Here is a 57,671-nt window from a genome sequence, read left to right as displayed (position 1 = left end):
GTCCGTCAGGAGCAGCTCTACCGCTACCTGCTGCCAGAGCAGCTGGATATCAAGGCCAACATGGAGGTCACCCCGCGCAAGCTGGGCATCTATCAGGCACAGGTCTACCAGACCCGGCTCACCCTCTCGGGCCGCCTGCCTACCCGACAGAGTCTGCTGGATAACGCGACCCTACCGCTTGATGAAGCGGCCGAGCTGGTGGCGGGCAAACCCTACCTGAGTCTGGTGCTCTCCGATGCCCGCGGCATCAACAGCGTCCCTGAACTGCAGCTCGGCACACAGCAGATCCCGTTTGCCCCCGGCGCCCGCCTCGGTGACGCGCTGGCGGGTATCCATGCCCCGCTCGACAGCCTGCCGCAACAGGATGGCACCTTTCATCTGGAGCTCAATCTGCAGGGGATGAACGCCCTCGACATAGTGCCGCTGGGCAAGGAGAGCACCCTGCTGCTGGCGGGCAACTGGCCCCATCCCAACTTTATCGGCGACTTTCTGCCGGGAAGTCGCACCCTGAACTCGCAAGGGTTTGAGGCCAACTGGCAAACCAGCTGGTTCGCCAGCGACATGGAGACCCGCTTCAACCGGATGATGAACGGGGGCGATAGCAATCTCTCCACCTTCAGCGTCAGTCTGGTGCAGCCGGTGGATCACTATCAGCTCAACGAGAGGGCGGCCAAATATGCCCTGCTGTTTATCGGCCTCACCTTTATCAGCTTCTTCATGTTCGAGCTGCTCAAGGGGCTGCGGGTCCACCCGATCCAGTACGCGCTGGTGGGCATGGGGCTGGCCATCTTCTATCTGGTGCTGCTGGCTCTGACCGAACACCTCGGCTTTGGCTGGGCCTATCTGGTGGCCGCACTGGCCAGCGTGCTGCTCAACGGCTTCTATCTCAGCCATGTGCTGGGCGGCCCGAAGCAGGGGATCGGTTTCGCGGCGCTGCTCGGGCTGGTCTATGCCATCCTCTACAGCCTGTTGCAGGCTGAAGAGATCGCCTTGCTACTCGGTGCCCTGCTGCTGTTCGCCACCCTGGCGCTAATCATGATGCTGACCCGCAAACTCGACTGGTATCAGGTGATGGACTACAGCGCTCCCACCACCACATGGGCGGCCCCCCAGTCATCGACCAGTGACACCAGCCATCAGTCATAAGCAAAAAAAACCGGCGCCATCAGGCGCCGGTTCTATTTTATTGATCGGGCATCACTTCTTCTTGACCGGGCGAGCCCAGTTTTTGATGTGACGCTGGGGCACCCGGGTGATCACCAGCTCATTCTCGGCCACATCCTTGGTGATGGTGGAACCCGCCCCCAGAGTCGCCCCCTTGCCGATACGCACCGGCGCCACCAGCTGGGTATCGGAACCGACGAATACATCATCTTCGATGATGGTCTGGAACTTGTTCACGCCATCGTAGTTGCAGGTGATGGTACCGGCACCGATATTCACCTTGGCACCCACCTCGGCATCACCCAGATAGGTGAGATGACCACACTTGGAGCCAACCCCCAGACGGGCCTTCTTCATCTCGACGAAGTTGCCGACATGGGCATCCTGCTCCAGCACAGCACCTGGGCGCAGACGGGCAAACGGGCCGACCGAGCACTGATCCGCCACCTGAGCACCTTCAACGATGGAGTAGGGCTTCACTTCGGTGTGATCGCCAATGACGCAATCCTTCAGCACGGCACCGGCACCGATGCGGACGTGGTTGCCGAGGGTTACCTTGCCTTCGATGATGACGTTGACGTCGATCACCACCTCTTCACCGATCTCAAGAGTACCGCGCAGATCGAAGCGAGCCGGATCGATCAGGGTGACACCGGCGATCATCAGCTTCTCGGCCTGCATCTGCTGGTAGCTGCGCTCAAGGGCAGCCAGTTGCACCCGGTTGTTGGCCCCTTCCACCTCGGCGGCGCGCTCCGGATGGACCGCAGCGATCGGGCAGCCATCGGCGTGCGCCATGGCGATCACGTCGGTCAGGTAGAACTCGCCCTGAGCATTCTTGTTGTCCAGACGAGAGAGCCAGCTGCGCAGCTGACCGCCGTTGGCCACCAGCACACCGGTGTTCACTTCGCGGATGGTCAGCTGCTCGGCGTTGGCATCTTTCTGCTCGACAATACCGACCACCTGACCGTTTTCACGGACGATGCGGCCATAGCCGGTGGGGTTGTCCAGCACCACGGTCAGCAGCGCCATGCCATCGCTTGCCTTGGCAGACAGTAGTCGTTGCAGGGTCTCTGGCTGGATCAGCGGGGTATCACCGTAGAGCACCAGAACGTCGTCTTCATCCTTCCAGAACGGGATGGCTTGGGCAACGGCGTGACCGGTCCCCAGCTGCTGCGCCTGCAGCACCCAGTTCACGTCGGCCGCCACGATCCGCTCTTGCAGCAGCTCGGCACCGTGGCCATAAACCAGATGCAGCTGCTCGGCACCGACCTGACGGGCGGTATCGATCACATGGGAAACCATGGGTTTGTTGGCTACCGGGTGCAGCACCTTGGGCAGAGCGGAACGCATACGGGTACCTTTACCCGCAGCCAGGATCACGACGTTGAGGGACATAAATTGGCCTTTGGAACATGAGAAATACTCGGCGGAGTCTATCGAACGGGTAAAAAAAAAGCGACCCGAAGGTCGCTTTTTACATCACCGTTATTAGCGGTAATTCTTTTTGACGATATCAATGACTCGCAGTTGAGCCATCGCCTTGGCCAGCTCGGTGGCGGCCTGGGCGTAGTCGATATCACCATGGGAGCTGTGGATCCGCTCTTCGGCTGCGCGCTTGGCTTCCTGGGCTTTCGCCTCATCCAAGTCATCAGCACGAATCGCAGTGTCCGCCAGCACGGTCACGGATTCAGGTTGTACTTCCAGCATACCGCCGGAGATGTACAGCACCTCTTCAGTTCCGTTCTGCTTCACCAAGCGGACCAGGCCCGGCTTGATGGCAGTCAGCAACGGAGCATGACCGTGGCGGAGACCCAACTCACCTTCGGAGCCTGATACCTGAGCAGTTTGCACGCGACCGGAAAACAGTTTTCCTTCGGCGCTCACCACATCCAGGTGAAAGGAGATCATCTCTGCCATGGGCCCTCCTGTCGAGGCTTACAGTTTCTTGGATTTCTCGACGACTTCGTCGATACCGCCAACCATGTAGAACGCCTGCTCGGGCAGATCGTCATACTCGCCTTTCAGGATGCCCTGGAAACCACGGATGGTCTCTTTCAGCGGCACGTATTTACCCGGAGAACCGGTAAACACTTCTGCTACGAAGAACGGCTGGGACAGGAAACGCTCGATCTTACGGGCACGGGCTACGGTCAGTTTGTCTTCTTCTGACAGTTCATCCATACCCAGGATGGCGATGATGTCCTTCAGCTCTTTGTAGCGCTGCAGTACGGTTTGAACGCCACGAGCGGTCTCGTAGTGCTCTTTGCCAACGACCAGCGGATCCAGCTGACGAGAGGTAGAGTCCAGCGGGTCAACGGCCGGGTAGATACCCAGTGCCGCGATCTGACGGGACAGTACAACGGTCGCATCCAGGTGGGCGAAGGTGGTCGCCGGAGACGGGTCAGTCAAGTCATCCGCAGGAACGTAAACGGCCTGTACGGAGGTGATGGAACCAGTCTTGGTGGAGGTGATACGTTCTTGCAGAACCCCCATCTCCTCGGCCAGGGTCGGCTGGTAACCTACTGCGGAAGGCATACGGCCCAGCAGTGCGGATACTTCAGTACCGGCCAGGGTGTAACGGTAGATGTTGTCCACGAAGAACAGCACGTCACGACCTTCGTCACGGAACTTCTCGGCCATGGTCAGGCCGGTCAGCGCAACGCGCAGACGGTTTCCGGGCGGCTCGTTCATCTGACCGTAAACCAGAGATACTTTGTCCAGTACGTTGGACTCCATCATCTCGTGGTAGAAGTCGTTACCCTCACGGGTACGCTCACCTACACCGGCGAATACAGAGTAACCACTGTGTTCGATCGCGATGTTACGGATCAGCTCCATCATGTTTACGGTTTTGCCTACACCGGCACCACCGAACAGACCAACTTTACCACCCTTGGCGAACGGGCATACCAGGTCGATAACCTTGATGCCGGTCTCCAGCAGATCGTTGCTGTTGGACTGATCTTCGTAGCTGGGGGCAGCGCGGTGGATAGACCAGCACTCTTCTTCACCGATCGGACCTTTTTCGTCGATTGGCTCGCCCAGTACGTTCATGATCCGACCCAGAGTCGCAGTACCGACCGGAACCTGGATGGATTTACCGCTATTCACTACTTCCAACCCACGACGCAGACCGTCGGAGGAGCCCATGGTGATGCAACGAACGACGCCGCCACCGATCTGTTGCTGAACTTCCAGCACCAGACCCTGGCCTTGACCTTCGCTAACGACCTTCAGTGCATCGTACACCTGGGGCACGGCATCCTGCGGGAACTCGATGTCCACCACAGCGCCGATGATTTGGACGATGAAACCGTTACTCATGTCAAATCCTCTAAACCTTTGATAACCCTTGCCTTACACCGCAGCAGCACCGGATACGATCTCTGTCAGCTCCTGGGTAATACTGGCCTGACGGGCCTTGTTGTATACCAGTTGCAGATCGTTAATCAGGTTACCGGCGTTGTCAGTCGCGGCTTGCATGGCAACCATTCGGGCTGCCTGTTCACTTGCCAAGTTTTCCACTACTCCCTGGTACACCTGAGATTCAACATAGCGAATCAACAGAGTATCCAGCAGCTTCTTGGGATCCGGCTCATAGAGGTAATCCCAGTGGTGTTTCTTGGCGAGCTTGCTGTCTTCAGTTACGGGCAAAGGCAGCAGTTGATCGACCCGTGGTTGCTGCACCATGGTGTTGACGAACTTGTTGTACACCAGATACAGCTTGTCAATCTCACCGTTGTCGTAAGCCTTCAGCATGACCTTGACTGAACCAATCAGGTCATTGACGCTCGGGTTATCGCCCAGTCCTGCGACATGAGCTTTCACCTTGGCGCCGTGCCGTTCAAAGAAGTTGGAGGCTTTGTTACCGATCAGTGCCAGGTCAACCTTGGCACCTTTCGCGCTCCATTGCTTCATATCATTGAGGGCAGCCTTGAACAGGTTGATGTTCAAACCGCCACACAGGCCACGGTCGGTGGAGACGACGATGTAACCCACTCGCTTGACCTCACGTTCGATGAGGTAGGGGTGCTTGTATTCCAAGTTCCCCTGAGCGATATGGCCGATCACCTTGCGCATGGTTTCAGCGTACGGACGGCTGGCAGACATGCGTTCCTGCGCACGGCGCATTTTGCTTGCTGCCACCATTTCCATAGCGCCGGTGATCTTCTGAGTGTTTTTCACACTCCCGATCTTGTTACGTATCTCTTTTGCGCCGGCCATCTCTTACTCTCCATCAGGTGGCAGCTCGCGCTGCCACACACGCTTACCAGGTCTGGGTTGCCTTGAAGTCATCCAGCAACGCAGTCAGCTTGCCAACGATCGCGTCGTTGTAATCGGCCTTGGCATTGATTTCAGCCATCAGCTCGGCATGCTGGGTATTGGCGTAAGAGAGCAGAGCGGCTTCGAAGTCGACGATCTTGTTCAGCTCGACATCGGAGAGATAGCCTTTCTCGGCGGCGAACAGCACCAGAGACTGGTGAGCCACGCTCAGCGGAGAGTACTGCTTCTGCTTCATCAGCTCGGTAACTTTCACACCGTGGTCCAGCTGCTTGCGAGTCGCATCGTCCAGATCGGAAGAGAACTGGGCGAATGCCGCCAGTTCGCGATACTGGGCCAGTGCGGTACGGATACCACCGGACAGCTTCTTGACGATCTTGGTCTGAGCAGCACCACCTACACGGGATACAGAGATACCCGGGTCAACCGCCGGACGAATACCGGAGTTGAACAGCTGTGAAGTCAGGAAGATCTGACCATCGGTGATGGAGATCACGTTGGTCGGAACGAACGCAGATACGTCACCCGCCTGGGTTTCGATGATCGGCAGCGCGGTCAGAGAACCGGTCTGGCCTTTCACGGCACCATTGGTGAACTTCTCTACGTACTCGGCGTTAACGCGAGCAGCACGCTCCAGCAGACGGGAGTGCAGATAGAAAACGTCACCCGGGTAAGCTTCACGTCCTGGCGGACGGCGCAGCAGCAGGGAGATCTGGCGATAAGCTACGGCCTGTTTGGACAGGTCATCATAGATGATCAGCGCGTCTTCACCGCGGTCACGGAAGTACTCACCCATGGAGCAACCGGCATACGGAGCCAGGTACTGCAGGGCAGCCGCTTCAGAGGCAGAGGCAACAACCACGATGGTGTTGGCCAGGGCGCCGTGCTCTTCCAGCTTGCGCACCACGTTGGCGATGGTAGAGGCCTTCTGGCCAATCGCAACGTAGACACACTTAATGCCGGAATCTTTCTGGTTGATGATGGTGTCGATCGCGATGGCGGTCTTACCAACCTGACGGTCACCGATGATCAGCTCACGCTGGCCACGACCGATAGGGATCATGGCATCGATGGCTTTCAGACCGGTCTGGACCGGCTGGTCAACAGACTTACGCTCGATAACGCCCGGTGCGATCACTTCGATCGGCGAGAAGCCGTCGTTGTCGATCGGACCTTTACCGTCGATCGGCTGACCCAGGGTGTTCAACACCCGGCCCAACAGACCACGACCTACCGGCACTTCCAGAATACGGCCAGTACCTTTTACTTTCATTCCTTCTGACAGACCGTCATAGGAACCCATAATCACCGCACCGACGGAGTCACGCTCCAGGTTCAATGCCAGAGCGTAGCGGTTGCCCGGCAGCTCGATCATCTCACCCTGCATGGCATCAGCCAGGCCGTGAATACGAATGATACCGTCGCTCACAGAGACGATAGTACCTTCGTTACGCGCTTCGCTCTTTACATCAAACTGCGCAATGCGCTGCTTGATCAGCTCGGCGATTTCAGTGGAATTCAGTTGCATGCTCTAATACCCCAATCAAGATTGCAGCGCGTCAGCCATGCGATCCAGCTTACCGCGGACTGTGCCGTCGATTACCAGATCACCGGCCTTGATGAGCACCCCGGCCATCAAGGACGCATCGATGCTGCAATTCAGCTTCACTTTGCGCGCGAGACGTTGTTCCAGAGAAGCCTGAATATTGGCTTTCTGCTGGTCGGTCAGTTCGATCGCCGAAATCACGTCAGCCTGAACCTCTTTATCCAGTTCAGCTTTGAACGCTACAAATTCAGCAACGACCGCCGGCAGCACACCCAAGCGACCATTCTCGGCCATCACCCGGATCAGGTTCTGGCCATGCACGTCGAGTTGCTCACCGCAGATACCGACAAACAGTGTTGCCAGCTCTTCGGCAGCCACAGAGCCGTTTACCAGGTTGTGCATGGTCTCGTTTTCCGCTACTTGCGCAGCGAAACCGAGCATACCCAGCCACTGGTCAACCGCCTTGTGCTCAACGGCAAACTCGAAAGCAGCCTTGGCGTAGGGGCGAGCGATTGTAGTCAGTTCAGACATAGCCCCGTTCCCGTTACAGTTCTGCTACCAGTTTGTCGACGATGTCGCTGTTGGCAGCCTGGTCGATTTGACGCGCCAGGATCTTCTCTGCACCAGCAATGGCAAGAGCAGCAACCTGCTTACGCAGTTCTTCTTTGGCACGATGACGTTCAGCTTCGATCTCGGCACGGCCCTGAGCCAGGATTTTTTCCCGCTCAGATTGGGCACCAGCGGCAGCTTCATCAATGATCTGGGCTTTACGTTTGTTAGCCTGTTCAATGATTTCAGCAGCCTGCAGCTTGGCTTCTTTCAGCTGATCGGTGGCGTTGGCCTTGGCCAAATCCAGATCTTTCTTGGCACGTTCGGCAGAAGAGAGACCGTCAGCAATAGCTTTCTGACGGGCTTCGATGGCAGCAATCAGCGGCGGCCATACGTACTTCATGCAAAACACTACGAAGAAGAAAAAAGCAATTGCTTGGCCGAGGAGGGTGGCATTGATATTCACAGCCGATGTCCTCTTAAGTTAGTTAATGGGTTATGCCTGGAGAGTCGCAACGACTTAGCCAGCAACCGCAAACATCACGTACAGACCCAGACCAACGGCGATCATCGGGATCGCATCCACCAGACCCATTACGATGAAGAACTGGGTACGCAGAACAGGGATCAGATCCGGTTGACGAGCAGCACCTTCCAGGAACTTACCACCCAGGATACCGATACCGATGGAAGCACCGATAGCAGCCAGACCCATCATCATTGCAGCAGCGATGTACAGCAGGTCCATGTTCAAGTTTTCCATGAGGATCTCCAGTTATTTAGATGTAATTGATTGTATAAAAAGGATTATTTGAGTTGCATCAATTATGGTCTTCCTGCGCCATCGACAGATATACGATGGTCAGAACCATGAAAATGAATGCCTGCAAAGTGATGATCAGGATGTGGAAAATTGCCCAAGGCACGGACAGGATCCACTGTGACCACCAGGGTAACAAACCAGCAATCAGGATAAAGATCAGTTCGCCAGCATACATGTTGCCGAACAGTCGAAGACCCAGAGAAACAGGTTTGGAAATCAGCGTAACAGTTTCCAGGATGAGGTTAACCGGGATGGCCGCCGGGTGGTTGAAAGGCTGAAGCGTCAGCTCCTTCACAAACCCGCCGATACCCTTGACCTTGATGCTGTAGTACAGGATCAAGAAGAACACGCCCAAAGCCATGGACATGGTGATGTTAACGTCAGCAGAGGGAACCACACGCAGATAGGGAATACCCATCAATTGTGCAGCGTGAGGGATAAAGTCAACGGGGATCAGATCCATGAAGTTCATCAGGAAGATCCACACAAACACCGTCAGCCCCAAAGGTGCGATGACCTTGTTGCGACCGTGAAAGATGTCTTTGACGTTACCATTCACAAACTCGACCAGCATCTCCACAAAGCACTGCAGCTTACCCGGCACACCGCTGGTAGCGTTAACGGCTACTTTGCGGAACAACAGGATAAACAGGGCGCCTAGCACGACGGAAAATACCATTGAGTCGATATTGACCGTCCAGAACCCGGACCCGACTTGAAGGTGGGTCAGGTGGTGGGAGATATATCCCTGAGGAGTCAGGACTTCTCCGGTTGCAGACATGAGTTTTCCTAATAGTGGTTGTTAAGCGTGAATGAAACCATCCACTGTACAACGAGGGCGAGGATATAAGTGGCGAAAAACGAGACGGTAACGACCTCGACTCCCGCACTGGACAACAAGGCAAACAGACCTGCGGTCGACATGAGCTTAATCCCAGCCCCACCATAAAAGTCCCGCAAAACCAGACCCACACTCTCGGTTGTCACCTTGCGGCGCAGCACCCAGACAGTGAACAAGGCTTGAGGAACCCAGTACATCCCCCCTCCGTAGAGGGCAGAATAACCGGCGCTGGCACCAGTCAGGTAAAACCAGACGGCACTCATCGCCAGGATCAGGATGAGCTGACAAACGAGCATAACCAAGGCCAGTGTCAAACCTTCCAAGGCTAATTTCTGTTTCACCAACCTACCCCTGAACATTACAGAACTGTAAAAAATCGGGATCCGAAAACCCCATGTTAACAGCTCTTAAAGCCGGTCAAATTATACCCTTGAAGGCAGCTATTGCAATATGACAAAAATCCTTAATTTTTGCGGCTTTCAGCGGCAAATCAAGGTTATGGCCATATCAAAAGGAATGGATGTTTTATTACTACAAAAAGCGTAAAAATCACGATTCCGACACGCCAAAATAGCCCAATATACGGTCCAAATCGGACAAGTTCTCGTAACTTATTACTAACTTCCCGCTATCCCACTTGCCAGGCTGAAGTTGCACCTGATTACCAATTTTTTCTGCCAGTTGGCGCTCCAGGTAGCCGATCTGCGGATCACGGGTCGGTTCGACCTGAGCTTTTGCCGGTTCCAGCGCTTTTTGCACCAGCTTCTCGGTATCGCGTACGGTCAACCCTTTCTGGGCGACCAGCTTGGCCAGTTCGGACTGGGCCTGGCCGCTCAGAGCCAGCAGAGCACGGGCATGACCCATGTCGAGGTCGCCATGCTCGACGAAACGCTTCACGTCGTCATTGAGCTGGTTGAGGCGCAACAGGTTGGTCACCGTGGTGCGGGATTTGCCCACCGCCTCGGCCACCTGCTGGTGGGTGAGTTCGAATTCGGTCAGCAGTCTTTGTAAAGCGACCGCCTCTTCGATGGCATTGAGATCTTCCCGCTGGATGTTTTCAATCAGTGCGATGGCAACAGCCGCCTCGTCTGGCACATCCTTGATGATGCAGGGCACCACCTCGAGACGGGCCAGCTGGGAAGCGCGCCAGCGCCGCTCACCGGCGATGATTTCGAAGGATTGTTCGCCGAGAGGGCGCACCACGATGGGCTGGATCACTCCCTGGGCGCGGATGGAGTTGGCAAGCTCTTCCAGTGCGTCCTGGGACATGTCCTTGCGGGGCTGGTACTTGCCGGACTGCAACCACTCCACCGGCAGCTTGCGCAGCTCGCCCTGATTGGTGGGGGCCATGGCCTCTTCGGTACGTTGATCGCTCATCACCTGTTTCTGGCGGGCAGCCGTGCTGGTACTGAGCAGGGCATCCAGCCCCTTGCCCAGTCCACGTTTTTTCGGAGTCATATGCTCTCTCGGTCTGCGATGGTCGCCTGACGCTCCTGCTCCTGACGGCGCAGGATCTCGCCAGCCAGTGCCAGGTAGGCCTTGGCGCCCACCGATGATTTGTCATAGTGCATGGCCGGGGCACCGAAACTCGGGGCCTCCGCCAGTCTAACGTTGCGGGGAATGATGGTGCGGTAGACTTTGTCGCCAAAGTGCTGTTTTAGCTGATCGGACACATCATTGGCCAGCCGGTTGCGGTGATCGAACATGGTGCGCAGCACCCCTTCGATCTTGAGATCCGGATTGACCACGGCGGCCAGCTTGCTGATGGTGTCGACCAGGGCGGTGAGCCCTTCCAGCGCGTAATATTCGCACTGCATGGGCACCAGCACAGAGTCGGCGGCGGCCATGGCGTTCACAGTCAGCATGTTGAGAGAGGGCGGGCAGTCGATGAAGACGTAGTCGTATTTGTCCCGCACCGAGGCCAGCGCATTGCGCAGGCGGATTTCGCGGGCGAAAAACTCCATCAGACGGATTTCGGCCGCGGTCACGTCGGCGTTGGCGGCGATCAGGTGATAGCCCCCGGAGGTTTCGGGGATGATCACTTCGCTGATGGGGGCATCCTCGATCAGCAGCTCATAGGCGGTGCGCTCGACGTCATACTTGTCGACACCGCTGCCCATGGTGGCATTGCCCTGCGGATCCAGATCGATCACCAGCACCTTGCGCCGGGTGGCAGCCATGGAGGCGGCCAGATTCACACAGGTGGTGGTTTTACCCACTCCACCCTTCTGGTTGGCTATGGCGATGACTTTTCCCACACGATCCCCTAAATGAAACTGCGACCCTATTCGGGCTGGATATGTTTGAATTCCAGCAGATGACGTTCGCCTTCCAGCTCCGGCACCCGCAACTCATGACAGGCTACCAGACGGATATTGGCAGGCAACTGGGCCAGCTCCTGCTCGGGATATTGTCCCTTGAGCGCCAGGAAGCAGCCCTGTTCTGACGGCAGGTGGTGACACCAGCTCAGCATGTCCTCCAGCGAGGCAAATGCCCGACTCAGTACACCATCAAACCCCACCTCAGGTTGATACTCTTCAACCCGGGATTTGACCGGCGTCACATTGGTCAGACCCAGCTCCTGGATCACCTGACGGATGAAGTTGATCCGCTTGCCCAGACTGTCGAGCAGGACGAACTGCTTGTCCGGATTGATGATCGCCAGCGGCAATCCCGGCAGGCCGGGACCAGTCCCCACGTCGATGAAGCGCTCACCGTGCAAGTGGGGGCTTACCACCAGGCTATCGAGGATATGCTTGACCAGCATGGCGTCCGGATCTCGCACCGAGGTGAGATTGTAAGCCTTGTTCCACTTGTGCAGCAACTCGACCAACTGCACCAGTTGGCTCTTTTGGGTATCGGTGATAACAATTTCGGCCTGCTTGAGCAGGCCGTTCAATCTTTCCAGCATGGGATTCCTCAGGCGGTTTTACGCAGCAGGCCGTGTTTTTTCAGGTGAACCAGCAGGATGGATATGGCCGCCGGGGTGATGCCGGAGATACGGGAAGCCTGACCAATGGTCTGCGGCTTGGCATCGTTCAGCTTGGCTTTCACCTCGTTGGAGAGGCCGTTCACCTCGCGATAGTCCAGATCCAGCGGCAGCAGGGTGTTCTCGTTGCGCAGCTGCTTTTCCACTTCATCGTGCTGACGCTCGATGTAACCGGCGTACTTGATCTGGATTTCAACCTGTTCGGCCGCGGCAGGATCAGTCACAGAAGGGCCAACCCCTTCGATGGCCATCAGCGCATCGTAGGTCACCTCGGGGCGACGCAACAGCTCTTCCAGACTCTGTTCGCGAGTCAGCGGGGTGTTGACCAGGGCGTTGACCGCTTCCAGTGACGGGTGTTGCGGGTGGATCCAGGTTGAACGCATGCGCTGACGCTCCAGCTCGACCTGTTCCATCTTGGCGTTGAATTTGCTCCAGCGCTCGTCATCCACCAGACCCAGCTCGCGACCGATGGCAGTCAGGCGGATATCGGCGTTGTCTTCCCGCAGCAGCAGGCGGTATTCGGCGCGGCTGGTGAACATGCGGTAAGGCTCGCGGGTCCCCAGGGTGGAGAGATCGTCCATCATCACGCCCATGTAGGCCTGATCCCGACGAGGGTTCCAGGGATCCTTGTCCTGGGCACGCAGGGCCGCGTTCAGACCGGCCATCAGACCTTGTGCCGCAGCCTCTTCGTAACCGGTCGTGCCGTTGATCTGGCCAGCGAAGAACAGGTTTGGAATGCACTTGCTCTCCATGTTGGCCTTGAGATCCCGTGGATCGAAGAAATCATATTCGATGGCATAGCCGGGGCGGGTGATGTGGGCGTTCTCGAAGCCGCGCACGGAACGGACGATCTGCACCTGCACGTCAAACGGCAGGCTGGTGGAGATCCCGTTCGGATAGAGTTCGTGGGTGGTCAGGCCTTCCGGTTCGACGAAGATCTGGTGCGCAGTCTTGTCGGCGAAACGGGTGATCTTGTCTTCGATCGACGGGCAGTAGCGCGGGCCGATCCCCTCGATCACCCCGGCGTACATGGGGCTGCGATCCAGGTTATTGCGGATCACCTCGTGGGTACGCTCGTTGGTGTGGGTGACGTAGCAGGGCACCTGACGGGGATGCTGGCTGGCATTGCCGATAAACGAGAAGACGGGGCGCGGATCGTCGCCATGCTGTTCCTGCATTACGGAGAAATCGACACTGCGGGCATCAATTCGCGGCGGGGTGCCAGTCTTGAGGCGATCGATGCGCAGCGGCAGTTCACGCAGGCGCTGGGCCAAGGCGATCGAGGGAGGATCCCCGGCGCGGCCGCCCTTGTAGTTTTCCATCCCGATGTGGATCAAACCGTTCAGGAAGGTACCGACCGTCAGCACCACAGTCTTGCCGCTGATGCGGATCCCGCTCTGGGTGACCACACCGGCAACACGATCCCCGTCCATGATCAGATCGTCACAAGCCTGCTGAAAGATCTTCAGGTTCGGGTAGTTCTCCAGCATCTGGCGAACGACGGCCTTGTAGAGCAGGCGATCCGCCTGGGCACGGGTGGCTCGCACCGCCGGGCCCTTGGAGGAGTTGAGGGTGCGGAACTGGATCCCGCCAAGATCGATGGCTCGCGCCATGATCCCACCGAGTGCGTCAACTTCCCTGACCAGGTGTCCCTTGCCGATCCCGCCGATCGCCGGATTACAGGACATGTGTCCCAGCGTATCGATATTGTGGGTCAGCAACAGGGTGTTCATGCCCATACGGGCTGCCGCTGTTGCTGCTTCGGTTCCGGCATGACCGCCACCGACGACGATCACATCAAATTGTTCATGGTATTGCATTGGGATCACCTTGATCTGCACGCCTGAAGATCTTTATTTGCCTGGGCTAAAGGGCGGAACATTCTATCTGTTTCGCGTCCTGAGGGGAACGTCTACTTAACGTTCAGTATGAAGGGAGGATCCACTAATTAGATCTTAAGGATCTTTAGATCGATCTTTTACTGGATCTCTTATTAGGATCCGCCCTTTCTGTTGATAAGCACTTTTTGATCATAAAGATCATTAATTTAAGGACGATCCTAGCTTGTGGAAAAGCTTGGATCCTGGCTCGGTGAACGAGGGGATAACCAGGGCTTTTATACACAGAGGTCTGTCGGTCTGGATCTAATACATGGATAACTATAGGTTTTGCAGAGCTTTACACCGTAGTTATGCACATTACCCCTGGGCATTGTGGGTAACCTTGTAGAACAACTCCCCCGGATCAATCTGTTAATAACATGGTGGATAGTCGATCTGGGGATAAGTGGGGAGATCAAGCTTTTTTTCAGGATCTCCCGCACGCTGATCAGGCGATCATCGTCATCCAGTCGCGGATCCACACTTCGGCGGCATCTTCGGGGATCTCGTGTTGGGTCACATCGATGTCGAGCCGCTCGCCGATCCGGCTGGCACCACACTCGGCCAGCAGCCGATCCAGCGTCTTGCCGCCCTGGCAAAAGGTGTCATAACTGCTGTCGCCAAGGGCGATCACGCCATATTTCAATGAATTAAGATCCGGATGCTGCTCGGCAAGATCCTTGGCGAAGGGTTGCAGGTTGTCGGGAACATCACCGGCGCCGTGAGTCGAGGTGACCACCAGCAGGATGGATCCCGCATCATCCAGCACCTCTGCCAGCTTGGCCGGGTTGTGGATCCGGGTCTGGTGGCCAGCCTGTTCCAGCAGGTTGGCGACGTGGTCTGCGACATATTCGGCGGCGCCCAGCATGGAGCCGACGACGAGATTGAGTTTGGCCATGGAATGGATCCTGATTTCAGACAAAGAAACGGAAAGCCGGATTCTACCGCCAAAGGGTGTGGATAAATATGGATAAAGCTTGGGGATAATGGATCCAGTCAGATAATGCCGCCGGATCCATTTCGTCGATCTTTTTTCTGCTTCTTTATATTGCTCTTCATTTTCTTCTCCGCTCATGGCTCTCCTGATGAATCCCATGCCCCGCAAAATCCTGCCAACGATGCAGCTAGATAACAATGCAGATGCAAATGATTAGCAATTATTGAATCGATTCGATCACAGCTCCTGTAGTAGGATTGCGCTGATTTATTCGCCCATGGAACAGGGGAATGTCGTTACAAACGACCACAAACAACAATAAAAACAACATAACTAATTGATAAACGAGACTTTAATATGATTGCGCAAAAATACACTATAGGACCCGGCAAGAAGGGCGCCTTCGGCGTGCTTTCGCTTTCCGGTTTGCTCGTCTCCTTGCCGCTGATGGCAGAACAAACCACCGCTGAGCTGCCCAAAGCCAGCGAAACCATGGTGGTGACCGGTACCGCCATGAAGGTGGAAGTGCCGATGGCCGAGACCCCTCGCGCCGTCTCCGTGGTTAACCGGGAGGAGCTGGATCAGCACGCCGTGTTGCAGCTGGATGAAGCGATTCGCTACCGTTCCGGCGTATTGACCGGCCTCTATGGCTCAGACAACAACACTGACTGGTTCAAGGTGCGTGGCTTCGATGCCGCCTCTTATCTGGATGGCAATCGGCTGTTTGGCACCGGCTATTACGTCTGGACTCCGGAACCGTTCGGTCTGGAGAGTGTGGAGGTGCTGAAGGGGCCCGCCTCGATCCTTTACGGTGAGGCACCTCCGGGCGGGGTGATCAATGCCATCAGCAAGCGACCGACCGCCACGCCGCAAGGGCAGGTTGATCTGCAGCTTGGCAGCCGGGATCATCGTCAGGTCGGAGTAGACGTCTCTGACGCGCTCTCCGACAACAGCCGCTATCGCATGGTTGCTCTTTATAAAGAGCGTGATGGTGTGCTGACCGGCACCTACAACGATCGGGTTTATCTGGCGCCCAGCGTCACCTTCGATCTTTCGGATCGTACCAGTCTGACCCTGCTGGCCAGTTTCCTGCACGACGAAGGGGTCCCGACCAACGGCTTCTTCCCGGTCTATGGCACCCTGAATACGTCAGGTGGCCAGATTGATCCCTCCACCAACCTGAGCCAGCCGGATTACGATCGCAACCGCAATACCCAGATCTCCACCGGTTACGAGCTGGCCCACCAGCTCAACCAGAGCTGGGAGTTCAAGCAGAACGTCCGCTTCAACTACAACGATCTGCTGCTGCGCCAGACCTATATCTTCCCGACCTATGAAGGCACAACCGCCAGTCGTGGCCTGGTTTACCGTGATGGCAATACCAAGAGTGCCACTATGGATAACCAGATGGTGGGCTACTGGAACACCGACAGCACCGAGCAGACCTTGCTGCTGGGGGTGGATCTGCAGCGTCATGTCAATGAAGGGGTCGAGGCCGACAACTACGGTATGGGCTCCATCAATACCATGAACCCGGATTACAGCGGCTTCCCCGGTTTTGATGAGTCGACCGCTACTCACCAGAAGAGCACCAAGGGTCAGAGCGGCCTCTATGCCCAGCACCAGATCCGCTGGGACGATCGCTGGTTACTGACTGCCGGTGGCCGTTTTGACTATGTGGAGACCCACAACACCAATACCAGCAAGGACGAGCGCCAGTACGATCACGAGCTCTCCCTCTCGGGCAGCCTGATGTATCTGGCTGACAACGGCCTCTCTCCCTACTTTGCCTATGCCGAGTCGTTCGAGGTGCTGCCGGGGATCGATCCTAACACCCGAAACTCCTACAAGCCGCTCAAGGGCAAGCTCTACGAGACCGGCGTGAAGTATGCGCCTGCCTTCCTCGACGGTTACATCAATCTGGCGCTGTTCGATCTGGCCCAGACCAACTCGCTGGTCTCTACCGGTTCCGGCCAGCAGACCCAGGCGGGTGAAGTGACCTCTCAGGGGGTTGAGCTGGAAGGGAGCGTGCAGGTGACAGATGCGCTGCGTCTGACCGCTGCTTATACCTACACCGATGCCAAAACCAACGACACCGGCAGTGGCGATCGCCGTGCCAGCCTGATCCCGCGCCACCAGGCCTCCTTCTGGGGTAACTACAAGGTGCAGCAAGGGGTGGCTTCGGGTCTGGAGCTGGGTACCGGTGTGCGTTATATCGGTTCCAGTGTGGGTATTGGCGCCGTGAATGCGGACTACACCCCCATCTACGGCTCTGCCGAGGTGCCGGCCCATACCGTCTGGGATGCGATGATCGGGTATGACTTTGCCAAGAATTGGCGTGCCCAGCTCAACGTCAACAACCTGCTGGGTGAAACCTACGTGGCTAGTTGTGACTACTACTGCTACTACGGCGAGCCGCGCAGCGTAGTGGGCAGCATCAACTACCGCTGGTAATCGAAGTCGGGCGGGAACCAGATTCCCGCCCTTCTTTTCACCCGCAGTTGTTCTGATCTCTCTGGAATACCGGTCCGTTATGGAACTCTTGTCTCTGGTTTATCGCCAATATCGTTGGCCCTTTATCGCCATCACCCTGCTCAGTCTGCTCAGTGCCGTCAGCGGGATTGGTGTCATTGCTTTTATCAATCAGTCTCTTATCGAATCTATAGGTGATCCGCTGCCGATCCTCGGTCAGCTGGTCGGCCTGATAGTGCTGCTGCTGGTGATCACACTCGGATCTCAGCTGGCCCTGACCACTCTCGGTCACCATTTTGTCTACCGGTTGCGTGGCCGTCTGCTCAAGCAGCTGCTGGATACCGATGTCGCCCGCATCCGCCAGATTGGTCAGGGGCCGCTGCTGGCCTCCCTCTCCAGTGATATCGGCCAGATCACCATCGCCTTCGTGCGCCTGCCTGAGCTGGTGCAGGGGGTGGTACTCACGCTAGGCTCTGCCTTCTATCTAGGTTGGCTCTCTCCGGCCCTGCTCGGGGTGACCGCGCTCTGGGTTACCGTCACCATGGTGGTGGGCTGGTTGCTGGTGAACCGTGTTTATCGCCATCTCTCCCAAATGCGTCAGGCCGAAGATCGGCTCTATCAGAACTATCAGGCCATCATCGCTGGCAGCAAGGAGTTGGCGCTCAACCGCGAGCGGGCTCACTTTGTCTATCACCAGCTCTATGAGCAAAATGCCCGTGACTACCGCCAGCAGATCATCCGCGCCGACACCTATCACCTGAGCGCGGTGAACTGGTCGAATATCATGATGCTGGGGGCCATCGGTCTGGTCTTCTTTCTGGCCAACGGCCTTGGCTGGGCCAACACCAATGTGGCCGCCACCTTCGCCCTGACCTTGTTGTTCCTGCGCACCCCGCTGTTGCAGGGGATTGGCGCCCTGCCGACCCTGCTTGCCGCTCAGGTGGCGTTCGACAAGATCGCCGCCCTCAATCTGGCCGAGCCAGACGCGGACTTCCCGTTGCCGCCCGCCATCCGCCCCTGGCAGCGTATCGAGTTGGAGCAGGTGAGCTTTCACTATCAGGGGGAGGGTGGCTTTGCCGTCGGCCCCATCGATCTGGCCATCGAAAAGGGGGAGCAGATCTTCATCATCGGCGGCAACGGATCCGGCAAGTCGACGCTGGCCATGCTGCTGACCGGCCTCTACCAACCGGTATCGGGCCGGATCCTGCTGGATGGTGAGCCGATCACCGATCGCAACTGCTATTTGGCGCTCTTCTCCGCCATCTTCACCGACTATCACCTGTTCCAGCACCTGCTGGGGCCGGAACCCAAGGATGAGCTGGTGGCCGAGTGGCTGGAGCGGTTGCAGATGGGCAGCAAGCTCACCATCGAGGATGGCTTTATCGCCGATATCGAGCTCTCTCAAGGGCAGCGCAAGCGGGTCGCCCTGCTGCTGGCGCTGGCCGAGCAGCGCGAGGTGATGCTGTTTGACGAGTGGGCTGCGGATCAGGATCCCCAGTTCCGCCGCATCTTCTATCAGGTGCTGCTGCCGCGCCTCAAGGAGATGGGCAAGACCGTGATCGCTATCAGTCACGATGATCACTATTTCCCGCTGGCCGATCGCCTGCTGGAGATGCGTCAGGGCCAGCTCACTGAACTGACCGGCGCGCGCCGTGCCGCAGTGAGCCGCGATGCGATCGCCCATCTGGATTGCGAGGTGCTGGCTTGATGCCTGCACCGATGAGACTGGCGGCAAGCCAGCACAGGAATTGCTTATGTTCGAGATGAAATCAGCCAGCTTCACGGTCAATGACCGCACGCTGCTGCACCCCACCAACCTGCGTTTCGAGCAGGGACAGGTCTATGGCCTCATCGGCCACAATGGTTCGGGCAAATCGACCCTGCTCAAGCTGCTGGCACGCCAGCACCCCCTCAGCGACGGCGAGATCCTGTTCGATGGCAAGCCGCTGCCCGACTGGGGCAACCGGGAGTTTGCCCGTCAGGTGGCCTATCTGCCCCAGCATCTGCCGAGCGCCGAGAATCTGCTCGGGCGGGAGCTGGTGGAGATGGGCCGCTACCCCTGGCGCGGCCTGCTGGGTCGGATGGGGGTGGAGGATCACCGTCAGGTCGATCGGGCCATCGCCCTTACCCATACCGAACGTTTTGCCGATCGGCTGGTGGATACTCTCTCCGGCGGCGAGCGGGGCCGGGTCTGGCTGGCGATGCTGCTGGCGCAGGAGAGCCGCTTCATCCTGCTGGACGAGCCGCTGGCCGCGCTGGATGTGGCCCATCAGGTGGAGGTGCTGACGCTCGTCAAGCAGTTGAGCCGTCAGCTGAACCTTGGGGTCATCATCGTCATTCACGACATCAATATGGCCTCCCGCTTCTGCGATCGGCTGGTGGCGCTCCACTCCGGCCGCCTGCTCACCCATGGCGAACCGGAGGGGATCATGACCAGCGAGACTCTGCACGCCATCTATGGCATTCCGATGGAGGTCATTCGCCACCCGGCTCATGCCCATCCCATCGCCATCGTCTGACCGGGGGTATCCTTGAACCTTTTATTGAAGATGGCCCCTTGCCTCGTCAGCCTGCTGCTGGCGCTCCCGTTGCAGGCTGCACAATCATCCGCAATAAACGAGGCCACCAGCGCGCTACCCCGTATCGCCACCGTCGACTGGACCATAGCCGAAACCCTGCTGGCACTCGGGGTGACTCCGCTGGCCGTTGGGGATGCAGGCCCCTATCAGGCATGGGTCGGCGAGCCACGGCTACCTGCCGGAGTGGTGGATATCGGCCTGCGCACCCAGCCCAACCGTGAGCTGCTGGCGGAGCTCAAACCCGATCGCATCCTCATCTCGCCGCTGGCGGCCCCGCTGGCGCCAACTCTTTCCCGCATTGCACCGGTGAGCACCATCGCCCTCTATGATGGGCAAACCGATCTGTGGCAGCGGCTGCACGAGGTGACCCTGACCCTCGCCCGCATGGTGGACAAAACCGCCGAGGGCGAGCGGCTGCTGGTCGGGCTGGATCGGGATCTCGCCAGCATGCAGGCCAGATTGCCTGCGGATCTGCCGCCCCTGCTGGTGGTGCAGTTTATCGATGAGCGCCATGTGCGGGTGTTTGGTCGCCACAGCCTGTTCGATGCGGTGATGACGCGGCTCGGGCTGCGTAATGGCTGGCAGGAGCAGACCAATGACTGGGGTTTCTCGGTGGTCAGCATCGAGCAGTTTATGACCTTGCCAACCGCGCGGCTGGTGGTGGTCGATCCCATTCCGGTCGGGGTGAGCGAACGGCTGCAGGAGCCTGGGCTGTGGCAGCATCTGCCGCTGGTACGCCAAGCCCCCGTGCTGCATCTGCCTGCGGTCTGGAGTTTTGGCGGCGTACTTGCAGCCCGCCGTTTCGCCGGTCTGCTCAGCGATGCATTGTTGCAAGATGCCGAGCGTATTGAGGCTAGCCGATGAAGCGACTGCTCACATCGCCGCTGCTGCGGCCGGTCTCGATCCTGCTGGGGTTGACCCTCTTGCTCGCGTATTGGGAGCTGGCTCGCCAGCTGCCCGGTGCGCTCTGGTGGCAGAGCCTGTTCGCCCCCAATCTGGATGACGTCAGCCAAGCGGTGGTGCATTTCAGCTGGCTGCCCCGCTTGGTTGTCACCCTGCTGGCCGGCGCTGCACTCGGGCTGGCGGGCACCCTGATGCAGCAGGTGCTGCGCAACCCGCTCGCGTCACCCACCACTCTTGGGGTGGCCTCCGGTGCCCAACTGGCGTTGATGATGGCGACCCTGTTTGCCCCCTCCTGGTTGCTGTTGGGGCGGGAGTGGATCGCCATGGCCGGTGGCAGCCTCGCGATGGCACTGGTGTTTGCCCTGGCCTGGCGTCGTCAGCTCAATCCGGTGGTCATCGTCTTTGCCGGGTTGGTGATCAACCTCTATCTGGCGGCCATCAGCATGGGGCTCTTACTGTTCTTTCAGGAGGAGCTGAAAGGTTTGCTGGTGTGGGGCAGTGGCTCTCTGGTGCAGAACAGCTGGAGCGGGGTGAGTTACCTGCTGCCCCGCCTGCTGGTAGCCGCTGCGCTGGCCGTTGTGCTGGTACGCCCGCTGGCGGTGCTGGCGCTGGATGATGCCAGCGCCCGCAGTCTGGGAGTCTCCCTGCAGCATCTGCGTTTTGCCGGACTGGGGCTGGCGGTGTTTGTCACCGCTTGCGTGGTGAGCGTGGTTGGGCTGATCGGCTTTATCGGGCTGGCAGCGCCCGCCATGGTGCGGCTGCTCGGGATCCGCCAGCTTGGCCAGCGGCTGCTGTGGGCACCGATCCTCGGCGCCCTGCTGCTGGCTGCCACCGATCTGTTGCTGCAGAGCCTGAGCTGCTTCTGGCCGGTATTGATCCCCACTGGCGCAATGACCGCCCTGCTGGGGGCGCCGCTGCTGCTCTGGCTGATCCCGCGTCTTGGTATTAAGTCGGGTACGCCGAAGGCAAACGCCGCTCTGCAGGTGGCCCGCCATCCAGCACCGGCTCGCCTTGTCTGCCTGTTGTTGGTCGGGCTGCTGCTGGCCGTGGTTGCCTCCCTGCTGGTTGGTCAGGGAATGACGGGCTGGAGCTGGCCAAGCGGACTCCGCTGGCAGGGCCAGCTGGAGTGGCGGCTGCCGCGCACTCTGGCGGCCGGGGCGGCTGGCGTGCTGCTGGCGCTGGCGGGCACCCTGTTGCAGCGGGTCAGCAACAACCCGATGGCGAGTCCAGAGCTGCTGGGGGTGAGCGGTGGCACCTTTATGGGGGTGATAGCGACGGCCTTACTGCTGCCAGCTTTGCCGTTGCCCATAATGCTGCTGGGCGGCCTGATCGGTGCTTTTGGCTGTTTGTTGTTGCTGGTGGTGGTCAATCGCAAGCACGGCTTCCAGCCGGAGCGGATCCTGCTCTCCGGCATCGCCATCACGGCACTGTTTGAGCCGTTGCAGGCCATCGCGCTGGTCAACGGTGACATGCGGGTGCAACAACTGCTCTCTTGGATGTCTGGTTCCACCTATTACGTCACCCTGCCGGTGGCTTATGGGTTGGTGGGGCTGGCGCTGTTGATGCTGGCCGCCTGCCTGTTGGTGAGCCGTTGGCTCGATCTGATGCCGATGGGGGCGGCGGTAGCAACCGCACTCGGCATTCGCCTCAACCGTGCCCAGCTCGCCATCCTGCTGCTGGTGGCCGTGCTCACCGCCAGTGCCACCCTGGTGGTGGGGCCGCTCTCCTTCGTCGGTCTGTTGGCGCCACACATGGCCAAGCTGATGGGGTTGGTGCGGGCACGCTGGCACCTGCTTGGGGCCGCTGCTTCCGGCGCCCTGTTGATGGTATCGGCGGACTGGGTCGGTCAGCAAATCCTCTTCCCGCAGGAGGTGCCGGTCGGGCTGGTCTCCACCCTGTTAGGGGGCGCTTACTTCATGTGGTGTCTGCGCCGCCTCTAGGTTTGTGGACAAAAAATGCACAAAAAAGCCCGGGATGAACCCGGGCTTTTTGTTGTCTGCGGTACAGGCTTATTTGCCGATACAGAAGCTGGAGAAGATGCGGCCCAGCAGATCGTCGGAGCTGAATTCGCCGGTGATCTCGGAGAGGGACTCCTGTGCGAGGCGCAGCTCTTCGGCTACCAGTTCGCCAGCTACGAACACTTCCAACTGCTCCTTGGCCACCAGCAGCCGCTCGGCGGCGCGCTCCAGTGCATCCAGATGGCGGCGGCGGGCCATAAAGCCCCCTTCGGTGTTGCCCTGGAAGCCCATACAAGCCTTCAGGTGCTCGCGCAGGGCGGGCAGCCCCAGCTCGGTCTTGGCGGAGATGCGGTAGACGGCGTGGCCCTGCTCCTGACTCGGTGCCAGATCCTCGCCGGTCAGGTCGGCCTTGTTGCGAATGACGGTGAGGCCGATGTTTTTTGGCAACCGATCAACCAATTCCGGCCAGATCTCCCGCGGGTCGATTGCGTCTGTGGTGGTGCCATCCACCATAAACAGCACTCGATCGGCCTGTTCGATCTCGGCCCAGGCGCGCTCGATACCGATCTGTTCCACCTTGTCTTGGGTGTCACGCAGACCGGCGGTGTCGATGATGTGCAGCGGCATGCCATCGAGATGGATATGCTCGCGCAGCACGTCGCGGGTGGTACCGGCAATCTCGGTGACGATGGCTGACTCGCGCCCCGCCAGGGCGTTGAGCAGGCTCGATTTGCCGGCGTTGGGACGACCGGCGATCACCACCTTCATCCCTTCTCGCAGCAGGGCGCCCTGTTTGGCCTCCCCGCGCACGTCGTCCAGCTCGGACATGATGGTGTAGAGGTCGCCCGCCACCTTGCCGTCGGAGAGGAAGTCGATCTCCTCGTCCGGGAAGTCGATGGCCGCTTCCACATAGATGCGCAGCCGGATCAGGCTCTCCACCAGTTGTTGGATTTTGCTGGAGAACTGCCCCTGCAGGGAGTGCATGGCGCTGCGGGCGGCCTGTTCGCTGGAGGCTTCGATCAGATCGGCGATGGCCTCGGCCTGGGCCAGATCCAGCTTGTCGTTGATGAAAGCGCGCTCGCTGAACTCGCCGGGGCGGGCAGGGCGGATGCCGTCGATTTGCAGAATGCGGCGGATCAGCATGTCCATGATGACGGGGCCGCCGTGGCCCTGCAGCTCCAGCACATCCTCGCCGGTGAAGCTGTTGGGGGCTTTGAACAGCAGGGCGATGCCCTGATCCAGTACCTGGCCTTGCTCATCCTTGAACGGCAGATATTCGGCGTAGCGCACCCGCGGGAGCTTGCCGAGCACTATCCCGGCGACCTGTTCGGCGGCGGGGCCGGAGACCCGGACTATACCCACGCCGCCACGGCCTGGCGCGGTGGCTTGGGCCACGATCGTATCTGTTGTCATCTTGCTTGGCTCGTTTGTTCGCTGATAGGAAAACGTAGTGGGAGACATTGTAATAAAAAAGGCGGCCCGAAGGCCGCCTCTTTTGTCATCAAGGGAAGATTAGCTGCGCATCAGTTACGAGTGTGCAGGCCTTTCTTCTCCAGCTGACGATAGATGATGGTCTGCTGGGTAATGGAGATGACGTTGCTCACCAGCCAGTAGAGAGTCAGGCCAGCCGGGAACCAGAGGAACATGAAAGTGAAGATGATCGGCATGAACTGCATCACTTTCTGCTGCATCGGGTCGGTCACTGTGGTCGGGCTCATCTTCTGCAGATACCACATGGACGCACCCATGAGGATTGGCAGCACGAAGAAGGGGTCCTTCACTGACAAGTCAGAGATCCACAGAGCAAACGGTGCGTGACGCAGCTCAACGGACTCCATCAGTGCCCAGTAGAGGGAGATGAAGATCGGCATCTGAACCAGGATCGGCAGGCAGCCACCCAGCGGGTTGACCTTCTCCTTCTTGTACAGCTCCATCATGCCCTGAGACATCTTCTGGCGATCGTCGCCGAAGCGCTCACGCAGGGCCGCAATCTTGGGTTGCAGCATGCGCATCTTGGCCATGGAGGTGTACTGGGCCTTGGTCAGCGGGAACATGATGCCGCGTACCAGCAGGGTCAGCATGATGATGGCCACACCCCAGTTCTGGACGAAACCGTGGAACACGGTCAGCAGCCAGTGCAGCGGTTGGGCGATGAACCACAGCCAGCCGTAGTCTACGGTCAGGTCGAGGTGGTTAGCCACCTTGGCCATCTGGTCTTGCAGCTTGGGACCTACCCACAGCTTGCTGGTCACTTCAGCCTGTTGGCCAGCGGCCACGTCTACCAGCGGCGCCTTGTAACCGATGATGGCCTGGCCTTTACCAGGGATCACGCGGCTGTAGAAGCTGTTGGTATCGTCAGCATTCGGTGCCCAGGCAGAGACGAAGTAGTGTTGCAGCATGGCGACCCAACCACCCTTGGTGGTCTTGTTCAGGTCGGCATCCTTCATCTCGTCGAAGGTGTACTTCTTGTAGCGAGTCTCTTCGCTGGAGAAAGCACCACCACGGTAAGCGCTGGCTACCATGGCATGACCTTCCTGATCCTTCGGTGTCGCTACGGTCTGCTTCAGCTGACCATAGAACTGCACCTGAACCGGCTCGGCAGATTTGTTGTCGATCTTGTAATCAACGCCAACGGCATAGTCGCCACGCTTGAGGATGAACTCCTTGGTGAAGACCACGCCCTTGCTGTCAGTCCAGGTCATCGGAACGACGACTTGATCCTGACCATCGGCCAGCTGATAGCTGGTCTGGGCGGCTTCATAGGTAGGACGACCTTCGGCCTGACTGTCCGGACCGTTGCGACCCACCAGACCGCTCTGGGCGATATAGAGGTGCTCAGGCTGGCTGGTCAGCAGCACGAACGGTTGGTCCTTGCCCTCTTCCAGTTTGTGAGACAGCAGTTCGGCAGACACGACGTCACCACCCTGGGTATCCAGGGTCAGCTTGAGCACGTCAGAGGAGACGGTGATCAGCTTGCGTGCGGCAGTCGCGTTGGCTTGCTCGGAAACCTGAGGAATATCACCGGTCTGACCGGCTTCAGGTACGAAATGTTCGGTTTGGGCCACGGTAGTCGGGGCCGGCTTCGGAGCCTTGTCGGACTCCCACTGTTGCCAGAGCAGAAAGCTCACGAACAGCAAACCGATCAGGAGTAGATTGCGTTGTGATTCCATAGTCTTCAGTTTCTTCGCTTTGGTTGCGGAACCGGGTCATAACCACCCTCGGATAAGGGATGGCATTTTAATAGACGTTTGCTAGCTAACCAAACGCCTTTTATGAAACCGTGAAGTCGGATGGCTTCTATCGCAAATTGGGAACAAGTTGGAGTAAAACGGCAGCGCGGCCCCAGCAGAGGGCTAATGATTAGCTGATACAGGCGTATCAGTTTGATAGCTACCCATTGCAACGGCGTGACAGAGTGCGCCATAGCTTTTCCAGTAACTTGAACAGTTCCTCGTTATCCATCTCTTTCACACCGGCCTTGGCGATCACCACGATGTCGATAGCGGGCAGCTGATGTTGTTTGAGGCGGAAACTTTCCCGAACCACCCGTTTGACACGGTTACGCCAAACGGCACGCTTGAGTGCTTTTTTGGGCACAGCGAGACCAAGACGAGAGTGTTCGAGTGAATTGGGGCAGGCGAGAAGCGTAATTTGCGGGGAAGCAGCCCGGACAGGCTCAGCGAAAACGCGTTTGAAGTGTTCGGGAGTTAACAGACGTAACTCCCGAGAGAAGGTGTGCTGGGTAGGCATTAAACTACCAGACGGGCACGACCCTTGGCACGACGAGCGGCCAGAACTTTACGACCGTTGGCAGTTGCCATGCGGGCGCGGAAACCGTGAGAGCGCTTGCGCTTCAGGTTGGACGGTTGAAAAGTACGTTTCATGATTCGATTCCGTATTTCTGTACAGTTTTGATTGTCACACTTAGCCGACGCGCCAGCTATAGCGTGTGACGACTAGCAAAAGAGGCCGAATTCTAAACAGAGTTCGGCTTTTAGTCAATCCGCCGTTCCCTCTCATCCTGCCATGGTCTTGAAAAGGCCACTGCCGAGCGTGAGGATCCGGAGGATCAAGGGCTCCGGATTATACTGGCAACCCGGGGTTAAACAAGGGATCCCTCAATAAAAAAGGCGGCTTGGCCGCCAAAGAGAGAGCTATTTAAGGACTTTCCGCAAGAACTCCCGGGTACGGGGATCCTTGGGATCGACCAATATCTGATCCGGCGGGCCCTGCTCGACGATCCGCCCTCCTTCCATGAAGATCACCCGATCGGCAACATCACGAGCAAATTCAATCTCATGGGTCACCACCACCATGGTCTGGTGCTGGCGGGCCAACGCCTTCATCAACCCCAAAACCTCGTCGACCCACTCGGGATCGAGGGCCGAGGTGGGCTCGTCAAACAGGATCACCTTGGAGTGGGCCGCCATGGCGCGGCCAATGCCGACCCGCTGCTGCTGGCCGCCGGAGAGGGAGGCCGGATAGGCATCCTGCTTGTCGGCAAGACCAATGTCCTTGAGGATGCCTAGCGCTGTGGCGCGGGCCTCGGCTTTTGGCTGTTTCCAGACGGTGATCAACCCTTCGGCGATGTTGTCGAGCGCCGTCTTGTTGGCAAACAGGGCGTAGTTCTGGAACACGAAGGAGGCCCGTTTGCGCAGCTCGATCGCCTGCTGTTCGCTAGCCTTGGCCAGATTCAGCGCAAGATCGTCGATGGTCAGGGTGCCCGCATCCGGGGTCTCCAGCAGGTTCAGGCAGCGCAACAGGGTCGACTTGCCGGTGCCGGAGGGGCCGATGATGACGACAATTTCCCCCTTTTTGACCTCCAGATCGATGCCATTGAGCACCTGATTGCCGTGATATGCCTTGGAGAGGCCGGTTAGCTTGATCATGAGAGCCCTCCTTTAATAGGCACGATTGAGACGAATTTCCAGCAGGTGCTGCAAGCGGGTAAAGAAGATCACCACCACCCAGTAGACCAGCGCCACCGCCATGAAGCTCTCGAAGAACTTGAAGGAGGAGGAGGCTTCCATCTGCGCCTTGCCCATGATCTCGGCTACCCCCAGGGTGAAGGCCAGTGAGGTGCTCTTGATCATGTCGATGAAGTAGTTCATCAGCGACGGGGTGGCAATGCGTGCCGCCTGCGGCAGGATGACCCGCTGCATCGCCTGATAGCGGCTCATGCCGATACTGAGCGCCGCTTCCATCTGGCTTTTGTGAATGCCGAGGATGGCTGCGCGGATCGACTCGGCCATGTAGGCGGCGAAGTGCAGGGTCAGACCGACGATGGCGGCGGTAAAGGCATCCATCCCCACGAAGATCGGGAATAGTTGCGGCAGTCCGTAGTAGAGCAGGAACAGCTGAACGAGCAGCGGTGTACCCCGAAAGAACGAGATATAGAGCATCGCCAGCCAGTGAATTGCGGGGACGCGAAACACCCGTACTATCGCCAGGGCCAGCGAGAGTACGAGTGCCAGCACGAATCCCCACAGGGCCATCTCCATCGTGGTGCCCAGATATTTGAGCAGGATGGGAAACAGCCCCAGCGTGTATTCGAGGTCAAATTCCATCATTTATTTGTCGGTGATGTCGGACGCGAACCATTTCTCGGAGATCTGACGCAGGGTGCCATCCTTGCGCATGGCGGTCAGGGCGTCATCAACCTTCTTAAGTACGGCCTGTTTCTCCGGGGTCTTCAGGAAGGGCAGGGCGTTCTCTATGGTCTCGAACGGTGCGCCAGCCTGTTGCAGCGGCAGTTTGGACTCTTTGATCAGTTGGGCGGTGGAGACGCGGTCCATCACGAAGGCGTCGATGCGACCCAGGGCGACATCCTGCTCGAAGGCGGAGTCATAGGTGCGGATATCGATCTTCTTGTTCGGGTCATTCTTGCGCAGCAGCTCTTCGAAGTTGGAACCCAGGTTCACGGCAACCTTCTTGCCTTCCAGATCCTTGATGCCGTGGATGGTGCTGTTGCCCTTGCGTACCACGATCTGGGCGCCGTCATAGACATAAGGCTGGGAGAAGTCGTACTTCGCCTTGCGCTCGTCGGTGATGGTGATCTGGTTGGAGATGGTGTCGATGCGGCCGGTTTCCAGCATGCCAAACAGGCCGGAGAAGCTGGCAGTCACGAACTCGACCTTGTAGCCGGTGCGCTCGCCGATCTGGTTCCACATATCCACTTCAAAGCCTTGCAGCTTGTCCTGCTTGACGAAGGTGAACGGGAAATATTTGCCAGACATGCCGACCTTGATGGTCTCCTGGGCAATAGCCTGACCGGACAGGGTGGCAAGCAGGATGGCAGCGCCGGAAATCAGTTTGATGGATGTTTTCATGGTGTTTCTCTCTCTCAATGTCTTGTATTTGTAGTTGTAATAACTGCTTTGGCGCCGATGTTATTGGAATAAAATTTAAAAAATAAATGACATTTGGTTATATGAAATAACAGGAGTGCAGCACGGGATCCGGCAATCCGGATGGTGGATCAAGCTGTGGGTAACTTTGGGGATGAAATCTGATTCAAAGGCGCTGGATCCTTGAAAGTCAAGGATCTTATTTGCTGGATCCACCGGGCGATGGCTGGAGATCCGGCAGCTAAAAACGTAGAATAGCCGGTCTTTAGTTAATCAATCGACAGGAGCTTAGAGTGACTGCTTCGCTATGGCAGCAGTGCCTTAACCGGCTGCAAGATGAGTTGCCCTCGGCAGAATTCAGCATGTGGATCCGGCCGCTTCAAGCGGAGTTGAGTGACAATACTCTGACCCTGTATGCACCGAATCGCTTTGTTCTGGACTGGGTACGAGACAAGTATCTCATCCGGGTTAACGGCATCATCAATGAACTCTGTGGGGTCGATGGCCCCGCCCTGCGTTTTGATATAGGCAATCGTCCTCATCCCGTTGCTGTCGCCAGAGCGCCAGTACAGGGTGCCGCGCCTGTGAATAACTTGCAGAAGAGCTGGGAACGCAAGGCTGAAACCAAGCCCGAGCCGAACCACAAGAGCAACACCAACGTGAACTATACCTTCGAGAATTTCGTCGAGGGTAAGTCCAACCAGTTGGCGCGTGCGGCTGCCCGTCAGGTAGCGGACAATCCAGGTGGTGCTTACAACCCGCTGTTCCTCTATGGCGGCACCGGCCTGGGTAAAACCCACCTGCTGCACGCCGTTGGCAATGCCATCAAGGAGAGTAAAAAAGATGCCAAAGTCATCTATATGCACTCCGAGCGGTTTGTTCAGGACATGGTGAAAGCGCTGCAAAATAACGCCATTGAAGAGTTCAAGCGTTACTACCGCAGCGTCGATGCCCTGCTCATCGATGACATCCAGTTCTTCGCCAACAAGGAGCGCTCCCAGGAGGAGTTCTTCCATACCTTCAATGCCTTGCTGGAAGGTAACCAGCAGATCATCCTGACCTCGGATCGCTATCCGAAGGAGATCAACGGTGTCGAGGATCGCCTCAAGTCCCGCTTCGGCTGGGGCCTGACCGTGGCGATCGAACCGCCGGAGCTGGAGACCCGCGTCGCGATCCTGATGCGCAAGGCTGACGAGAACCAGATCCATCTGCCGGACGAAGTGGCCTTTTTTATTGCCAAACGTCTGCGATCCAACGTCCGTGAACTGGAAGGCGCCCTTAACCGGGTGATCGCCAACGCCAACTTTACCGGCCGTGCCATCAACATCGATTTCGTGCGCGAAGCGCTGCGCGACCTGTTGGCACTGCAGGAGAAGCTGGTCACCATCGACAATATCCAGAAGACGGTGGCGGAGTACTACAAGATCAAGCTGGCGGATCTGCTCTCCAAGCGTCGTTCCCGCTCCGTTGCCCGTCCGCGCCAGTTGGCGATGGCTTTGGCCAAGGAGCTGACCAACCACAGTTTGCCGGAGATAGGTGATGCCTTTGGTGGCCGTGACCACACTACCGTTCTTCATGCTTGCCGAAAAATCGAGCAGCTGAAGGAGGAGAGTCACGACATCAAGGAGGACTATTCCAACCTGATCCGTACCCTTTCTTCCTGATAACGGAATGGAGTGGACAGATGCAGCGCGAATATTCCAACCTGATCAGAATCTTTTCCTCCTAATCACAACGGAGAGCACAGATGCAGCTCGAAATTAGCCGTGAGGCCCTGTTACGTCCTCTGCAACTGGTGTCCGGCGCCCTCGGCGGCCGACCGACCCTGCCGATCCTCGGCAACGTGCTGCTTGATGTCAGCAACGGTCTGCTGTCACTGACCGGTACCGATCTCGAAGTAGAGATGATCGGTCAGGTCTATCTGAACGGGGCCAGTGAAGATGGCCGCACCACAGTACCGGCGCGCAAGCTGCTGGATATCTGCCGTGGTCTGCCGGAAGGCGCCGAGATCCGTCTCAATACCGAAGGGGAGCGCCTGATCATCCGGTCCGGTCGCTCCCGCTTCAACCTCTCGACCCTGCCAGCGACCGAGTATCCGAACATCGAGGATTGGGAATCCGTGCTCGAGTTCGATATCAGCCAGCTGGAGCTGAAAAAGCTGATCGACGCGACCCAGTTCTCCATGGCCAGCCAGGATGTGCGTTACTACCTGAACGGCATGCTGTTCGAGAGCGAAGGTCACGGTCTGCGTACCGTGGCGACCGACGGTCACCGTCTGGCCACCTGCCGCCGTGAGGTGGTAGGGGAATCGCTGCCCGATCATCAGGTTATCCTGCCGCGCAAAGGGGTACTGGAGCTGGTGCGTTTGCTGGAAGCAGAAGACAAGCCGGTACGTCTGCAGATCGGTCGCAGTAACCTGCGTGCCGCCCTCGACGGCTTCATCTTCACCTCCAAGCTGGTGGATGGTCGCTTCCCGGACTGGCGCCGCGTCATTCCGCGCAACAGCGACAAGGCGCTCATCGCCGGTCGTGAGGATCTGCGTCAGGCATTTGCCCGTGCCGCCATCCTCTCCAACGAGAAATTCCGTGGGGTGCGTCTCAATCTGCAGGAAAACCTGCTGCGCATCACCGCCAACAACCCGGAACAGGAAGAAGCCGAAGAGCTGCTTGACGTACAATATGCTGCTGGCGAGATGGAGATCGGCTTTAACGTCTCTTATGTGCTCGACGTGCTGAATACGTTAAAATGTGACCAAATTCGGATTAGCCTGAGCGATTCCATCAGCAGTGCCATTATTGAGGATTTTGAACATCAGGATGCTCAGTACGTGGTGATGCCGATGCGGATCTAGTCGTGTCCCTGGTCAAACTCCAGCTCAGCGACTTTCGCAATATCCAGCAAGCCAGTCTCAAGCTGTCGCCCGGCCTCAACATTCTGGTCGGGTGCAATGGCAGCGGCAAGACCAGCGTGCTGGAAGCCATTCACTACCTTGGTCTGGGGCGCTCCTTTCGTACTCATTTGACCGGGCGGGTCATCCGCCAGGGGGAGAGGGCGTTTACCCTGTTTGCCCAGTGCGAACTGGAGGGGCGTCAGGTACCGATCGGTCTTGCCAAAGACAAGAGTGGCGAGACCCAGCTCAAGATTGCCGGGGCGCAGGCCCAGCGGCTGGCCGATTTGGCGGAGCTGTTGCCGGTGCAGTTGATCCATCCCGATGGCTTCAACCTGCTGACGGGCGGGCCTCAGGCTCGCCGCGCCTGGCTCGATTGGGGCGTTTTCCATCAGGAGCCGACCTTCTTTGCCCTGTGGGGACGAGTGCGGCGGCTGCTGAAACAGCGCAATGCGCTGCTGCGCCAGAGCACCCAGTACCGCCAGCTGGCGTTCTGGGATCAGGAGCTGGTGCGGCTCGGGGGTGAGCTGGCCGAGTTTCGCGCCAGTTATTGTCAGGCCATTACGCCCCTGATCAAGGAGATGACGGCGGATTTTCTGCCGGAATTCGATATCAGTCTCGGCTTTTACCGGGGCTGGGAGAAAGATACTCCCCTCGGCGATTTGCTGGAGGCGGGGTTTGAGCGGGATCGGGCGCTGGGCTATACCGGTGTCGGTCCACAGAAAGCCGATGTGCGCCTCAAGGCGAACGGGGTACCCGCTCAGGATATTTTGTCCCGGGGTCAGCTGAAGTTGCTGGTCTGCGCCATGCGACTGGCCCAAGGGCTCTATTTGAATCAACATAGCAGCCGTGGCTGTATTTTTTTAATTGACGATTTTGCCTCTGAACTGGATGTCGACAAGCGCCGCTTGCTGGCCGCAAGGCTGAAGCAGTGTGCGTCACAGGTGTTTATCACCGCCATCGACACCGGTCAGCTCGCAGACATGATGGATGCGAATGACTGCAAGTTGTTCCACGTGGAACAGGGTAAAATCTCCGAAACGTTAGAGAAGGCAGAGAGTAAGCTATGAGTGAAAATACTTACGACTCCTCGAATATCAAGGTGCTGAAGGGCCTGGATGCGGTCCGCAAGCGCCCGGGGATGTATATCGGCGATACGGATGATGGCTCGGGTCTGCACCACATGGTGTTCGAGGTCGTCGATAACTCCATTGACGAGGCGCTCGCTGGCTACTGCTCCGATATTCTGGTCAAGATCCATTCCGACGGTTCTGTCTCTGTGCGTGACAATGGCCGGGGTATCCCGGTAGACATGCACGAGGAGGAGGGCCGCTCCGCCGCAGAGGTCATCATGACCGTGCTGCACGCTGGCGGTAAGTTTGATGACAACTCCTACAAGGTATCCGGCGGCCTGCACGGCGTGGGTGTCTCTGTCGTTAACGCCCTCTCTGACAAGCTGTTGCTGACCATTCGTCGTAACGGCCATGTCTACGAGCAGACCTATCATTTGGGTGAGCCGCAGGCGCCGCTCAAGCAGATTGGTGACAGCACTGGCACCGGTACCGAAGTTCGCTTCTGGCCGAGCCCTACCATCTTTACCGATACCCTGTATCACTACGAGATCCTGGCCAAGCGTCTGCGTGAGCTCTCTTTCCTCAACTCCGGTGTCTCCATCCGTCTGCTGGACGAGCGGGATGGCCGCGAGGCTCACTTCTGCTACGAGGGTGGTATTAAGGCGTTCGTTGAATACCTGAACCAGAACAAGACCCCGATCCACCCGAAGGTGTTCCACTTCTCCACCGAGCAGGATGGTATTGGCGTTGAAGTGGCGATGCAGTGGAACGACGCCTATCAGGAAGGGGTCTACTGCTTCACCAACAACATCCCGCAGCGGGATGGTGGTACTCACCTGGTAGGCTTCCGTACTGCGCTGACCCGTACTCTGAACTCCTACATGGACAAAGAGGACTACAGCAAGAAGGCAAAGTCTGCCGCCAGTGGCGACGACGTGCGTGAAGGTTTGATTGCCGTTATCTCCGTCAAGGTGCCGGATCCCAAGTTCTCTTCCCAGACCAAAGACAAGCTGGTCTCTTCCGAAGTGAAGACCGCCGTTGAACAGGCGATGGGCGAGAAGCTGGCCGACTTCCTGCTGGAAAACCCGGGCGATGCCAAGATCGTGGTCAACAAGATCATCGATGCAGCCCGTGCCCGTGAAGCGGCCCGCAAGGCCCGCGAACTGACTCGCCGCAAAGGCGCGCTGGATATCGCCGGTCTGCCCGGCAAGCTGGCTGACTGTCAGGAAAAAGACCCGGCACTCTCTGAACTCTACATAGTGGAAGGGGACTCTGCTGGCGGTTCAGCCAAGCAGGGTCGCAACCGTAAAAACCAGGCCATCCTGCCGCTCAAGGGCAAGATCCTGAACGTAGAGAAGGCCCGTTTCGACAAGATGATCTCCTCGCAAGAGGTGGGCACCCTGATCACCGCACTGGGTTGCGGTATCGGTCGCGACGAGTACAACCCGGACAAGCTGCGTTACCACAATATCATCATCATGACCGATGCGGACGTCGATGGTGCGCACATCCGTACCCTGCTGCTGACCTTCTTCTATCGTCAGATGCCGGAAATCATCGAGCGTGGCTACGTCTACATCGCCCAGCCGCCGCTCTACAAAGTGAAGAAGGGCAAGCAGGAGCAGTATCTGAAAGACGAAGATGCGCTGCTGCAATACCAGACCGCCATGGCGCTGGATGGTGCGACCTTGCACGTCAACGAATCTGCCCCGGCTATCGGTGGCGAGGCGCTGGAGCGTCTGGTCAACCAGCACCGTGCCGTCTCTCATCTGATCACCCGCATGTCCCGCCGCGCGCCGGATGCCGTGCTGACCCAGCTGATCTATCAGCCTGAGTTGAACGAAGCGCTGCTGACCAGCGAGAGCGACCTGCTGGCCTGGTGTCAGGGAATGGAAGCCGTGCTCAACGAGAGCAACCACGGTATCCAGTACCAGATCCAGGTTCGTCGTGATGAAGAGCGCAGTCTGTTCGTGCCGCACGCCGTGGTTCGTCAGCACGGTGTCGACCGTGAATACCCGATCAGCTACGACTTCCTGCAATCCTCCGAGTACCGTCAACTGGTCTCACTGGGCAAGGAGATCGCCAACCTGATCGAGGAAGGTGGTTACATCAAGCGTGGCGAGAAGGTCAAACCGGTGGCCAACTTCGTGGAAGCTGTCGAGTGGCTGATGGGCGAAGGCAAGCGCGGCATCTACATCCAGCGCTATAAAGGGCTGGGTGAGATGAACCCGGACCAGCTGTGGGAAACTACTATGGATCCGGAAGCCCGTCGCATGCTGCGCGTCACCATCGACGACGCCGTCGGTGCTGACCAGCTCTTCTCCACCCTGATGGGTGATGCCGTTGAGCCCCGTCGTGACTTTATCGAGACCAACGCCCTGCGCGTGGCCAACCTCGACGTCTAATCGACGCAGTCAGACAGCAAAAAGCCGCTCCTTGTGAGCGGCTTTTTTACATCCATGGTCTGCACCCGATCAGAGCCGTTTGCTCATGATGACCAGATTGTGGGGGTGCTCGGCACCATCGCTAGCTGTGCGGTGACGCAACGCTGGCACGATATGGTGAATGACCTTGAACCCCAGTTTGGCATAGAAGGGCTCAGCGGTCTGGGTGCCGAGATTGACCTCGTAAACCCCTTGCTGCGCCAGGTACTCCAGCACGGTATTGGCGAGCAGAGTGCCGGTTCCTGCGGGTTGCCCCGGTTGCACCACCACAGTGCCAATATAGGCGTAACGCCGCTCATCCCGAGTCCAGATTGATCCGGACATACCGCCCTGCAGCTCACCATGCTCATCGCGCAACATCAACACAAAGGTCGGGCGGATCTTGGGATCCTGCTCATTGACGGCCTCGACATAGAGCGTCTTGCCAGCCACATCAGTGCCGCATTGCACCCCGAAAATTGCGGTATGGTCTGGGCCAGCAGGCATGTGGACGGTTTCATGCCGATAACCACGTTCGACCAATGGAGCCTGTACCTGCAGGTAAGTGGTGAGTATTACCACTTCATTGATGAGCTGACCCTGTTGCTGCTGTTCCGAGATCAGCTGCTCCAGATAATCGAGCGGGGCGCTGAGAAAGCGGGCTTCCGGATAGTGGACGATGACGTTCGGATTGAACCCAAACTCCTGCTCACGCTGTTGCAGCAGGGCAAATAGCGTCAGCTGTCGCTCGCTCAGTTCATCGGGGGAGCTGTTGTCCCGCTGGTACAGTTCGAGCGGATTATGTCGAGTGGTCATTGTTTCTCCAGATAATAAGGCTCGAGGATGATAACACAGACGGCGCAGCCGGATGCCGCCCGACGTTCCACGTGAAACACTGGCAGTTGCAAGGATGGGCGATCGGGCTGAGATAAAGAAAATGCCGAATTTGATGTTCGGCATTTTGATGATGAGTTCACTTGCACAGAGCTGATACTTTATGTGCAGTGTTCTGTCCTATGGAAGAGTTAATTATTTTTATGCTGAGACATGAACTGTTGAAGTATTTTACCTGCCAGCTCTGGCGACTCTTGATGAGCTGAGTGACCCGCGAGTGGAATATTGGCAAAACTGGAACCTGCGATTTTTGCTTTTAAAGCCAATGCCTCCTCAAGCGAAAATATGACATCGTTATCACCCCTCATGATTAATGTCGGACAACGAATTTTTTCAACCAGGTTACTCGGGTAGCCAGATGGTGTTGTATCAAGCCAAACAGCCTTTACAGCATCGACAAGTTTAGGGAAATCAGGCTCGGGATTTGACACTTCGTATAGCGCGACATCATCGGCAAACTTTGAAATCCAAAAATCTGCTGTTAAGCCGCTTAGCAACCCGAGTGATGGATCATCTGGCTCTAATCGCCACGTTGCACCAAGGGTAACCAAACAAGAAACGCTATCGGGTTCTTGTACGGCTAGTCGATAACCTACGATACCACCATCACTAAAACCAAATATTGAATATTTATCAACGCCCAGATAGCCGAGGAGTGCTTGGATATCTTGCTGATACTGTAAGTAACTCAGCGGGTGACTACCTAAAGGGGATTTTCCATGGCCACGGAAATCTACACTGATCAACTGATAATCCATGGCAACATATCTTTGAATGGGTATTAGTTCATTAAGGGAACCAAGGCCACCATGAAGCATCAATAAAGGCTGACCATCAGGATTACCCGAAAGTTCATAATACAACTCACCACCGTTGACGCCGATATAACCACTTATATTGTTCATGTTTTTGAGCAACCTCGTTTCGATGTATATGGCCTAACAGATGAAATAGCACATCTGCGCCGACCCCGTCAGCATGGCGCTACCTGCTGTCAGTTTCTGTCAGCAATGAATTTCGGTTGCGGGATCTGCTGGGTGGCGCGCCACGCTTTCAGCAGGCTCTCCCGGCTTTTGGGGTAGCGACTCTCTTCCGGCTGCATTCGGGTGATGCGATCGACCCGAAAGTGGCGAAAACTCTGACGCAGTTCGCACCAGGCGACCAGTATCCGCACCTGATCGAAGTAGCCGAGGGCAAAGGGCCAGACGGTGCGCTCAGAGACCTCATCCTTGAGATCACGATAACTCAGGGTCACCTTGCGTTGCTGGCGGATGGCGCAGCGCAGCGGGGCTTCATCGGTGAGGCTGTCGCTGCGGGAGGTGCCGATCAGCAGGGCATTGCTCTTGAGCTGCTGGCGATAGTCGGCGGGTAGCACGGCTTCTATCTTGGCCAGCGCACTGCTGGCCGATGCGCTCAAGGCTCCGTCACCGTGGGCGACCACCCAGCGCGACCCCAGCACCAGCGCATCCAGTTCCTCCTCGCTGAACATCAGTGGCGGCAGCATGAAGCCGGGGCGCAGTACATAGCCGATACCCGGTTCTCCCTCGATATGGGCGCCTTGCGCCTGCAGGGTGGCGATATCCCGGTAGAGGGTGCGAAGGCTGATGCCAAGCTGGCTGGCCAGTTCAGCGCCGGTGATGGCGTAGCGGTGGCCGCGCAGTAGCTGGAGCAGGGCCAGCAGGCGTTCGGAACGGGACATGGTATGACTCCTCGGGATCTCTGGTTAGCCTGCCATAGCGAGGTGAGCGGGTACAGTGGGCATCATCAAGGATTATGGCCGCGAAAAGATCGTCGCCACTCGCTAGGGGAGATGGCAAAGCGGGCGTGGAAGTGATTACGCAGGGAGGTGGCACTCTTGAAGCCGACCAGCTCGGCGATGCGATCGATGGAATGACCGCTCACCTCCAGCAACTCCTGACTGCGCCTGAGCCGTTCCGCCAACAGCCCACCCACCGAGAGGCCGGTAGCCTGATGAAAGCGGCGGGTAAAGGTGCGCCGGCTCATCAGGGTATGGGTTGCCAGAGAGTCCTGGGTGTGGGGTTCGGCCAGATGGGCGCGCAGGTGATCGTGTCACTGGTTCATCCGGACATCGTGGGTGGGGGCGGGCACCGGCTGCTCGATAAACTGGGCCTGTCCCCCTTCCCGATGAGGCGGGATCGCCAGCCGTGCGCCACCTTGTTGGCGATGGCCGAGCCGTGGTACTGGCGTACCAGATAGAGGCAGCAGTCCAGCCCGGCGGCGGTGCCTGCAGGGCGGGAGCGACGCCCGGCGCAGAGAGCCTCTTGTCCGCTATCCGGTTGCCGCAGGTGAAGAGTTACATCGTTGTCGAAGCTGGCCTGATGGTTATCTGCCAGTTTCAGATGCCCTAAGCGCATGGTAGCAGACTCTTCTGCACTGGTGGGGTGAGGAGTGGGAACGCAGTTGTTGAAGCAGGCCTGATAGTGATTGGCCTGCTTCAAACGTGCTTATCGCATTGTCACAAACTCTTCTGCACTGGTGGGGTGAGGAGGGGGAACGCAGTTGTTGAAGTAGGCCTGATAGTGACAGGCCTGCTTCAAACGTGCTTATCGCATTGTCACAAACTCTTCTGCGCTGGTGGGGTGGATGGCGACGCAGTTGTCGAAGTCTGCTTTGGTGGCACCCATCTTCATGGCAACGCCGAAACCTTGCAGGATCTCGTCCATCGCAAAGCCGATACCGTGCAGACCGACGACCTTCTCTTCAGGACCGACACAGACCAGCTTCATGCGGGTGGGCTGGCGATGCTGGGTCAGCGCCGAGTACATGGAAGTGAATTGACTGCGGTAGACCTTCACCTGCTCTTCACCGTATTCGGCGATGGCTTCTGGTTCGGTCAGGCCGATGGTGCCGATGGGAGGGTGGCTGAACACCACGGTCGGCACCAGATCGTAGTTGAGGTGCTCGTTGGGCTTGTTGTTGAACAGCCGCTCGGAGAGGCGACGACCCGCCGCCACGGCCACCGGCGTGAGCTGGATGCGACCTGTGTTGTCACCCACTGCATAGATGTTGGCGACGGCGGTGTTCTGGAACTTGTCGGTCGGAATAAAGCCCTTCTCATCCAGCTCGATGCCTGCGGCAGCCAGATTGAGGTTGTTGGTGGCGGGCTCGCGGCCGATGGCCCAGACCAGGCAGTCGACGGTGAGATGGCGACCATCTTCCAGTTGCAGGGTCAGGCTGTTATCGGCGTTCTTGAGCACAGCTTTGGGTATGGCGTGGGTGTGCAGCTTGGGCCCTTCCTGTGCCATGATCTCCACCAGTGTCTCGTGGATCATGGGATCGAAATTACGCAGCGGGGCGTGCTTGCGCACCACCAGATGGGTCTCTGAGCCGAGCGCCTGCATCACGCCAGCGATTTCGACAGCGATGTAGCCAGCACCGACCACGGCAACCCGCTTGGGTTGGCTTTGCAGATCAAAGAAACCGTCGGAGTCGATACCCAGCTCGGCACCCGGGATCGCCGGAATTTCCGGGCGACCACCGGTGGCGATCAGGATGTGATCGGCAGTGTAGTGCTCACCATTGACCTCGATGGTATTGCTGCTAACGAAGCGGGCGAATCCCTTGATCACGGTAATCTGGTTCTTGCCCAGTACGTTCTGATAGGACTGGTGGATGCGGCCGATGTAGGCCTGGCGGGACTCGACCAGCTTGGCCCAGTTGAAGTGGTTGAGGGTGGTGTCAAAGCCGTAGTCGGCACCATATTTCAGGGCATCGGCGATCTGGCCCGCATACCACATGGCTTTCTTCGGGACGCAGCCTACGTTGACGCAGGTTCCACCCAACTCTTTGGCTTCAATCAGGGCAACTTTCTTACCGTACATGGCAGCTCGGTTGGCAGAGGCGATACCGCCGCTGCCGCCGCCGATGGCGATATAGTCAAAATGCTGTGCCATTGCGAGGTTCTCCGCTCATTAAGAATGCAATCACAGCATGATGGGGACAAAGCGGCTGGCTCACAAGAGCCAGCGCTCAGTTATGTTGGATTGGCAGGCGAATATGGAATTCGGCGCCGTTACCCGGCTCGCTGGCGCAGTGGATTCGACCGCGCAGCAACTGCACCACCAGGTTGTAGATGATGTGGGTACCGAGGCCGCTGCCACCCTGACCTCGCTTGGAGGTGACGAAGGGATCGAAGATACGCGGCAATATTTCGGGCGGGATGCCGCGGCCGTTGTCCGAGTAGTCGATAAACAGCTCCTCTCCCTGCTGCTCCACCTTGATGGTGATCTTTTTCGGCTTGTCCCAGCTATCGAAACCGTGGTTGATGGAGTTGAGGATCAGGTTCGAGTAGATCTGGGTAAAACTGCCAGGGAAGGAGAAGATCGACAGCTTGGGATCGCACTGGATATCCACTTCACACTGGCTCTTCTTCAGCTTGTGGCCGAGGGAGACCACCACCTGATGAAGGTTGTCGGCGAGGCTGAAGTTGTAACGCGCTTCCGATGACTGGTCTACCGCCACCTGCTTGAAGCTGGCAATCAGCTCGGAGGCGCGGCGCAGGTTGCTCTGCAGCAGTTGCATCGACTCGTCGAGGTTGACGGTAAACTCGTTGAGATAGGAGCGGGAGAGCTGCTTGGAGTCGATATGCGATTTGAAGTCGGCGACCCGCTCCTGCAGATAGGAGGAGGCGGTCACACTGATGCCGATCGGGGTGTTGATCTCGTGGGCGACCCCGGCCACCAGTGAGCCGAGAGAGGCCATCTTCTCCGACTCCACCAGTGTCTGCTGGGCTTGTTTCAGGTCATCATAAGCCTTGCCCAGCTGGTTGTTGGCTTCGCTCAGGCTGCGGGTACGCTCCACCACCTTGCCTTCTAACTGCTCGTTGAGGCGGATAATCTCCCGCTCGACTTTTTTCAGCTGGGTAATGTCGTAGCCAAACCCGATCTGGTATTTGAGGTTGGGCCCTTCGTAGAAGGGGACGAAGGTCCACTGCAGCACCAGTTCATGGGTTTGCTGGTCATGCATGATGACAACCTTGTCTGCGAGCGAACCATCCGTCGAGAGAATGTCGCTCACTTCCTGACGCTGTGATGGGCTAACAAACAGATCAAGCCAGTTGTGCTGCAGCAGCTCTTGCTGGTGGTAGCCAGTGAGCAGGATGGCCGCCGGGTTGATGCTGGCGATGGTGAGGTCCGGCTCCATGCAGCAGATCACCATGTTGGCGGAGTTGATCAGGGTGGCAGAGAAGTCCCGTTCCTGCTGCAGTTGCTCGACGGCTTGATGGCGGGCAAGCAGCTCATCGCGCAGACGGGTTCGCATCTGGTTGAGGGTCGCCACCAGGGTATCCAGCTCATCCGGCTTTTTGCGTGGTTGCGGGCGGCCTTCCAGCTCCAGCTCCATATCGAGCCGATCCAGATTGAACTTCTGGGCGTAGCTGGCGATGCGATTGATGTGCCTGACCACCAGATAGTAAATGATGATCAGGATACAGAATGAGACCACCAGGGTCTTGATGGTCTGGCTGACCATGATCAACACCGACTTCTCGATAAGGCGTTGATATATCTGCTCCAGCGAGGCGGCAACAAACAGTTTGCCGACCACTTCCCCCTGATAGGTGAGGTTGAACTCGCGGGAGATATCGTAGCTTTCCCGCTCCACCCCTTGGGTTAGCAGCGGGACTTCGGAGTTGCCGAGCATCTCTTTGACCATCACGAACTGCATGTTGGGCAGGTTCATGATCCCCTCGATTTGCACCTTGACCTGCTCTTCATCCAGGTTCCACAAGCTGGCGGCGATCGGTTGCAGGAAGGAGGCTTCAATCTGACCAATGCTGTCTTCTATGACGGCAACATCCTTGCGGTAATCCCAAGCGAGTTGCAGCGCCGTAATGATCATCGCCAATACGGTACTGCACACCAGAATGTAGGAGAGCAGGCGGTATGAGAGTCCGTTACGGCCGACAGCCTTGGCGGTCTTGAAGAAATGTCCTGACATGGCGTCCTTGCGGTCTGGATGTTGTGCTTTTTAGTTTAACCGCTTCATGCATTTATGTCGTCTTTCCTGAGAGGCATAGGATACGTCCAGCCAAGCTGGGGTCAATTACGCAGCAATTATCCGGCTTGCGCTTCTGTTACGTACACCGTGGCGCTGACTCAGCACTGATAGCCCAGTTGAAATCATCAGTGATGGAAAAGTGTCTAGGTAAGCAGGGGGCTTTTGGCTCCCGCTAGCATCTCAACACTCATTTCAGGAAACCAGCCAGATGAGTGGGCTGGCGTTTTATGGTGTGTACACAGCGCCTCAAAAATTCGTTCAAACCCCCTTGAAAGGAAAAAGTGAGCCCCTATATAGGTAACAAGGCCGGAACGCTCGACAGAGGTTTCGACCAGGTGCCCGTCCATAAGGAGGGCAAACAATCCGTTATCGCTCACAAGAGGGTAATACTATGCGTTCTATCGACTTTTCTCCGCTCTATCGTTCTGCCATTGGTTTCGATCGTCTGGCCAATCTCATCGAATCTGCGGCCAGCAATGGCAATGCCGGTTATCCCCCCTACAACATCGAGCAGTTGGGTGACAACGACTACCGCATCAGCATGGCGGTGGCGGGCTTTACCCAGGAAGAGCTGGAGCTGAGCTTCCAGGAAAATCTGCTGACGGTGAAGGGCAACAAGCAGGCCGACACCGGGCGCAACTATCTCTATCAGGGGATCGCCGAACGTGGTTTCGAGCGCCGCTTCCAGCTGGCCGACTATGTGCGGGTGAAAGGGGCCGACCTGAAAAACGGCTTGCTGCACATCGAGCTGGTGCGTGAAGTGCCCGAGGCGATGAAGCCGCGCAAGATTGAGATCAACGGCTGATAGCCTGAATTCACTGAAATTTTAAAATTTCCCGGGTGCCGATGATGGGCCTGTGGAGAGTTGAACCTGTTGCTTATTAGAAGGATAGGATTATGCGTAACCTCGATTTTTCTCATCTCTATTCCAACGCTGTCGGCTTCGAGCGGATGGCCCGTGAGCTGGAAGGTCTGTTCGATCAGAAGACCGCCGCTTATCCCCCGTACAACATTGAAAAGCGCGATCAGGATGGCTATCGCATCACGGTCGCCGTGGCTGGCTTCGAGCGCGAAGAGCTGGAGCTGGAGACCGAAAACGGCACCCTCAAGGTGAAGGGGCGCAAAGGGGCTGCGGCCGGTGAGCGTCAGTTCCTCCATCAGGGGATTGCCGAGCGTGACTTCGAGCTCGCCTTCAAGCTGAGCCAGCACGTGGAGGTGCAAGGCGCCAAGCTGGAGCATGGTCTGCTGACCATCGATCTGGCCCGTGAGTTGCCGGAGGCGCTCAAGCCTCGCGCCATTCCCATCGGTAAACCCGAGCAGCTGGCGCTGCCCGGTTAAGCAAACCGGATCGCGATAAACAACAAAGGCCTGCAGATGCAGGCCTTTCTGTTTTTGGCTGCCCGGTTAATCGGCGCGGTAGAGGGAGTTGATCTCCTCCGCCAGAATGGCGATGCCGCGGCGCACCAGCTCCTCGCTCTGAGAGTAGTTGAGGCGGATGCACTCCTGACTGTGGCGCCACTCGGGGTCATCAATGCCGGGGAAGAAGTAGTGGCCCGGCACGATCAGCAGGTTCTTCGCCTTCAGTCGCTCATAGAGTTCCTGACAGTGGATCGGCAAATCTTCAAACCAGAGCCAGAGGAAGAGGGCGCCTTCCGGCTTGTGGATATGGAAGCGCGGGTCGGGGATCGCTTCGCGCAGCAGCTGCACCGCCAGCTCCGCCTTCTGCTGATAGAAGGGTTTCACCACCTGTTCACTGAGGGCGATGATCTCGCCGCTCTCGATCATCGGGATGGTGATGGCGGGGCCCAGACTGCCCGGCGCCAGATTGATGATGCCGCTGAGGTTGGTGATGGCCTGGATGATCTTCTCGTCGGCGATGACGATGCCGCAGCGGGTGCCCGGCAAGCCCAGCTTGGAGAGGCTCATGCAGAGGATGGTATTGGCGTTCCAGAATGGTTTGGCTTCGCTGAAGATGATGCCCGGGAAGGGGACGCCGTAGGCGTTGTCGATCAGCAGCGGAATCCCCTTGTCGCGGGCGATCTGATCGAGGTGTTCGATCTCTTCGTCGGTCAGCACGTTGCCGGTCGGGTTGGTCGGGCGGGAGACGCAGATCACCCCGATGTCGTCACCTACCTGCAGGCTCTCGAAATCCACGTGGTATTTGAACTGGCCATCGGGCAGTTTCTCGATGGTGGGCTTGTAGGCGACGAAGTAGTCATCGGCCAGCGCCGAGTCGGCATAGCCGATATATTCGGGAGCGAGCGGGAACAGCACCTTCTTCCTGCGGCCATCGGCAAATTCACCGGCCAGCAGGTTGAACAGGTAGAAGAAGGCATTTTGGCTGCCGTTGGTCAGGGCGATATTGCGGGCCGAGATATCCCACCCCAGCTCTTTGTTGAGCAGTGCCGCCAGTGCCTTGGTGAACCTGTCTTTGCCTTGCGGACCGTCGTAGTTGGCCATCGCTTTAACCAGCTCGCCGTTGTCGAGCAGGCTCTTGGCTTCCGCCTGAAAGCGTTCCAGCATGGCGGGGATGGGGGCCGGATTGCCGCCACCCAGCATGATGGCGTCCGGATTGGTCAGCCCCTGATTGAGGTCATCCATGAGTTGGGTAATACCGGCGTGGCGAGTGAACTTCTCGCCGAACAAGGAAAATTCCATTCGGTGACAGATCCAGAGTCAGTTACGAAGATGTAGCACCATAGCTCAGTTTAAAAGCGGGTGTCGATCAAAATAGCGGGACGTTCCACGTGGAACGTGGTGCAAAAATTAAGCGTGGTTAAAAGTACCAACTGTTGGTTTAAAAATGACCGAGCAGGATGCATTTTGCGACTCAATTTGGTATCGCAAGAGGGTGAATTTAAACAAAATCATCATGTTATGTATTGTGTGAGGATTGGCACAACAATTGGAATAGCTATCTGGTCATCTCAACCATACCGGAGCAAACCAGATGAAAATCCTGATCGCCACCCTGATTGTGAGTGCCCTGAGCTTGAACGTGATGGCCAACGAGAACCCGCGGCCCGAGCTGGAGAGTGCTCAGCTGGAGCGGGATGTGCAGAGCGAGTTGCAGCAGGCATCCCATGCCGTGGTGCAGGATGCGCTGCACAACCTCAAACCGCTGGCGCTGGATACCCTGGTGGTGGAGGCGAGCCAGGCTGTGGCGACTCACCCCGAGAGCTGAGGTAGCGCAGGGGGGTCTGTCCCGTATGTTGTTTGAAGAAGCTGATAAAGGCGCTGTCGCTGGAGAACTCCAGCGCAGCGGCAATCCGGCTGATGGACTCGCTTTCTGCCAGCAGCTCCATGGCGCGCAACAGCCGCCACTGCTGACGCCACGCCTGGTAGCTCATGCCGGTCTCCCGCATAAAGATGCGGCCAATGGTCTTGTCACTGGCACCTACCCGTTCGGCCAGCCGGTTGAGCCGAGCGGGCAGGGCATCTCCCCGTTTTAACTGCTGTAGCCAGCCGCCCAGTCTGGGATCGGTCGGTAGCGGCAACTGCCACGACTCCCGCGGTGCCAGCCCCAACTCCTCCATAAACAGTCCTACCGTCCGTTGCTGCTGCTCTTGCGGTTTGTCCCACGGCCAGAGTGCCATCCGTTCGATCAGTTCGTGCAGCAGCGGATTGACCGCCAGCACCTCCACCGTGCCGGGCAGCTCGGGGTGCGGCTGGAAGTAGAGGGATCGGTAGGCGACGACACCGCGCATCAGTACCCGGTGGGCGGTGCCCGCTGGCAGCCAGGCGGCGCGGGTGGGTGGCAGCAGGCAGACCCGACCTTCCAGCTCCATGGTCATGCAGCCGGATTGGGCGAACAGCAGCTGATGGCGCTGATGCTGATGCAAACCCGAGTCGTGCCAGCCGAGGGCGGAGGCAATGCCGATCACGCTGCCTGTCAGCTGGTCGGGGTCAAAAGGGTGATCGGGAAGAATAAAGGCCATATGTCCGATTTTTGATGTTTATAGTCCTGCTTATTGTAATCAGACAATAGGCATCTCTCTAGAATGGCGACCTCTTATGAAGGAGGTTTGTCATGAACAACAAGTTGCCACCGCTCTGGCTGGTGGTGGGATTGATGATGTTTCCCCAGATCGTGGAGACCATCTACAGCCCGGTGCTGACCCACATCGCCACCCAGTTTCAGGTGAGCGAGGGGCAGGCATCCCAGACCCTGTCGGTCTATTTTCTGGCGTTTGCGGTGGGCGTGGTCTGCTGGGGACGGCTCTGCGATTTGATCGGGCGGCGTCCCGCCATGCTGGCGGGTCTGCTTACCTATGGCGTCGGCACCCTGCTGGCGCTGTTGGCCAATCACTTTGAAATCCTGTTGCTGGCCCGGGTTATCTCGGCCTTTGGTGCCGCCGTGGGATCTGTGGTGACCCAGACCATGCTGCGTGATAGCTATCAGGGCAGCGATCTGGCGCGGGTCTTCTCGGTGATGGGCATTGCGCTCTCACTCAGTCCGGTGCTGGGGCTGCTCAGTGGCGGTCAGCTGGCGAGCGGGTTTGGCTATCTCGGGGTGTTCAGCGGTCTGCTGGTACTGGCGGTAGGCTTGCTGCTGGTGACTTGCTGGCAGCTGCCGGAAACCCGTCCGGCCTGCACCCAGCGAGTCGCACTCTGGCCGCTGGCATGCCGGATGATGAAGGATGGCGGGCTCTGGCGCAGTGCCGTGCTGGTCGCCCTGTTCAACACCATGCTGTTTGGCTACTACAGTCTGGCCCCCTTCCTGTTTGCCGGATTGGGATTGAGCACCGGCGAGTTTGGTTACTCAGGGATCTTGCTGGCCCTGGCGACTCTGCTCGGCAGCCTGCTCAACAAGCATCTGCTGGGAAGAGGGTGGCTGCCGTCATCTCTGATCAGACTGGCTTGCGTGCTGGCGCTGGTCGCCGGGCTGCTGGTCTGGACGACTCAGGCCAGCCTCTGGTTCCTGTTGCCCATGATGGGCATCGTGGTGGCCTATGGGGTGGCGATCCCCAATGTGCTGAGTCAGGCGCTGTTGGCCTATCGCGAAGTGGCGGGTAGTGCTGGCGCCCTGTTCGGGCTTGGCTACTACCTGCTGCTCAGTCTGGGGTTGGCGGTGGCGGCCGGATTGCAGGATCTCGGCCTGTTGCTGAGTGGCTGCGGTCTGCTGGCACTGCTTGGCTGCGGGCGTCGTTCCACGTGAAACGTCAGTTGCCGATAAAGCGGTAGCCGATACCGGATTCGGTCTCGATAAGCGTCGGTTGCTGGGGGTTATCCCCCAGCTTTTTGCGCAGGCTGGCGATGACGATGCGCAGGTAGTGGGTGTCCTCCTTGTGGCTCGGCCCCCAGATGTCATTGAGCAGCTGGGTCTGCATCACCAGCTTGCCGGGGTGGCACACCAGCGCCTGCAACAGGGCGAACTCCTTGCGAGAGAGGGGGATCTCCTCGTCTTTCATGGTCACCTTGTGGCTGCTGATATCGAGCGTCAGCCCGCATTGGGGGAAGTGGCGCCGCTCGCCGCTGCTGACGCCCGCCCGCTGACGCAAGAGCACGCGGATGCGGGCCATCATCTCGCCGATGCCGAATGGCTTGCTCATGTAGTCGTTGGCCCCGGCATCCAGCAGCCGCACCTTCTCCTGCTCCGAATCGCGTGCCGACAGCACCAGCACCGGATTGGGGTGATGCTCGCGAATGGCCTGCAACACCTGAATGCCATCGCCATCCGGCAGACCGAGATCGAGGATCACCAGATCGGGGTTGAGGTGGCGATACTGCTCCAGCCCTTCATTGACCCCCACCGCCTCACTCACCTGATGCCCTTCGGCAATCAGGCTGATCCGCAGAAAGCGACGGATCGCCGCTTCATCATCTATGACCAGAATGTGCGCCATCAAACCTCCAGAGGCGAATGGTGGGAGGGGCTGAGTGACCCGATCTGGCGGTCAACTATCAGACCTCCGGTGAATTGAGGGCGAGCGGCAGGGAGATACGCATGCAGGTGCCGTTGCCATTGGGGCCGGAGAAGGCCCAAATCTTGCCGCCGTGGGCCTCTATCATAGCGCGGGAAATGGCGAGGCCAAGCCCGGTGCCACGGCTGCCGCAATCGCCAACCGGCTGGGTGTAGAAGAGGTTGAAGATCTTCTCCCGATCCGACTCGGCGATACCGACCCCGATATCGATGATGTCGATGATGAGGTCGGGCTCGGCCAGCATCACCTTGAACTCGATGGGGGTGCCAGCCGGTGAGTAGCGGGAGGCGTTGTCGAGGATATTGACCAGCACCTGCTCGATCAGGGCGCCATGCACATAGAGCTGGGGCACATGCTGATCGAAATGGACCAGCAGCTTGTGCTGGCGCCAGGAGGAGTCGAGTCGCTTGCGGGCGCTCTCCACCAGGTCCGCCAGATCGACCCAGTCCCGTTTCAGCTGGAAGTCGGGGGAGCCGATGCGGGTCATATCCAGCAAGTTCTGCACATAGCTGTGGAGGCGGCGCGCCTCCTCCTGCACCGAGTGGAGCAGTTCGTCGCGGTCTTCGGCGGGGATTCGGTCACCATATTCCAGCAGGGTGCTGCCAGCCCCCATGATGGTGGCCAGCGGGGTCTTCAAATCGTGGGAGACCGAGGAGAGCAGGGCTGCCCGCATCCGGTCGGTCTCCGCCTGCAGCTGGCTGTCGGCCAGCCGCTCGTTGAGGTCGATCCGCGCCAGCGCGGCGCGAATGTCGGTGAGCAACGCCTGCAACTGGTGCTCGGCGGAGGAGGAGAGCGGGTTGGCCAGCGTTATGCCGATCACCAGATCGTCGCTGAGGTGGTGATACTGGGCCTCGGCGGCATTGAGGGTCGCGGTGTGGGCACCGGCACTCTGCTTCTGAGCCAGACACCAGTCGATGGCCGCCTTGTCGGTCTGTCCGGGCCTGTGCTTCTCGTTGCCGAGGCGGTCGTGAAAATCCTTGTCGATCACTACGGTCGGCTGGCCAAGCGCCAGCGAGATCGCTTGCGCCCCTTGTCTGAGCACCTCCTCCGGACTGTTGGCGGTCGCCAGCCCCTGACTGAGGGAGAGCAGGGCATTGCCCAGCTGCTGGGTCTCGCGCAGGCCGATCAGCTGTTGGCGCTGGCGGGAGGCGAGGCGCCCCGCGGTCATGCCGACGATCAGCAGCACGAACAGGGTGAGCAGGTCGCTGTGGTTGGCGACGCTCAGGGAGAAGTAGGGGGCGGTGAAGAGCAGATTGTGGGCGATAAAGCCCAGTACTGCTGCCAGCGTGGCGGGCACCAGACTGGTGGTAAGGGCCGTCGCCAGCACCCCCAGCACGAAGATGAGCGGCAACGCTGCGGGGGGCAGCCAGTAGGAGAGTCCCCATGCAATGGCCGAGGTGATCCCCATGATGACCACCGCCAGCAGGCTGTGGTGAATATCCTTCGGCGTCGGGGAGCGCATCCCCACTCTGTGTTTTTGCTTCTCGGTATCGACCAGGGTGATCTCCAGACCCTGTGCCTGCTTGAGCAGGTGCTGCACCAGCGAGCGACGCCACGGTGCCTTGTGGGGTTTGCCGAGCAGCAGCTGGGAGACCTGCTGCTGCTCGGCAGTCTCCAGCAGGGTATTGGCGACCGCCGGGCTGGAGAGGGTCAGCACCTTGGCGCCCAGTTGGGAGGCGAGCGCCAGCGCCTGCTCCACGTCGGCCGAGCTGCGGCCATTGCTGTCCACGTGCACCACCAGCCAGGGTAGCTGGCGACGCTGGGCAAAGCGGTGGCCATAGCGCACCAGTGCAGCCCCGTGCTGGTTGCCGAGGCAGACCATCAGCTTGCCCCGCAGCGGCAATGTGGTCTTGCCCGCCGCCTGCCATTGCAGTTGCAGATCGCCCTCCACATGGCTTGCGGCGGTCTGCATCGCCAGCTCCCGCAATGCGGTGAGATTGTTGAGGGAGAAGAAGGATTGCAGGGCGGCCTTGGCCTGATGGGGCACATAAACCTTCCCCTCGCGCAGGCGGCCGAGTAGCTCCTTGGGGGGGAGGTCGATAAGGATAATGCTGTCTGCATCGAGCAGAACCTGATCGGGCAGGGTCTCTTTGACCCTGACCCCGGTGAGCTGCCACACCAGATCGTTGAGGCTCTCCAGATGCTGGACGTTGAGGGTGCTGTAGACGTCGATACCGGCGTTGAGCAGCTCCTCCACATCCTGCCAGCGCTTCTCGTGGCGGCTGCCGGGGGCGTTGCTATGGGCCAGCTCGTCCACTACGGCGATGGCCGGTTTGCGCGCCAGCAGGCCGTCGAGGTCCATCTCCTCCAGCCGCTGCTGACGGTGCATGTGGATCTTGCGCGGCTGGATGGCGAGTTTGTCGAGCAGGGCCAGGGTCTCCTGCCGGCCGTGGGTCTCTACCACGCCGATAAGGATGTCGACCCCTTCTTTGGCCTGTTCTCGTACCGCCTGCAACATGGCGTAGGTCTTGCCCACGCCGGGGGCGGCCCCGAGAAAGACTTTCAGCTTGCCCTTGTGCTCTTGCTCCAGACTTGCCAGCAGGGCGTCAGCCCTTACCTCATCACGCATGCTTATCCCTATCGAGCCAACTGCCCGCGTCGAAAATGGAGGTCAACGCCAGATCGGCAAGGAGCGCCCTCAGGCGCCCTTTTGATGATCCAGTTGCAGGTTCAGCTGGAGAATGTTGACCACCTGCGGGCCAAGGATACCAGCTTGTGTGGCCGACTTGACCTGCTCCGTCAGTTGGGCGGGATCCAGTCCACGTTCTCTGGCTACGCGATCCACCTGCGCCAGCACCGCATCGAGTGGTAGATGGGGATCGAGGCCAGAGGCGGAACGGGTCAGCATGGCAGGAGAGCTGGTTTCAGGCTGTGCCTTGGCGGCCTGTTCGGCGAACTCTGCCCGCAGCGGTGAGCTCATCCCCAGATTGCTGGCACTACCGCCAATGGTGTTGAAATCACTGGCGGAGGGGCGGGTGTGGAAGTAGTCAGCCCGCTCGAATTTCTGTGCCAGCAGGGCGCTACCGATAAGTTGCTGCTTGCTGTCGGTCAGCTGGCTGCCGTTGGCTTGCCAGGGGAAGATCAGTTGGGCCAGTCCGGTGACGGCCAGCGGATAACCCACGCCCAGCAGCAGGGTCAGGGTCAGCAGGGTTCTGATTGCGATCATGATGGATATGCTCCGTATTCGTTGTGTGGATGCGGGCGGACCCGCATCCCGGTTATGCCGTTACACCAGACCCAGGCCGGTAATGACCAGATCGATCAGCTTGATGCCGATAAACGGCACCAGCAGGCCGCCGACACCGTAGATCAGCAGGTTGCGGCGCAGCAGGCTGGCGGCCGAGCCTTTCAGGTCGACACCACGCAGGGCCAGCGGCACCAGCGCCACAATGATCAGGGCGTTGAAGATGATGGCCGACAGGATGGCGCTCTGCGGGCTGCCCAGCTGCATCAGGTTCAGTGCCCCCAGTTGCGGGTAGGCGGCGATGAACAGGGCTGGCAGGATGGCAAAGTACTTGGCCACGTCGTTGGCGATGGAGAAGGTGGTCAGGGCGCCACGGGTCACCAGCAGCTGTTTGCCGACCAGCACCACGTCCAGCAGCTTGGTGGGGTTGGAGTCGAGATCCACCAGATTGCCCGCCTCCTTGGCGGCCTGGGTACCCTCGTTCATGGCCAGCCCCACATCAGCCTGTGCCAGCGCAGGTGCGTCGTTGGCACCGTCACCGCACATGGCGACCAGACGGCCATCGGCCTGCTCCTGACGGATATAGGCCAGCTTCTTCTCCGGCGTCGCTTCGGCGATGAAGTCATCCACCCCGGCTTCGGCAGCGATGGCGGCGGCCGTTTTCGGGTTGTCACCGGTGATCATCACAGTACGGATCCCCATGTGGCGCAGGATCTGGAAGCGGGCCTTGATGCCGGGCTTGATGATGTCCTTGAGGTAGACCACACCCAGCAGCTGCTCATGGGTACAGACCAGCAGTGGGGTGCCGCCCTGACGGGCGATGCTGTCGACTGACTTGAGCACCAGCTCGGGCACCGCTTTGCGGTCGAGGGAGAGGTAGTTCAGTACCGCATCGACAGCCCCCTTGCGATATTGATGACCGTTGCGATCCAGCCCGCTCAGGCGGGTCTCGGCGCTGAAGGGGATCACCTTGTCATCGTCCAGTTGGCTCGGTTTGGTGTGGCTCTTGCCCGCCAGAGTCAGGATAGATTTACCCTCGGGAGTGTTGTCACCCAGCGAGGCCAGCATGGCCGCTTGTGCCAGCAGGGCCGGGTCAACGCCGGGAGCCGGGATCAGTTCGTCAGCCATTCGGTTGCCGAAGGTGATGGTGCCGGTCTTGTCCAGCAGCAGGGTGCGCACGTCACCGGCCGCTTCGACGGCCCGGCCCGACTTGGCAATCACGTTCAGTTTCACCAGTCGATCCATACCGGCAATGCCGATGGCGGAGAGCAGGCCGCCGATGGTGGTCGGGATCAGGGTGATAAAGAGCGCGATCAGGTAGAGGCGCGGTACCTGGGTGCCGTTGTAGTCGAGGAACCAGGGCAGGGTGGCGACCACCAGCAGGAAGATCAGGGTCAGCCCCACCAGCAGGGCATCCAGCGCCATCTCGTTGGGGGTCTTCTGGCGTTTGGCCCCTTCCACCAGTGCGATCATCCGATCCAGCGTGCTTTCGCCCGGATTGTTGCTGACGCGCACCCAGATCTCGTCGGAGACGACCGTCGTGTTGCCGGTCACGCCGCTGCGATCGGTACCCGACTCGCGGATGACGGGGGCGGATTCACCGGTGATGGCAGCCTCGTTGACCGAGGCGATACCGGCGATCACTTCACCGTCGGCCGGGATCATCTCGCCGCTGCGTACCAGCACCAGATCCCCCTTCATCAGGCTGGTGGCAGGTACCCACTCGCCCTGACCATCTTTGGCATTAGCCACCCGACGTGCCTTGAGCTGGCTCATGCCCGCTTTCAGGCTGTCGGCGCGGGCCTTGCCACGTCCTTCGGCCAGCGTCTCGGCGAAGTTGGCAAACCAGAGGGTCAGCCAGAGCCAGGCGGTCAGCTGCCAGGCCAGCGAGGGGGCGACGCCGGAGAAGGGCTGCCCCAGCAGAGACTCCACGGTGGCCATCACGGCAGCCAGCCAGAGGGTGAACAGGATGGGGCTGCCAAACAGCGCCTTGGGATTGAAGCGATAGAGGGCCTCAACCATGGCCTGCAGGATCTGCGATTGCTGTTTTTTGCCCTTCACCTGCATGGTGTCGGGACTCATTGAAGTGGACTTGCTCATTTAGAAAGCTCCCAGCATCAGATGTTCTGCCACGGGGCCCAGTGCCAGCACCGGCAGGAAGGAGAGGCCGCCAATCAGCAGGACGGTGATGATCAGCAGGGTAACGAACAGTGGGCCGCTGATGGGGAAGTCCCCTTCGCTCGTCTCCTGACGGGGCGCGCGGGCCAGCTGACCTGCAATGGCCAGTACCGGAATGATGTAGCCGAAGCGACCGAGCAGCATGGCCAGACCGATGGCAATGCACTGCCAGTTGTCACCGGCGGCAAACCCAGCGAAGGCGGAGCCGTTGTTGCCGGCAGCCGAGGCGTAGGCATAGATGAGGCGTGACAGACCGTGCGGGCCATCATGGCCGATGATGGTGCTGGCATCCGGCATCAGCAGGGTGACACCACCGATCACCAGAACTCCCACCGGCATCACCAGCATGCTGGCGACGACCCACTTCATCTCGGTGATACCGAGGCGTTTGCCCAGATAGGTTGGGGTACGACCCACCATCAGGCCGCACAGGAAGACGGTGAGCAGCACGAACAGCATCATGCCGTAGATACCGGCACCCACGCCGCCGAACACCACTTCACCCAGCAGCATGTTGATCATGGCGACCATGCCGGAGAGAGGGGCGAAGCTGTCGTGCATTGAGTTAACCGAGCCGTTGGAGGCGGCGGTGGTCGCCACTTCCCAGATGCTGGAGAGCACCGGGCCGAAGCGGCTCTCTTTGCCCTCCCAGTTGCCCGCTTCGCTGGCAAGATGAGTCAGGGCCGGATCCAGTTTCATCTCCTGAGTGATGGAAACGAAGAGTCCCAATGCCAGCATGATGGTCATGGCAATGACGATGGCGCGGCTGTGGGCCATGTCTTTCACATAGCGACCGAGGGTAAAGACCATGGCGGCGGCGATGGTGAGCAGAGTGACCATCTCCAGCCAGTTGGAGAGGGCGGTCGGGTTCTCGAACGGGTGGGCGGAGTTGATGCCGAAGAAGCCGCCGCCGTTGGAGCCAAGCTGCTTGATGGCGATCTGCGAGGCAGCCGGGCCGAGCGGCAGCAGCTGCTCCTGACCTTCCACACCGTGGAACGGCAGATAGGCGGAGAGGCTTTGCGGCACCCCTTGCCACACCAGCACCAGCGCCAGGATCAGCGACATCGGCAGCAGCACGTAGAGGCAGAAACGCACCAGATCCTGCCAGAAGTTGCCAAGGTTGATGGTCTGCTGGCGGGCGATGCCGCGGAACAGGGCAACGGCGACAGCAGCGCCGGTCGCGGCAGAGACGAAGTTCTGGGTGGTCAGTCCCACCATCTGGCTGAAGTAGGAGAGGCTGGCCTCACCGGAATAGGCTTGCCAGTTGGTGTTGGTCATAAAGCTGACCGCGGTATTGAAGGCGAGTTGCCAGCTCAGGCCCGGCAGTTGTTGCGGGTTGAGGGGCAGTAACCCCTGCGCCATCAGGATCAGGAACAGCAGACCGAAACCGGCGCCGTTGAAGGCCAGCAGGCTGAGGGCGTAGGACTTCCAGTCCTGCTCCCGTCCATCGGTGCCACAGCAAGCCAGCGTGGCGCGCTCGACCGGTGCCAACCAGCGGGTTTTGCCTTCAAACACCCGGTAGATGTAGTTGCCCAGCAGTGGTGCCGGCAGCAGAACCAGCAGCACAAAGGCCACCGGATAGATTATTTCTTGCCACATGTTTCAGTTCCTCACTCGTGACTACGCGTGAGTGCGCGCAGCAGATAGACCATCAAGGCGAGGACCAGCAGCAGATATAGCCAATTCATATCGACTCCATTGAGATAATTAGCTGCGAGAGCCGATGTAAAACCCTATCGACTCTGTTGGTGTAATTGACGCTGAAAGGGTATGTAAAACAGGCGTAAAGGCGCCATAAAGCGCCATGAGGCAGGCGTAAAATCGGCGTAAAGAACAGCGGTTTTGCGAGAGAACTGGCGAGGAGGGATCAAAAAACCCGGCCTGAGCCGGGTCTAAGTAAAGGGGAAAGGCCCCAAGCGCCTGGTTACCCTTTGTGTATCTTTCTGGAAAATGTACAGACCTGATTATTCCTGCTTGATGGCGCTGAATTTCCGGGTTGCACTTTCAATCAGTGCGGTAGCTGGCGATCGGCGCAGAGCCGGTCGAAGGCGGCGATCACCTGCTCGTGGGTGATCTTGCTCATGGCCTCCGGGTCCTTGAGGCGGGTACGCCAGCTCAGCTCGGCCAGCGGCTTGCCGGTCTCCTGCTCGACCAGCTCCCGATAGACGCTGACCACGTAGTCGCGGCACAGGTAAGGGCCGGTGCGCGCGGGATTATGGTGGGCATAGAGGCCGATCACCGGTGTACCGACCAGGGTCGCCATGTGGGTGGGGCCGGTATCGGGGGCCAGCACCAGACTCGCCTCGCCAATCAGTGCCAACAACTGCTTGAGGTTGGTCTGCCCGACCAGATCGGCCGGTTTGCTCTGGCTCTGCTGCTGGATCTCGGCAGCCAGATCCCGCTCCAGTTTGGCTGGTCCGCCACAGAGATAAACTTGAAAGCCCTTGCTGGCCGCGTGATCTGCCAGCGCGGCATAGCCTGCGGCAGTCCAGTTTTTGAACGCCTTGCTGGCGGCGGCGCAGATCAGCAGGGTCGGTTTGCCGCCAATCTTCTCCTTTGCCCATGCCTGATGTTCGGCGCTGATGGGCAGTTGCCAGTCCGGAGTCAGATCCTTGATGCCAAGCTCTTTGGCGAAGGCGAGGAAACCGTCCAGCACGTGGGGGGAGGCGGGGGATGGCACCTTGTGGTTGGTGAACAGCCACTGACCGTCGTTGGCCCGCTCCTTGTCGAAGCCGAGTTTGATGTTCGCCCGGATGCCGAGGGTGGCAATGCTGGCGCGCATGGCGGCCTGCAGGTGGAGCAGGGCATCAAATTTACGCCCCTTGAGGGTCTGCCAGAGATCGCGATAGCCGCGCCACCCCTTGCTCTTGTCGAAGGGGATCACCTCGACGCCGGGCAGATCGGCAAACAGGGTTGCCTCGATTTTGCCGGTGATCCAGGTGATGCGGGTCTGTGGCCACTCCCGCTGGATGACGCGCACCAGCGCCAGTGCGTGGCAGCAATCCCCAATGGCGGAGAGCCGCAGGATGCAGATGGAGGAGGGTGGCGTTTTAAATAGCGGCATGATGTGGCGCACGGCTGGCAAAAAGGGTGGATGGCATTATGCAAACTCCCCTCCGGATTGTAAAATTGCGCACTATCGTCAGCCAGGATCCGCGGGGCTTAGCACCACGACTGATCTCTGCAAGTAGCTGATACAGGCATTTATTGCGGGCATGCCAGAGCGGCAGCCTCATCGCGAATTGAAAAATTGCGATCCATGACCGACCGAGCGGGATCTCCACGATGCAAGTACAGACCGAACACAACCAGATCTGCTGGTACGCCGAAGGGGCCTTTCGCGACCCCTCTCCCCAGCTATTCGATCCTGCCTGGTGGCAGAACAACCGTCAGGTGGTGGGCACCTCCATCGGCCGGGGGGTGACCTGGTTCGTCAAGGATGAGTCTCGCCATCTGGTACTGCGTCACTACTATCGCGGTGGCATGGTGGGCAAGGTGGTAAGGGATCGCTTCTGGTTCGAAGGGGTGGAATCGAGCCGCGCCATGGCCGAATACACCTTGCTGGCCAAGCTTTGTGAGCTGGGGCTGCCGGTGCCGCGTCCGTTTGGTGCCCGCATGGTCAAACAGGGCCCCTTCTATCGCGCCGACATCCTGATCGAGCGGATCCGCGGCGCCAAGGACATGGTCGCCCTGCTCAAGCAGGGGCCGGTTGCCAACGAGGTGTGGCACAAGATAGGCCAGACGGTACGTCAGCTGCACGATGCCGGGGTCTATCACGCCGATCTCAACAGCCACAACCTGCTGCTCGATAAAGAGGGCAA

Annotated in this window: 51 protein-coding genes and 1 pseudogene (1 of these 52 running past the window's edge); 15 read left to right on the top strand and 37 right to left on the bottom strand. The window is 58.8% G+C overall.

The features are described from left to right. Window positions 1–1,146, top strand: the 3' portion of a protein-coding gene (gene creD / locus LD28_RS0119425; protein WP_033138554.1) for a cell envelope integrity protein CreD. The gene continues 231 nt to the left of window position 1, outside the view; 1,146 of the gene's 1,377 nt are visible here — the last part of the coding sequence; its start codon lies beyond the left edge, outside the window; it ends in the stop codon at window positions 1,144–1,146. Between the two features lie 51 nt (window positions 1,147–1,197). Here the strand turns inward: creD and glmU are convergent, their stop codons facing one another. From glmU to mioC, 15 genes are all read right to left on the bottom strand, one after another. Beyond that, on the bottom strand, window positions 1,198–2,559 hold the full coding sequence (gene glmU, locus LD28_RS0119420; protein WP_033138553.1) for a bifunctional UDP-N-acetylglucosamine diphosphorylase/glucosamine-1-phosphate N-acetyltransferase GlmU: 1,362 nt from the start codon (window positions 2,557–2,559) through the stop codon (window positions 1,198–1,200). 93 nt (window positions 2,560–2,652) lie between these two features. Further along, window positions 2,653–3,081 (bottom strand): F0F1 ATP synthase subunit epsilon, encoded by a 429-nt coding sequence (locus LD28_RS0119415; RefSeq protein WP_005342354.1) that lies wholly within the window; start codon window positions 3,079–3,081, stop codon window positions 2,653–2,655. A gap of 18 nt (window positions 3,082–3,099) precedes the next feature. Then, window positions 3,100–4,488 (bottom strand): F0F1 ATP synthase subunit beta, encoded by a 1,389-nt coding sequence (atpD, locus tag LD28_RS0119410; RefSeq protein ID WP_005342353.1) that lies wholly within the window; start codon window positions 4,486–4,488, stop codon window positions 3,100–3,102. Window positions 4,489–4,521: 33 nt separating this feature from the next. Further along, complete coding sequence (gene atpG / locus LD28_RS0119405; RefSeq protein ID WP_033138552.1) at window positions 4,522–5,388, bottom strand: F0F1 ATP synthase subunit gamma; 867 nt, start codon at window positions 5,386–5,388, stop codon at window positions 4,522–4,524. 43 nt (window positions 5,389–5,431) lie between these two features. Then, entirely contained in the window at window positions 5,432–6,973 is a 1,542-nt protein-coding gene (gene atpA, locus LD28_RS0119400; RefSeq protein ID WP_033138551.1) for a F0F1 ATP synthase subunit alpha, read from the bottom strand. Window positions 6,974–6,988: 15 nt separating this feature from the next. Next, window positions 6,989–7,522: a F0F1 ATP synthase subunit delta gene (atpH, locus tag LD28_RS0119395; RefSeq protein WP_033138550.1), complete on the bottom strand. Its 534-nt coding sequence runs from the start codon at window positions 7,520–7,522 to the stop codon at window positions 6,989–6,991. Between the two features lie 13 nt (window positions 7,523–7,535). Continuing rightward, window positions 7,536–8,006, bottom strand: a complete 471-nt coding sequence (atpF, locus tag LD28_RS0119390) for a F0F1 ATP synthase subunit B (protein WP_005339336.1) — start codon at window positions 8,004–8,006, stop codon at window positions 7,536–7,538. Between the two features lie 54 nt (window positions 8,007–8,060). After that, complete coding sequence (atpE, locus tag LD28_RS0119385) at window positions 8,061–8,303, bottom strand: F0F1 ATP synthase subunit C (RefSeq protein WP_005307205.1); 243 nt, start codon at window positions 8,301–8,303, stop codon at window positions 8,061–8,063. A gap of 58 nt (window positions 8,304–8,361) precedes the next feature. After that, window positions 8,362–9,144: a F0F1 ATP synthase subunit A gene (atpB, locus tag LD28_RS0119380; RefSeq protein ID WP_033138549.1), complete on the bottom strand. Its 783-nt coding sequence runs from the start codon at window positions 9,142–9,144 to the stop codon at window positions 8,362–8,364. A gap of 8 nt (window positions 9,145–9,152) precedes the next feature. After that, window positions 9,153–9,563 (bottom strand): ATP synthase subunit I, encoded by a 411-nt coding sequence (locus LD28_RS0119375; RefSeq protein ID WP_033138548.1) that lies wholly within the window; start codon window positions 9,561–9,563, stop codon window positions 9,153–9,155. A gap of 190 nt (window positions 9,564–9,753) precedes the next feature. After that, window positions 9,754–10,662, bottom strand: coding sequence for a ParB/RepB/Spo0J family partition protein (locus LD28_RS0119370; RefSeq protein ID WP_033138547.1), 909 nt, complete (start codon window positions 10,660–10,662; stop codon window positions 9,754–9,756). Further along, on the bottom strand, window positions 10,659–11,462 hold the full coding sequence (locus LD28_RS0119365) for a ParA family protein (RefSeq protein WP_033138546.1): 804 nt from the start codon (window positions 11,460–11,462) through the stop codon (window positions 10,659–10,661). Before LD28_RS0119365 ends, LD28_RS0119370 begins: the two co-directional genes overlap by 4 nt. Window positions 11,463–11,488: 26 nt before the next feature. Next, window positions 11,489–12,115: a 16S rRNA (guanine(527)-N(7))-methyltransferase RsmG gene (gene rsmG, locus LD28_RS0119360; protein WP_005339331.1), complete on the bottom strand. Its 627-nt coding sequence runs from the start codon at window positions 12,113–12,115 to the stop codon at window positions 11,489–11,491. Window positions 12,116–12,123: 8 nt separating this feature from the next. After that, the gene (gene mnmG, locus LD28_RS0119355) at window positions 12,124–14,013 is read right to left on the bottom strand and encodes a tRNA uridine-5-carboxymethylaminomethyl(34) synthesis enzyme MnmG (protein ID WP_005357220.1); all 1,890 of its coding nucleotides are present in this window, start codon (window positions 14,011–14,013) and stop codon (window positions 12,124–12,126) included. A 508-nt stretch (window positions 14,014–14,521) separates the two neighbouring features. Then, window positions 14,522–14,971, bottom strand: coding sequence for an FMN-binding protein MioC (mioC, locus tag LD28_RS0119350; RefSeq protein ID WP_033138545.1), 450 nt, complete (start codon window positions 14,969–14,971; stop codon window positions 14,522–14,524). 396 nt (window positions 14,972–15,367) lie between these two features. On the opposite strand from mioC, the gene LD28_RS0119345 reads away from it, so the two are divergent. The 5 genes from LD28_RS0119345 to fhuB all read left to right on the top strand — a co-directional run bounded on the left by LD28_RS0119345 (window position 15,368) and on the right by fhuB (window position 22,904). Next, a complete protein-coding gene (locus tag LD28_RS0119345) occupies window positions 15,368–17,464 on the top strand; it encodes a TonB-dependent siderophore receptor (protein WP_033138544.1) in 2,097 nt (698 codons plus the stop codon). 79 nt (window positions 17,465–17,543) lie between these two features. Beyond that, window positions 17,544–19,190 carry a multidrug ABC transporter permease/ATP-binding protein gene (locus tag LD28_RS0119340; protein ID WP_033138543.1) on the top strand — a complete coding sequence of 549 codons (1,647 nt, stop codon included), beginning with the start codon at window positions 17,544–17,546 and terminating at the stop codon, window positions 19,188–19,190. 46 nt (window positions 19,191–19,236) lie between these two features. Further along, complete coding sequence (locus LD28_RS0119335; RefSeq protein WP_033138542.1) at window positions 19,237–20,001, top strand: ATP-binding cassette domain-containing protein; 765 nt, start codon at window positions 19,237–19,239, stop codon at window positions 19,999–20,001. 30 nt (window positions 20,002–20,031) lie between these two features. Next, window positions 20,032–20,925, top strand: coding sequence for an ABC transporter substrate-binding protein (locus tag LD28_RS0119330; RefSeq protein ID WP_033138566.1), 894 nt, complete (start codon window positions 20,032–20,034; stop codon window positions 20,923–20,925). Continuing rightward, window positions 20,922–22,904 carry a Fe(3+)-hydroxamate ABC transporter permease FhuB gene (gene fhuB / locus LD28_RS0119325; protein WP_033138541.1) on the top strand — a complete coding sequence of 661 codons (1,983 nt, stop codon included), beginning with the start codon at window positions 20,922–20,924 and terminating at the stop codon, window positions 22,902–22,904. The genes LD28_RS0119330 and fhuB overlap by 4 nt, the downstream gene beginning before the upstream one ends. Window positions 22,905–22,973: 69 nt before the next feature. On the opposite strand, the gene mnmE is transcribed toward fhuB, so the two are convergent. The 8 genes from mnmE to LD28_RS0119290 all read right to left on the bottom strand — a co-directional run bounded on the left by mnmE (window position 22,974) and on the right by LD28_RS0119290 (window position 29,251). Further along, the gene (gene mnmE, locus LD28_RS0119320) at window positions 22,974–24,335 is read right to left on the bottom strand and encodes a tRNA uridine-5-carboxymethylaminomethyl(34) synthesis GTPase MnmE (protein WP_033138540.1); all 1,362 of its coding nucleotides are present in this window, start codon (window positions 24,333–24,335) and stop codon (window positions 22,974–22,976) included. A 110-nt stretch (window positions 24,336–24,445) separates the two neighbouring features. Then, window positions 24,446–26,092: a membrane protein insertase YidC gene (gene yidC, locus LD28_RS0119315; RefSeq protein WP_033138539.1), complete on the bottom strand. Its 1,647-nt coding sequence runs from the start codon at window positions 26,090–26,092 to the stop codon at window positions 24,446–24,448. Between the two features lie 5 nt (window positions 26,093–26,097). Beyond that, the gene (gene yidD / locus LD28_RS22680) at window positions 26,098–26,346 is read right to left on the bottom strand and encodes a membrane protein insertion efficiency factor YidD (RefSeq protein ID WP_010672280.1); all 249 of its coding nucleotides are present in this window, start codon (window positions 26,344–26,346) and stop codon (window positions 26,098–26,100) included. Then, entirely contained in the window at window positions 26,313–26,672 is a 360-nt protein-coding gene (gene rnpA / locus LD28_RS0119310) for a ribonuclease P protein component (RefSeq protein WP_005339313.1), read from the bottom strand. Before rnpA ends, yidD begins: the two co-directional genes overlap by 34 nt. After that, window positions 26,672–26,806 carry a 50S ribosomal protein L34 gene (gene rpmH, locus LD28_RS0119305; protein ID WP_005307156.1) on the bottom strand — a complete coding sequence of 45 codons (135 nt, stop codon included), beginning with the start codon at window positions 26,804–26,806 and terminating at the stop codon, window positions 26,672–26,674. The genes rnpA and rpmH overlap by 1 nt, the downstream gene beginning before the upstream one ends. 270 nt (window positions 26,807–27,076) lie before the next feature. Further along, window positions 27,077–27,811, bottom strand: a complete 735-nt coding sequence (locus LD28_RS0119300) for an amino acid ABC transporter ATP-binding protein (RefSeq protein ID WP_033138538.1) — start codon at window positions 27,809–27,811, stop codon at window positions 27,077–27,079. A 12-nt stretch (window positions 27,812–27,823) separates the two neighbouring features. Further along, window positions 27,824–28,492 (bottom strand): amino acid ABC transporter permease, encoded by a 669-nt coding sequence (locus LD28_RS0119295; protein ID WP_156120323.1) that lies wholly within the window; start codon window positions 28,490–28,492, stop codon window positions 27,824–27,826. After that, window positions 28,493–29,251 (bottom strand): amino acid ABC transporter substrate-binding protein, encoded by a 759-nt coding sequence (locus tag LD28_RS0119290; protein WP_033138537.1) that lies wholly within the window; start codon window positions 29,249–29,251, stop codon window positions 28,493–28,495. A 311-nt stretch (window positions 29,252–29,562) separates the two neighbouring features. Between LD28_RS0119290 and dnaA the strand changes: the two genes are divergently transcribed. The 4 genes from dnaA (at window position 29,563) to gyrB (ending at window position 35,634) form a co-directional block, all read left to right on the top strand. Further along, the gene (gene dnaA / locus LD28_RS0119285; RefSeq protein WP_033138536.1) at window positions 29,563–30,933 is read left to right on the top strand and encodes a chromosomal replication initiator protein DnaA; all 1,371 of its coding nucleotides are present in this window, start codon (window positions 29,563–29,565) and stop codon (window positions 30,931–30,933) included. Window positions 30,934–31,016: 83 nt separating this feature from the next. Next, window positions 31,017–32,120, top strand: coding sequence for a DNA polymerase III subunit beta (gene dnaN / locus LD28_RS0119280; RefSeq protein WP_005339306.1), 1,104 nt, complete (start codon window positions 31,017–31,019; stop codon window positions 32,118–32,120). Window positions 32,121–32,122: 2 nt separating this feature from the next. After that, entirely contained in the window at window positions 32,123–33,226 is a 1,104-nt protein-coding gene (gene recF, locus LD28_RS0119275; protein ID WP_005339305.1) for a DNA replication/repair protein RecF, read from the top strand. Continuing rightward, window positions 33,223–35,634, top strand: coding sequence for a DNA topoisomerase (ATP-hydrolyzing) subunit B (gene gyrB / locus LD28_RS0119270; protein ID WP_033138535.1), 2,412 nt, complete (start codon window positions 33,223–33,225; stop codon window positions 35,632–35,634). Before recF ends, gyrB begins: the two co-directional genes overlap by 4 nt. A gap of 69 nt (window positions 35,635–35,703) precedes the next feature. Here gyrB and LD28_RS0119265 read toward each other — a convergent pair whose 3' ends face one another. From LD28_RS0119265 to LD28_RS0119245, 6 genes and pseudogenes are all read right to left on the bottom strand, one after another. Next, window positions 35,704–36,468, bottom strand: coding sequence for a GNAT family N-acetyltransferase (locus tag LD28_RS0119265; RefSeq protein ID WP_033138534.1), 765 nt, complete (start codon window positions 36,466–36,468; stop codon window positions 35,704–35,706). Between the two features lie 209 nt (window positions 36,469–36,677). Further along, window positions 36,678–37,451, bottom strand: a complete 774-nt coding sequence (locus tag LD28_RS22675; RefSeq protein WP_081959633.1) for an alpha/beta fold hydrolase — start codon at window positions 37,449–37,451, stop codon at window positions 36,678–36,680. Window positions 37,452–37,540: 89 nt separating this feature from the next. Then, window positions 37,541–38,245, bottom strand: a complete 705-nt coding sequence (locus tag LD28_RS0119260) for a helix-turn-helix transcriptional regulator (protein WP_033138533.1) — start codon at window positions 38,243–38,245, stop codon at window positions 37,541–37,543. Window positions 38,246–38,310: 65 nt separating this feature from the next. Next, window positions 38,311–38,795: pseudogene (locus tag LD28_RS22670) on the bottom strand (helix-turn-helix domain-containing protein); the annotation flags it as partial. A gap of 315 nt (window positions 38,796–39,110) precedes the next feature. Beyond that, window positions 39,111–40,460, bottom strand: coding sequence for a glutathione-disulfide reductase (gene gorA, locus LD28_RS0119250; protein ID WP_033138531.1), 1,350 nt, complete (start codon window positions 40,458–40,460; stop codon window positions 39,111–39,113). Window positions 40,461–40,536: 76 nt separating this feature from the next. Further along, the gene (locus LD28_RS0119245) at window positions 40,537–42,504 is read right to left on the bottom strand and encodes an ATP-binding protein (RefSeq protein ID WP_033138530.1); all 1,968 of its coding nucleotides are present in this window, start codon (window positions 42,502–42,504) and stop codon (window positions 40,537–40,539) included. 451 nt (window positions 42,505–42,955) lie between these two features. On the opposite strand from LD28_RS0119245, the gene LD28_RS0119240 reads away from it, so the two are divergent. Both LD28_RS0119240 and LD28_RS0119235 read left to right on the top strand, forming a co-directional pair. Further along, window positions 42,956–43,369, top strand: coding sequence for an Hsp20 family protein (locus tag LD28_RS0119240; RefSeq protein ID WP_005339298.1), 414 nt, complete (start codon window positions 42,956–42,958; stop codon window positions 43,367–43,369). A gap of 92 nt (window positions 43,370–43,461) precedes the next feature. Beyond that, the gene (locus LD28_RS0119235; protein WP_005357182.1) at window positions 43,462–43,902 is read left to right on the top strand and encodes an Hsp20 family protein; all 441 of its coding nucleotides are present in this window, start codon (window positions 43,462–43,464) and stop codon (window positions 43,900–43,902) included. Between the two features lie 66 nt (window positions 43,903–43,968). On the opposite strand, the gene LD28_RS0119230 is transcribed toward LD28_RS0119235, so the two are convergent. Further along, on the bottom strand, window positions 43,969–45,222 hold the full coding sequence (locus tag LD28_RS0119230; RefSeq protein WP_033138529.1) for a valine--pyruvate transaminase: 1,254 nt from the start codon (window positions 45,220–45,222) through the stop codon (window positions 43,969–43,971). 292 nt (window positions 45,223–45,514) lie between these two features. Here LD28_RS0119230 and LD28_RS0119225 point away from each other — a divergent pair, with 292 nt between their 5' ends. Beyond that, window positions 45,515–45,748, top strand: coding sequence for a hypothetical protein (locus LD28_RS0119225; RefSeq protein WP_033138528.1), 234 nt, complete (start codon window positions 45,515–45,517; stop codon window positions 45,746–45,748). Here LD28_RS0119225 and LD28_RS0119220 read toward each other — a convergent pair. Beyond that, complete coding sequence (locus LD28_RS0119220; RefSeq protein ID WP_033138527.1) at window positions 45,678–46,502, bottom strand: AraC family transcriptional regulator; 825 nt, start codon at window positions 46,500–46,502, stop codon at window positions 45,678–45,680. The genes LD28_RS0119225 and LD28_RS0119220 overlap by 71 nt on opposite strands. A 92-nt stretch (window positions 46,503–46,594) precedes the next feature. On the opposite strand from LD28_RS0119220, the gene LD28_RS0119215 reads away from it, so the two are divergent. Next, window positions 46,595–47,722, top strand: coding sequence for a multidrug effflux MFS transporter (locus LD28_RS0119215; protein ID WP_033138526.1), 1,128 nt, complete (start codon window positions 46,595–46,597; stop codon window positions 47,720–47,722). Window positions 47,723–47,726: 4 nt separating this feature from the next. Here the strand turns inward: LD28_RS0119215 and LD28_RS0119210 are convergent, their stop codons facing one another. From LD28_RS0119210 to LD28_RS0119185, 6 genes are all read right to left on the bottom strand, one after another. Continuing rightward, window positions 47,727–48,410, bottom strand: a complete 684-nt coding sequence (locus LD28_RS0119210) for a response regulator (protein WP_033138525.1) — start codon at window positions 48,408–48,410, stop codon at window positions 47,727–47,729. 58 nt (window positions 48,411–48,468) lie between these two features. Continuing rightward, complete coding sequence (locus tag LD28_RS0119205) at window positions 48,469–51,057, bottom strand: sensor histidine kinase (RefSeq protein ID WP_033138524.1); 2,589 nt, start codon at window positions 51,055–51,057, stop codon at window positions 48,469–48,471. Window positions 51,058–51,126: 69 nt separating this feature from the next. Continuing rightward, complete coding sequence (locus tag LD28_RS0119200) at window positions 51,127–51,654, bottom strand: potassium-transporting ATPase subunit C (RefSeq protein ID WP_033138523.1); 528 nt, start codon at window positions 51,652–51,654, stop codon at window positions 51,127–51,129. Between the two features lie 60 nt (window positions 51,655–51,714). Then, on the bottom strand, window positions 51,715–53,772 hold the full coding sequence (kdpB, locus tag LD28_RS0119195; RefSeq protein ID WP_033138522.1) for a potassium-transporting ATPase subunit KdpB: 2,058 nt from the start codon (window positions 53,770–53,772) through the stop codon (window positions 51,715–51,717). Continuing rightward, window positions 53,773–55,449, bottom strand: coding sequence for a potassium-transporting ATPase subunit KdpA (gene kdpA / locus LD28_RS0119190; RefSeq protein WP_033138521.1), 1,677 nt, complete (start codon window positions 55,447–55,449; stop codon window positions 53,773–53,775). 409 nt (window positions 55,450–55,858) lie between these two features. Continuing rightward, entirely contained in the window at window positions 55,859–56,914 is a 1,056-nt protein-coding gene (locus tag LD28_RS0119185; RefSeq protein ID WP_033138564.1) for a glycosyltransferase family 9 protein, read from the bottom strand. A 221-nt stretch (window positions 56,915–57,135) separates the two neighbouring features. Between LD28_RS0119185 and LD28_RS0119180 the strand changes: the two genes are divergently transcribed. After that, a partial coding sequence (locus tag LD28_RS0119180) for a 3-deoxy-D-manno-octulosonic acid kinase (RefSeq protein ID WP_033138520.1) occupies window positions 57,136–57,671 on the top strand: 536 nt, incomplete at its 3' end.

It is taken from the genome of Aeromonas finlandensis, assembly GCF_000764645.1.
GTDB lineage: Bacteria > Pseudomonadota > Gammaproteobacteria > Enterobacterales > Aeromonadaceae > Aeromonas > Aeromonas finlandensis.
This window is presented reverse-complemented; position numbering and strand designations above follow the sequence as displayed.

Excerpts from the sequence above, each read along its gene's own strand:
- glmU (WP_033138553.1), bottom strand. The coding sequence starts at position 2,559 with ATGTCCCTCAACGTCGTGATCCTGGCTGCGGGTAAAGGTACCCGTATG.
- LD28_RS0119415 (WP_005342354.1), bottom strand. The coding sequence starts at position 3,081 with ATGGCAGAGATGATCTCCTTTCACCTGGATGTGGTGAGCGCCGAAGGA.
- atpD (WP_005342353.1), bottom strand. The coding sequence starts at position 4,488 with ATGAGTAACGGTTTCATCGTCCAAATCATCGGCGCTGTGGTGGACATC.
- atpG (WP_033138552.1), bottom strand. The coding sequence starts at position 5,388 with ATGGCCGGCGCAAAAGAGATACGTAACAAGATCGGGAGTGTGAAAAAC.
- atpA (WP_033138551.1), bottom strand. The coding sequence starts at position 6,973 with ATGCAACTGAATTCCACTGAAATCGCCGAGCTGATCAAGCAGCGCATT.
- atpH (WP_033138550.1), bottom strand. The coding sequence starts at position 7,522 with ATGTCTGAACTGACTACAATCGCTCGCCCCTACGCCAAGGCTGCTTTC.
- atpE (WP_005307205.1), bottom strand. The coding sequence starts at position 8,303 with ATGGAAAACTTGAACATGGACCTGCTGTACATCGCTGCTGCAATGATG.
- atpB (WP_033138549.1), bottom strand. The coding sequence starts at position 9,144 with ATGTCTGCAACCGGAGAAGTCCTGACTCCTCAGGGATATATCTCCCAC.
- LD28_RS0119375 (WP_033138548.1), bottom strand. The coding sequence starts at position 9,563 with ATGTTCAGGGGTAGGTTGGTGAAACAGAAATTAGCCTTGGAAGGTTTG.
- LD28_RS0119370 (WP_033138547.1), bottom strand. The coding sequence starts at position 10,662 with ATGACTCCGAAAAAACGTGGACTGGGCAAGGGGCTGGATGCCCTGCTC.
- rsmG (WP_005339331.1), bottom strand. The coding sequence starts at position 12,115 with ATGCTGGAAAGATTGAACGGCCTGCTCAAGCAGGCCGAAATTGTTATC.
- mnmG (WP_005357220.1), bottom strand. The coding sequence starts at position 14,013 with ATGCAATACCATGAACAATTTGATGTGATCGTCGTCGGTGGCGGTCAT.
- mioC (WP_033138545.1), bottom strand. The coding sequence starts at position 14,971 with ATGGCCAAACTCAATCTCGTCGTCGGCTCCATGCTGGGCGCCGCCGAA.
- LD28_RS0119345 (WP_033138544.1), top strand. The coding sequence starts at position 15,368 with ATGATTGCGCAAAAATACACTATAGGACCCGGCAAGAAGGGCGCCTTC.
- LD28_RS0119340 (WP_033138543.1), top strand. The coding sequence starts at position 17,544 with ATGGAACTCTTGTCTCTGGTTTATCGCCAATATCGTTGGCCCTTTATC.
- LD28_RS0119335 (WP_033138542.1), top strand. The coding sequence starts at position 19,237 with ATGTTCGAGATGAAATCAGCCAGCTTCACGGTCAATGACCGCACGCTG.
- LD28_RS0119330 (WP_033138566.1), top strand. The coding sequence starts at position 20,032 with ATGGCCCCTTGCCTCGTCAGCCTGCTGCTGGCGCTCCCGTTGCAGGCT.
- fhuB (WP_033138541.1), top strand. The coding sequence starts at position 20,922 with ATGAAGCGACTGCTCACATCGCCGCTGCTGCGGCCGGTCTCGATCCTG.
- mnmE (WP_033138540.1), bottom strand. The coding sequence starts at position 24,335 with ATGACAACAGATACGATCGTGGCCCAAGCCACCGCGCCAGGCCGTGGC.
- yidC (WP_033138539.1), bottom strand. The coding sequence starts at position 26,092 with ATGGAATCACAACGCAATCTACTCCTGATCGGTTTGCTGTTCGTGAGC.
- yidD (WP_010672280.1), bottom strand. The coding sequence starts at position 26,346 with ATGGCGCACTCTGTCACGCCGTTGCAATGGGTAGCTATCAAACTGATA.
- rnpA (WP_005339313.1), bottom strand. The coding sequence starts at position 26,672 with ATGCCTACCCAGCACACCTTCTCTCGGGAGTTACGTCTGTTAACTCCC.
- rpmH (WP_005307156.1), bottom strand. The coding sequence starts at position 26,806 with ATGAAACGTACTTTTCAACCGTCCAACCTGAAGCGCAAGCGCTCTCAC.
- LD28_RS0119300 (WP_033138538.1), bottom strand. The coding sequence starts at position 27,811 with ATGATCAAGCTAACCGGCCTCTCCAAGGCATATCACGGCAATCAGGTG.
- LD28_RS0119295 (WP_156120323.1), bottom strand. The coding sequence starts at position 28,492 with ATGATGGAATTTGACCTCGAATACACGCTGGGGCTGTTTCCCATCCTG.
- LD28_RS0119290 (WP_033138537.1), bottom strand. The coding sequence starts at position 29,251 with ATGAAAACATCCATCAAACTGATTTCCGGCGCTGCCATCCTGCTTGCC.
- dnaN (WP_005339306.1), top strand. The coding sequence starts at position 31,017 with ATGCAGCTCGAAATTAGCCGTGAGGCCCTGTTACGTCCTCTGCAACTG.
- gyrB (WP_033138535.1), top strand. The coding sequence starts at position 33,223 with ATGAGTGAAAATACTTACGACTCCTCGAATATCAAGGTGCTGAAGGGC.
- LD28_RS0119265 (WP_033138534.1), bottom strand. The coding sequence starts at position 36,468 with ATGACCACTCGACATAATCCGCTCGAACTGTACCAGCGGGACAACAGC.
- LD28_RS22675 (WP_081959633.1), bottom strand. The coding sequence starts at position 37,451 with ATGAACAATATAAGTGGTTATATCGGCGTCAACGGTGGTGAGTTGTAT.
- LD28_RS0119260 (WP_033138533.1), bottom strand. The coding sequence starts at position 38,245 with ATGTCCCGTTCCGAACGCCTGCTGGCCCTGCTCCAGCTACTGCGCGGC.
- gorA (WP_033138531.1), bottom strand. The coding sequence starts at position 40,460 with ATGGCACAGCATTTTGACTATATCGCCATCGGCGGCGGCAGCGGCGGT.
- LD28_RS0119245 (WP_033138530.1), bottom strand. The coding sequence starts at position 42,504 with ATGTCAGGACATTTCTTCAAGACCGCCAAGGCTGTCGGCCGTAACGGA.
- LD28_RS0119240 (WP_005339298.1), top strand. The coding sequence starts at position 42,956 with ATGCGTTCTATCGACTTTTCTCCGCTCTATCGTTCTGCCATTGGTTTC.
- LD28_RS0119235 (WP_005357182.1), top strand. The coding sequence starts at position 43,462 with ATGCGTAACCTCGATTTTTCTCATCTCTATTCCAACGCTGTCGGCTTC.
- LD28_RS0119230 (WP_033138529.1), bottom strand. The coding sequence starts at position 45,222 with ATGGAATTTTCCTTGTTCGGCGAGAAGTTCACTCGCCACGCCGGTATT.
- LD28_RS0119225 (WP_033138528.1), top strand. The coding sequence starts at position 45,515 with ATGAAAATCCTGATCGCCACCCTGATTGTGAGTGCCCTGAGCTTGAAC.
- LD28_RS0119220 (WP_033138527.1), bottom strand. The coding sequence starts at position 46,502 with ATGGCCTTTATTCTTCCCGATCACCCTTTTGACCCCGACCAGCTGACA.
- LD28_RS0119215 (WP_033138526.1), top strand. The coding sequence starts at position 46,595 with ATGAACAACAAGTTGCCACCGCTCTGGCTGGTGGTGGGATTGATGATG.
- LD28_RS0119210 (WP_033138525.1), bottom strand. The coding sequence starts at position 48,410 with ATGGCGCACATTCTGGTCATAGATGATGAAGCGGCGATCCGTCGCTTT.
- LD28_RS0119205 (WP_033138524.1), bottom strand. The coding sequence starts at position 51,057 with ATGCGTGATGAGGTAAGGGCTGACGCCCTGCTGGCAAGTCTGGAGCAA.
- LD28_RS0119200 (WP_033138523.1), bottom strand. The coding sequence starts at position 51,654 with ATGATCGCAATCAGAACCCTGCTGACCCTGACCCTGCTGCTGGGCGTG.
- kdpB (WP_033138522.1), bottom strand. The coding sequence starts at position 53,772 with ATGAGCAAGTCCACTTCAATGAGTCCCGACACCATGCAGGTGAAGGGC.
- kdpA (WP_033138521.1), bottom strand. The coding sequence starts at position 55,449 with ATGTGGCAAGAAATAATCTATCCGGTGGCCTTTGTGCTGCTGGTTCTG.
- LD28_RS0119185 (WP_033138564.1), bottom strand. The coding sequence starts at position 56,914 with ATGCCGCTATTTAAAACGCCACCCTCCTCCATCTGCATCCTGCGGCTC.